Source organism: Paenibacillus sp. p3-SID867 (genome assembly GCF_025142895.1).
Taxonomy (GTDB): domain Bacteria; phylum Bacillota; class Bacilli; order Paenibacillales; family Paenibacillaceae; genus Paenibacillus_AQ.
Map to the genome: position 1 here is coordinate 461,374 of NZ_JAMBDM010000004.1, position 57,671 is coordinate 519,044.

The 57,671-nt window shown below is 51.4% G+C and carries 43 protein-coding genes and 1 riboswitch (1 of these 44 running past the window's edge); of the genes, 14 read left to right on the plus strand and 29 right to left on the minus strand.

Annotation, left to right across the window (positions count from 1 at the left end; translation table 11 throughout):
• The 6 genes from M4D81_RS11250 to M4D81_RS11275 form a co-directional block, all read right to left on the minus strand.
• Window positions 1-1,303 carry the 5' portion of an ABC transporter substrate-binding protein gene (locus M4D81_RS11250; RefSeq protein WP_260066279.1) on the minus strand. 326 nt of this gene lie to the left of the window's left edge, so only the first 1,303 of its 1,629 coding nucleotides appear in the window; its start codon is at window positions 1,301-1,303; the stop codon falls past the left edge of the window.
• A 137-nt stretch (window positions 1,304-1,440) separates the two neighbouring features.
• Complete coding sequence (locus M4D81_RS11255; protein ID WP_071223167.1) at window positions 1,441-2,337, minus strand: carbohydrate ABC transporter permease; 897 nt, start codon at window positions 2,335-2,337, stop codon at window positions 1,441-1,443.
• Between the two features lie 10 nt (window positions 2,338-2,347).
• Window positions 2,348-3,319, minus strand: a complete 972-nt coding sequence (locus M4D81_RS11260; protein ID WP_397376679.1) for an ABC transporter permease — start codon at window positions 3,317-3,319, stop codon at window positions 2,348-2,350.
• 301 nt (window positions 3,320-3,620) lie between these two features.
• Window positions 3,621-5,867, minus strand: a complete 2,247-nt coding sequence (locus M4D81_RS11265) for a helix-turn-helix domain-containing protein (RefSeq protein WP_260066282.1) — start codon at window positions 5,865-5,867, stop codon at window positions 3,621-3,623.
• A 315-nt stretch (window positions 5,868-6,182) separates the two neighbouring features.
• Window positions 6,183-6,794: a DJ-1/PfpI family protein gene (locus M4D81_RS11270; RefSeq protein ID WP_260066284.1), complete on the minus strand. Its 612-nt coding sequence runs from the start codon at window positions 6,792-6,794 to the stop codon at window positions 6,183-6,185.
• 60 nt (window positions 6,795-6,854) lie between these two features.
• A riboswitch (ZMP/ZTP riboswitch) is annotated at window positions 6,855-6,936 on the minus strand.
• Between the two features lie 167 nt (window positions 6,937-7,103).
• Window positions 7,104-7,871: a hypothetical protein gene (locus M4D81_RS11275; protein ID WP_260066285.1), complete on the minus strand. Its 768-nt coding sequence runs from the start codon at window positions 7,869-7,871 to the stop codon at window positions 7,104-7,106.
• 232 nt (window positions 7,872-8,103) lie between these two features.
• Between M4D81_RS11275 and M4D81_RS11280 the strand changes: the two genes are divergently transcribed.
• The 5 genes from M4D81_RS11280 (at window position 8,104) to M4D81_RS11300 (ending at window position 14,907) form a co-directional block, all read left to right on the plus strand.
• Window positions 8,104-9,069, plus strand: a complete 966-nt coding sequence (locus M4D81_RS11280) for a carbohydrate ABC transporter permease (RefSeq protein WP_260066287.1) — start codon at window positions 8,104-8,106, stop codon at window positions 9,067-9,069.
• The gene (locus M4D81_RS11285; protein ID WP_260066289.1) at window positions 9,066-9,902 is read left to right on the plus strand and encodes a carbohydrate ABC transporter permease; all 837 of its coding nucleotides are present in this window, start codon (window positions 9,066-9,068) and stop codon (window positions 9,900-9,902) included. The genes M4D81_RS11280 and M4D81_RS11285 overlap by 4 nt, the downstream gene beginning before the upstream one ends.
• A 165-nt stretch (window positions 9,903-10,067) precedes the next feature.
• A complete protein-coding gene (locus M4D81_RS11290; protein WP_260066291.1) occupies window positions 10,068-11,861 on the plus strand; it encodes a cache domain-containing sensor histidine kinase in 1,794 nt (597 codons plus the stop codon).
• Window positions 11,836-13,455: a response regulator transcription factor gene (locus M4D81_RS11295; RefSeq protein ID WP_260066293.1), complete on the plus strand. Its 1,620-nt coding sequence runs from the start codon at window positions 11,836-11,838 to the stop codon at window positions 13,453-13,455. The genes M4D81_RS11290 and M4D81_RS11295 overlap by 26 nt, the downstream gene beginning before the upstream one ends.
• Window positions 13,456-13,617: 162 nt before the next feature.
• Complete coding sequence (locus M4D81_RS11300) at window positions 13,618-14,907, plus strand: ABC transporter substrate-binding protein (RefSeq protein WP_260066294.1); 1,290 nt, start codon at window positions 13,618-13,620, stop codon at window positions 14,905-14,907.
• A gap of 194 nt (window positions 14,908-15,101) precedes the next feature.
• On the opposite strand, the gene M4D81_RS11305 is transcribed toward M4D81_RS11300, so the two are convergent.
• The 11 genes from M4D81_RS11305 to M4D81_RS11355 all read right to left on the minus strand — a co-directional run bounded on the left by M4D81_RS11305 (window position 15,102) and on the right by M4D81_RS11355 (window position 33,225).
• The gene (locus M4D81_RS11305) at window positions 15,102-16,274 is read right to left on the minus strand and encodes a glycoside hydrolase family 88 protein (RefSeq protein ID WP_260066295.1); all 1,173 of its coding nucleotides are present in this window, start codon (window positions 16,272-16,274) and stop codon (window positions 15,102-15,104) included.
• Window positions 16,275-16,307: 33 nt separating this feature from the next.
• Window positions 16,308-18,677 carry a helix-turn-helix domain-containing protein gene (locus tag M4D81_RS11310; protein ID WP_071223178.1) on the minus strand — a complete coding sequence of 790 codons (2,370 nt, stop codon included), beginning with the start codon at window positions 18,675-18,677 and terminating at the stop codon, window positions 16,308-16,310.
• Window positions 18,678-18,821: 144 nt separating this feature from the next.
• Window positions 18,822-20,522: an alpha-L-fucosidase gene (locus tag M4D81_RS11315; protein WP_260066297.1), complete on the minus strand. Its 1,701-nt coding sequence runs from the start codon at window positions 20,520-20,522 to the stop codon at window positions 18,822-18,824.
• Window positions 20,523-20,532: 10 nt separating this feature from the next.
• Window positions 20,533-21,411, minus strand: coding sequence for a carbohydrate ABC transporter permease (locus M4D81_RS11320; protein WP_071223180.1), 879 nt, complete (start codon window positions 21,409-21,411; stop codon window positions 20,533-20,535).
• A gap of 14 nt (window positions 21,412-21,425) precedes the next feature.
• Window positions 21,426-22,373 (minus strand): ABC transporter permease, encoded by a 948-nt coding sequence (locus M4D81_RS11325; RefSeq protein WP_194543949.1) that lies wholly within the window; start codon window positions 22,371-22,373, stop codon window positions 21,426-21,428.
• A gap of 91 nt (window positions 22,374-22,464) precedes the next feature.
• Window positions 22,465-24,072 carry a type 2 periplasmic-binding domain-containing protein gene (locus tag M4D81_RS11330; protein ID WP_260066299.1) on the minus strand — a complete coding sequence of 536 codons (1,608 nt, stop codon included), beginning with the start codon at window positions 24,070-24,072 and terminating at the stop codon, window positions 22,465-22,467.
• Window positions 24,073-24,301: 229 nt separating this feature from the next.
• Window positions 24,302-27,796, minus strand: coding sequence for a M60 family metallopeptidase (locus M4D81_RS11335; protein WP_260066300.1), 3,495 nt, complete (start codon window positions 27,794-27,796; stop codon window positions 24,302-24,304).
• Window positions 27,771-28,340, minus strand: coding sequence for a helix-turn-helix domain-containing protein (locus M4D81_RS11340; protein ID WP_036660138.1), 570 nt, complete (start codon window positions 28,338-28,340; stop codon window positions 27,771-27,773). Before M4D81_RS11340 ends, M4D81_RS11335 begins: the two co-directional genes overlap by 26 nt.
• A 33-nt stretch (window positions 28,341-28,373) precedes the next feature.
• Entirely contained in the window at window positions 28,374-29,342 is a 969-nt protein-coding gene (locus M4D81_RS11345; protein ID WP_260066302.1) for an NAD-dependent epimerase/dehydratase family protein, read from the minus strand.
• A gap of 16 nt (window positions 29,343-29,358) precedes the next feature.
• Window positions 29,359-30,549 carry a glycine C-acetyltransferase gene (locus M4D81_RS11350; protein WP_071223185.1) on the minus strand — a complete coding sequence of 397 codons (1,191 nt, stop codon included), beginning with the start codon at window positions 30,547-30,549 and terminating at the stop codon, window positions 29,359-29,361.
• Window positions 30,550-30,720: 171 nt separating this feature from the next.
• Complete coding sequence (locus tag M4D81_RS11355; protein ID WP_260066303.1) at window positions 30,721-33,225, minus strand: M60 family metallopeptidase; 2,505 nt, start codon at window positions 33,223-33,225, stop codon at window positions 30,721-30,723.
• Between the two features lie 198 nt (window positions 33,226-33,423).
• Here M4D81_RS11355 and M4D81_RS11360 point away from each other — a divergent pair, with 198 nt between their 5' ends.
• On the plus strand, window positions 33,424-34,257 hold the full coding sequence (locus M4D81_RS11360; RefSeq protein ID WP_260066305.1) for a helix-turn-helix transcriptional regulator: 834 nt from the start codon (window positions 33,424-33,426) through the stop codon (window positions 34,255-34,257).
• 199 nt (window positions 34,258-34,456) lie between these two features.
• Here the strand turns inward: M4D81_RS11360 and M4D81_RS11365 are convergent, their stop codons facing one another.
• A complete protein-coding gene (locus M4D81_RS11365; protein WP_071223188.1) occupies window positions 34,457-35,359 on the minus strand; it encodes a LysR family transcriptional regulator in 903 nt (300 codons plus the stop codon).
• 184 nt (window positions 35,360-35,543) lie between these two features.
• On the opposite strand from M4D81_RS11365, the gene M4D81_RS11370 reads away from it, so the two are divergent.
• Window positions 35,544-37,079, plus strand: a complete 1,536-nt coding sequence (locus tag M4D81_RS11370) for a methyl-accepting chemotaxis protein (protein WP_260066308.1) — start codon at window positions 35,544-35,546, stop codon at window positions 37,077-37,079.
• Window positions 37,080-37,161: 82 nt separating this feature from the next.
• Here M4D81_RS11370 and M4D81_RS11375 read toward each other — a convergent pair whose 3' ends face one another.
• The 3 genes from M4D81_RS11375 to uvrA form a co-directional block, all read right to left on the minus strand.
• Entirely contained in the window at window positions 37,162-37,551 is a 390-nt protein-coding gene (locus tag M4D81_RS11375; RefSeq protein ID WP_260066310.1) for a tautomerase family protein, read from the minus strand.
• A gap of 180 nt (window positions 37,552-37,731) precedes the next feature.
• On the minus strand, window positions 37,732-39,498 hold the full coding sequence (locus M4D81_RS11380) for an ABC transporter ATP-binding protein (RefSeq protein ID WP_260066313.1): 1,767 nt from the start codon (window positions 39,496-39,498) through the stop codon (window positions 37,732-37,734).
• A 29-nt stretch (window positions 39,499-39,527) separates the two neighbouring features.
• Window positions 39,528-42,029, minus strand: coding sequence for an excinuclease ABC subunit UvrA (uvrA, locus tag M4D81_RS11385; protein ID WP_260066314.1), 2,502 nt, complete (start codon window positions 42,027-42,029; stop codon window positions 39,528-39,530).
• A 323-nt stretch (window positions 42,030-42,352) separates the two neighbouring features.
• Here uvrA and M4D81_RS11390 point away from each other — a divergent pair, with 323 nt between their 5' ends.
• From M4D81_RS11390 to M4D81_RS11400, 3 genes are all read left to right on the plus strand, one after another.
• Window positions 42,353-42,979, plus strand: a complete 627-nt coding sequence (locus M4D81_RS11390) for a CGNR zinc finger domain-containing protein (RefSeq protein WP_260066316.1) — start codon at window positions 42,353-42,355, stop codon at window positions 42,977-42,979.
• A gap of 205 nt (window positions 42,980-43,184) precedes the next feature.
• A complete protein-coding gene (locus M4D81_RS11395) occupies window positions 43,185-44,057 on the plus strand; it encodes an alpha/beta fold hydrolase (protein ID WP_260066318.1) in 873 nt (290 codons plus the stop codon).
• 125 nt (window positions 44,058-44,182) lie between these two features.
• Entirely contained in the window at window positions 44,183-44,884 is a 702-nt protein-coding gene (locus tag M4D81_RS11400; protein ID WP_260066319.1) for a MerR family transcriptional regulator, read from the plus strand.
• 116 nt (window positions 44,885-45,000) lie between these two features.
• Here M4D81_RS11400 and M4D81_RS11405 read toward each other — a convergent pair whose 3' ends face one another.
• Together M4D81_RS11405 and M4D81_RS11410 are read right to left on the minus strand one after the other, a co-directional pair.
• Window positions 45,001-45,894 (minus strand): DUF4097 domain-containing protein, encoded by an 894-nt coding sequence (locus tag M4D81_RS11405; RefSeq protein WP_260066320.1) that lies wholly within the window; start codon window positions 45,892-45,894, stop codon window positions 45,001-45,003.
• 231 nt (window positions 45,895-46,125) lie between these two features.
• Window positions 46,126-47,046: an NADP-dependent oxidoreductase gene (locus M4D81_RS11410; RefSeq protein WP_260066404.1), complete on the minus strand. Its 921-nt coding sequence runs from the start codon at window positions 47,044-47,046 to the stop codon at window positions 46,126-46,128.
• Between the two features lie 132 nt (window positions 47,047-47,178).
• Between M4D81_RS11410 and M4D81_RS11415 the strand changes: the two genes are divergently transcribed.
• Both M4D81_RS11415 and M4D81_RS11420 read left to right on the plus strand, forming a co-directional pair.
• On the plus strand, window positions 47,179-48,054 hold the full coding sequence (locus M4D81_RS11415) for a LysR family transcriptional regulator (protein WP_260066322.1): 876 nt from the start codon (window positions 47,179-47,181) through the stop codon (window positions 48,052-48,054).
• A gap of 144 nt (window positions 48,055-48,198) precedes the next feature.
• On the plus strand, window positions 48,199-48,459 hold the full coding sequence (locus M4D81_RS11420) for a hypothetical protein (RefSeq protein ID WP_260066324.1): 261 nt from the start codon (window positions 48,199-48,201) through the stop codon (window positions 48,457-48,459).
• Window positions 48,460-48,561: 102 nt separating this feature from the next.
• Here the strand turns inward: M4D81_RS11420 and M4D81_RS11425 are convergent, their stop codons facing one another.
• From M4D81_RS11425 to M4D81_RS11450, 6 genes are all read right to left on the minus strand, one after another.
• A complete protein-coding gene (locus M4D81_RS11425) occupies window positions 48,562-49,704 on the minus strand; it encodes a glycerate kinase (RefSeq protein WP_260066325.1) in 1,143 nt (380 codons plus the stop codon).
• A gap of 60 nt (window positions 49,705-49,764) precedes the next feature.
• Window positions 49,765-51,033, minus strand: coding sequence for a GntP family permease (locus M4D81_RS11430; protein WP_071223200.1), 1,269 nt, complete (start codon window positions 51,031-51,033; stop codon window positions 49,765-49,767).
• 131 nt (window positions 51,034-51,164) lie between these two features.
• Window positions 51,165-52,349 (minus strand): sugar diacid recognition domain-containing protein, encoded by a 1,185-nt coding sequence (locus M4D81_RS11435; RefSeq protein ID WP_260066326.1) that lies wholly within the window; start codon window positions 52,347-52,349, stop codon window positions 51,165-51,167.
• 421 nt (window positions 52,350-52,770) lie between these two features.
• The gene (locus M4D81_RS11440; protein WP_260066328.1) at window positions 52,771-54,132 is read right to left on the minus strand and encodes an ABC transporter substrate-binding protein; all 1,362 of its coding nucleotides are present in this window, start codon (window positions 54,130-54,132) and stop codon (window positions 52,771-52,773) included.
• A gap of 73 nt (window positions 54,133-54,205) precedes the next feature.
• Window positions 54,206-55,030: a carbohydrate ABC transporter permease gene (locus M4D81_RS11445; RefSeq protein WP_071223203.1), complete on the minus strand. Its 825-nt coding sequence runs from the start codon at window positions 55,028-55,030 to the stop codon at window positions 54,206-54,208.
• Complete coding sequence (locus M4D81_RS11450) at window positions 55,027-55,959, minus strand: carbohydrate ABC transporter permease (RefSeq protein WP_071223204.1); 933 nt, start codon at window positions 55,957-55,959, stop codon at window positions 55,027-55,029. The genes M4D81_RS11445 and M4D81_RS11450 overlap by 4 nt, the downstream gene beginning before the upstream one ends.
• Window positions 55,960-56,277: 318 nt before the next feature.
• On the opposite strand from M4D81_RS11450, the gene M4D81_RS11455 reads away from it, so the two are divergent.
• Together M4D81_RS11455 and M4D81_RS11460 are read left to right on the plus strand one after the other, a co-directional pair.
• Window positions 56,278-56,877, plus strand: coding sequence for a TetR/AcrR family transcriptional regulator (locus M4D81_RS11455; RefSeq protein WP_260066330.1), 600 nt, complete (start codon window positions 56,278-56,280; stop codon window positions 56,875-56,877).
• 158 nt (window positions 56,878-57,035) lie between these two features.
• Window positions 57,036-57,590: an HXXEE domain-containing protein gene (locus tag M4D81_RS11460; protein ID WP_260066331.1), complete on the plus strand. Its 555-nt coding sequence runs from the start codon at window positions 57,036-57,038 to the stop codon at window positions 57,588-57,590.
• Window positions 57,591-57,671 lie beyond the last annotated feature (81 nt).

The following is a 57,671-nucleotide window of genomic DNA, read 5'->3' on the forward strand; positions in this document are numbered from 1 at the left end:
GGGAATTCACCATCAGCATCGTGCCGAGCTGCCACCAGGTTACGTCAAGCGATCCCTCTGGCACATCCCGTTTCAGCGCTTCATATGCAGCCGGCTCGCCGTTGTAATCAAGCGCGCCGGACTCCGCCTTCCGCCATCCATCTCCTTCAAAACCCCAGGAAGTCATCACGGTGCCTTCTTCGGAGAACAGGTAATCCGCCAGCTTAATGGCCGCGATCCGCTGCTCCTCCGTCGCTTTGTTCGTAATGACAAACGATCCGTCTCCTGCTCCGACGCTATAACCTGCAAGCTGCACGCCGTTCGGTCCTTTCAGCGGCGGAACAACATCGTATTCCTTATGACGGGGCTTCGCGTCGGTCGGCTCCAGCACGCTGCTGATCAGCGCATAACCAACGGCGCCGACCACATTGTCCGCTTTGTTCCCGAGCTGCTTGACGGCATCGCCGTTTTGCGTAAACGCTCCTTTGTCAATCAGTCCTTCACTGTACAGCTTGCTGAGATATTTCAAGCCTTCCTTCCATTCGGACTCAGCCGCGGACAGAATCACCTTGCCATCCTTCACGCTTAGATAGGTCGTGCCATTGTTATATATAAAAGCATTCATCAAAAAGGCATCAACTCCTCCTCCCCACACATCAAGAGAAGTAGTCATCGGAATTTCGTCGGCCTTGCCGTTCCCGTTCGGGTCCTGCTCTTTAAAGGCTTTCAGCACTTGATAAAATTCATCGGTCGTGGTTGGCATCTCTAGACCTAACTTCTCAAGCCAGGTCGTATTGATCCACATCCGCTGTCCATACGTGCAGTGCAGGCACTCGTTCACCTTCGGAAGCGCGTATATATTTCCGTCCGGCGCGGTCATCGCCGATTTTAAATAGGAGACTTCCTCCATCGCTTTTTTTATGTTAGGTGCATGCTGGTCGATTAAATCATTCAAGGGAATAAAGGCCCCCTGCATACCGTACTTGATCTGATCCGCCTTGGATATGCCGGCATTCATAATGAGCGCCGGATAGTCACCGCTTGCCAGCATCAGCAGTTTCTTATCGTTAAATACCGCGTCGGGCGTCGTATTCCATTTGAACGTAATCCCCAGCTTCTCTTCGATATGCTTGGAGAATGGATTGACATCGAGACTCTCGATGCCGGCGGACTGGGGAGCAAATACCGACAGTTCAACGGGTCCCTCTGACCCCGGAGGGCTTGCCGGTCCTTCAGTTCCTGTTTCACTCGTCTTGCCGCAAGCGGATAGAACCAGCACTGCCACGAGAACCAGACTTAAACCTATTCCAGTGAACCTTTTCAAATGAATTCCTCCCTAATATGAAATGCTTGCCCGTACTTCGCATGACGAGCTGTAATTTTGCATATACCCCCTATGTGTCCGATCATCAGAATTACCTATTCTATAGTGCCGGCATCACCTCCTTCACGGAATAAGAATCACCCTTTTAAAGAACCGATCATTACGCCTTTGACAAAATACTTCTGCACAAACGGGTAAATGATCAATACCGGGGCGCTTGCCACCACGATCAGCGAATACTTCAGCAAATCCTTCAGCCCTTCACGGACCAGCAGTTCGTTGACGTTCGTCACCATCTCGGCGCTGACGGAATTCAGGATCAGAATATCCCTCAGGAAGATCTGAAGCGGAAACAGGCTGCTGTCCTTCAAATAAATTAAGGCGTTAAAATAGGAGTTCCAATGGCCAACGGCATACATGAGTGCGAGCACGGCCAGAATCGGCTTCGATAGCGGAAGGACGATTTTAAGGAAAAAGGTAATGTCGCTGCTCCCGTCCATCTCGGCCGCTTCGGCCAATTCATCCGGAATCGTTGTCTGAAAAAAGGTTCTGGCGATGATGACCTGAAACACGGCTAGCGCCCCCGGTATAATCATGGCCCAGCGCGTATCGAGCATGCCGAGCGACTTCACAAGAAGATAGTTCGGAATGAGCCCGCCGTCAAAAAACATCGTGAACACCAGCAGCATCATGATGATGTTGCGAACGTAAAACGTTTTGCGGGCGAGTGGATAGGCAAGCATCACGGTGAATGCGACATTCACGATCGTGCCGACAACGGCATAGAACAGCGAGTTGCCAAACCCGATCAGAATGTTGGAATTTTGGAATACCGCTTTGTAGCCGATCAGGGTCACATCCACCGGCCACAGCCACACTTTGCCCGAGGACACTGCGCCCGGAGAGCTAAAGGATGCGCTTACAATATGCAGCAGCGGAAACAGGATGACGATCAGTACGACAGACAGAAACAAATACACGATACCAAGGAAAATCCGGTCTGCAGCGGACTCCCGTACGGTTGATCTGCTCATGCGCTACCTCCTACCATAGACTTGTGGATGAAACTTTTCGGGATACGTAATTGACGATGACCAACAGTATGAAATTGATAACGGAATTGAACAGGCCGATGGCGGCGGAGAAGCTGAAGTTGGCTCCGAGCAGGCCGACCTTGTACACATAGGTAGAGATGACTTCGGACGTGTTCTGATTGAGCGGGTTTTGCATGAGATAAATTTTCTCAAAGCCTAGACTCATCAGATTGCCCAGGTTCAATATGAGCAAAATGACGATGACCGGAAACAAGCTGGGAATATCGATATTAATGATCTTTTGAAGCCGGGTTGCCCCGTCCACTCTTGCCGCCTCGTACAGATCCGGGTTGACTCCCGCCAAGGCCGCAATATAGATGATGGCACCGTAACCGGTGAACTGCCACACATCGGACCAGACATAGATTGACTTAAACAGTTCCGGCACGCCAAGGAAATCAACGGTCTCAAGCCCCAGTGCCCGGAATAGATTGCTCATCAGCCCCGTGTTGGGCGAGAGGTTCACGATCAGAATCGAGACGATGACCACCGTTGATATAAAGTACGGCGCGTATGTCACCATCTGGACGGTTTTCTTGAAGCGGCCGTTTCGGATTTCATTCAGTGCCAACGCTAACAGAATGGGGGCCGGGAAACCGACCAGCAGGCCGTACAGGGAAATCTCGAGCGTGTTGCGGACATACTGCCAGAAGAACGGAGCATCGAACAATTGCTTGAAATAATCGAACCCTACCCAGGGACTGCCGAATATCCCCTGTACGACGTTGTATTCCTTGAATGCAATCAAGACGCCGAACATCGGAACGTATTTGAAGAGGATGATGTAGACTAACGGGAAGAACACGAGCAGATAGAATTGCCAGTGCTTCATCAGCTTCTTCCTCGTTCGGTTCATGGGCTTGTTTGGCGGTAAATTCGTTGGCGCCTGTGCATCTGCAGGTACTGGGATTGCGCTGCTCATACGAGCCACTTGGGTCACCCTCCTTCGCTTTGTGTTGATCCCAAGTCTAGGGCCGACAACGCCATCCGATCAATAAACAAGATTCTCCGAATCAACGTATTTCCGCGAACAGTGGAACGTAAGGTCCGACAGGCCGTAAGGGCGAATAAACCTTTTTCCGTGGCTAAACCTATCTCCGTTTACAGCAAAAAGCCCGCGGGACGGTTCATCCGCAGGACTCTTTTGCTTGGTTATATATGCATGACCTGGTCAGAAGGATTCTCTACTTGATTCAGTACGCATGAAGCAGTTAGAAGGATCGTTAGTTCCCGTAATTCTGCTGCTTATAAGCAGCCTGCTCACGGTAATCCCCCGGTGACATCCCCATCAGCTTTTTAAACATCCGGCCAAACGAGATGGCATTGGAATACCCAACTTCGGTCGCGATATCTTGTACAGGCAGCATGGTCTCCTCGAGCAGCTTCCGGGCATGGTTCATCCGCAGCTCAATTAAATAATCCACGAATTTCTGGCCGGTCTCCTCCCGGAACAGCTTGCTCAGCGTCTTCCAGTTCATATTGAAGCGTTCGCTTAAATAATTGAGAGACAGATCCGGATTGCTCGAGTTCTGCTCCATAAACAAGCGCACCTTCTGAATCGTGTCCGCATGATTCCGGCCCTCCATGAGAGCGAGCATACTGTCGTACAGAGCGGATAAAGCCTCCCCGAACTCCTGTTCCAGCTGCTCCAATGTATCGGATGATTGAAGCGCGTTCCGTAACGCAGGCTGCCCCTCTGTCAGCCACAAATCCTGAAATTCTTTTGCCATGCACGACATCTCACGTCCGAGCGAGTACATCATGTAATCCACCAGGTTCACCACGCCGTCCCGGTCCAGCATGTTTTGTCCAATGTTAAGGATGAGGGCATTGTATTTCTCCTGCCAATCCCTGTTGCCGAGCCGGAAGGATTGAGCCATCGAACGGATCAGGTTCAAGAAATCAAAGGCATGGCCCCGCTCCTCCCCGGATACTTGGGTGTAATGAATGATTCGGTTCTCACCGAGGATCATTTTGTATTTCAATGCGGTGCGTGCCTGATCATAGGAGTCCGGGATATCCGTATATCGCTCTGTTTTCTCCCCCATACCAACGGTTATGGTCAGCTTCAGATGCTGCTCCACCCACTGGCGGGTCTGCTCAAGCAGCGTGACCACATGCTGTGCTGCGTCCTGGTCGTCCGCCATCGTCATCACGCCCAGCTTCGAAGCGGATATCCATTCTGTCCAAACACTCGTTTCCTGCCCGGCTGCAATTTCTTGAACGACACTTTTGAGGGCAAATTTGATCAAATACTGGTCCTGCTGCGGGTACTGCTCGCAGAACAATGGATATTTATCGATTTCGATGACATTGACGATCTGTGATTCGGACAAGTCCGGCAGTCCCATGACGTCCCGCTGCTCATTCCACTGCTCCATATGGGACGGGTACTGCCCCTCCATCAGCTGCTGGAACAGATACGCTCTGCGCAGCAGCAAATCCTCCCGATGCTGCTGTTGAAAGCTGCTCGCCTGTTCCAGCATACTTTCGAGTGCCGATTCGATAAATGCGAACTCATCCTGTTTGCTGTTATGGATCAGCGCGCTCGTTTTAGACTGTGAATAGTTATGAATCCGGGACACGATGGCTTCAATCGGCTTATAGTTTCGGCGCGTAACCACTACGATCCAGACGACCCCGGCAACGCACATGAGCAAGCCAACGATAAACCAGATATTGTACAGCTGGCTGACGATACCGACCACTCTGCCTTGGGTAAGACCTCCCTCATATACCCACCCGGTATAAGGCGAAATCGCCTTGGAGACAAGCTCCCCACTCTCTGCCATGGAGGTACCGGGGAGCATGGACTGCCCCTGCGTATCCTTCATATGAATGAAACTAACATCGGGATTTACCATGCCCTGAATCATGTTTTGTATGGCGTCCACCTTGATATTAACGGCAATAACGCCTTTCCCATGGGTAACGAAGGGTGCATCTCGCACCAGGGTCACCACATGCTGCATACTGTTGAAGCTGAACTCCCGGAAATTCCGCATCGCACTCCACTTTGCTTCACTATTGACCTGGCCCAAATAAGGCTTGAGAAAGTCATAATCCGCATAATCCTGCAAGTTGAACGAGGACGAAGTACTCAACACGAACTCATCCTGGGTCCGCACGAGCACCATGGAATCCACAAGCGGATTGGACACCTTGAACTGCTTCATGGCCTTCACCGCCTGCATGTTCAAATAGACGTTGTCCTGATCCTCATGATTGAAAAATCCCGACATATCGGGGTTGAACAACAATTCCTGCACGAGCATCTGATCGATGGCCTTCAGCGAGTTGTCCACCGAACGCATCGCCTGATGAATCATCGTCTCATTGGCCTGAATCGCACCTTGCCGAGACTGTTCCCCGAGCATCTGGAAAAAGACAAAAAACACAAATGAAATCACGATAAAGAAGACCGGCATATACGATAAAAGCTGACGGTAAAACCACGCTTTTCTTCCCATAGGCATCCCCCTAAAGCGAATAATTCCTTATCTCATCGTCGATTTGAAGTAATTTCATCATAGAAGAATGAGCGGAGTTTACCAACACTTTTTTAAAGAGCGGAAGAAAAACAAGTCTAAAGCATCACGACTTCCATAGCATGGACGTGGTCATTAAACATATGTGATTTGAAAGCAATGAAGGGAGTTAACAAATTCAAAAAACTATTTGATTTTATGTTACATAATCTTGAAAAGACTATTTGTACTCCTCTTATAGATTTTTAACAAGTGCACAGCCGGCTGACATGCGCTTGAAGAACACGAACAATCATCTTATCCTCCTTTTGAAGAATAGTGCATATACACGTCTCTTAAGTTACCTGCTTTATAATATGGATACTCCATCTTCTGCTGAACTTGAAGAACTGTCTCCTTGGTCGTCAACATTTCGACCAAGTATAGCCCCAAGTCGATGGAAGCCGTAACCCCCGCACCAGTTACCGTATTACCATCACGCACAACACGAGCAGAAATCACTTCCGCACAATAAGGAGCCAGTAAATCATATGCTGATGAGTTGGTAGTAGCCCTTTTCCCATTCAGGAAACCAGCTGCGCCCATTAGCAAAGCCCCAGTACAAATAGAAATCGCATACGGTACAAGCTCCGCTGTCCGAACCCAGCTCATGAAATCCTCATCAAATCGAAGCGTTCTGGTTGATAAGCCCCCAGGGAAAAACACTAAATCAAATTCACCTAAATTAGGCAACACCGCATCGGACTTCATTTTAAGCCCCCGGTCATCCGTGATCTCCGGCCTGTCTGCACAAAACGTCCATGATACGTTTTCCTTCGCTTTCAGGATCGCTAGCCAGGTCACTGCTTCATAAAATCCAGCTAAGTCCATGCTTGTCATTCCATCGAATAACACAAACGCTATTTTCATCGCCGCTACCAGTCCTTTCATTCCTTGAAAAATAAATAAAGCGCTTGATCAAAAGATCAAACACTTTGCCCAGGCGTACGGCATATAAAATATGTGCTTCCTCGTGGTTCAATCCACTTTTACGCCAGTCACACATACCAGATATTTAATACTTAATATACATGATCTTTGTTCACATTGTAAATATATGGATTAAAGTAAAGAAGGAGCACCTGCCGCAGCAAACTGCTCCTTGTAAATTGACCTACTTCTCCCGTTAGTTGGGAAAACCATGCCTGCCAGTAATCAAAACATAACCGTTGACGATCCTTAGTCCTCTTGGAGAGAATTATGTCCTGTAAAATCCTCTTGGATCTTTTTCATTCTTTCAAGGTGTGGTTTCAACTGCCGTAGTATCTCCGCTTTATGTGACTCTATTTGATCTTGGAAAAACATGTGATGTGCGTCATCCTTAATCGACGTAATCGTTTCGTTTAACGCGCGGAGCTCAGTCGCCAATGAGCGCAAGGTTTCTCTAGTCTTGGCGTCTATTGTTTTAGGATTAGACTTCCAATACAAATAGCTTATATGGTATAACGGTGGCCATGTCCTTGCCTGAGTTGCAAGATAAAACATATCCTGCTGCATATTCGTTGTCATTGCCGTATTATTAACTGAAAGCTGAGGAACAGCATTGTTTCTGAAGGTATCGCTAAATTCAATGATTGTTAACAGTTGCTCATCGATTTCTTCCGCTTGGATCTTCGCCTTATCGATCAATTGCCGAATCTTAGCAGGATCTTCATTTTCCTTCGACTCACTAATTGCCATTAAAGTGTCAGCAAACGGATTCATTTCAGAAGCGTGCTTTACTAAATAGACAAATGCCGAGTCGTTCTTCTGCTGATACAGTGAATAGAGATCATTGTATTTTACAGATGATTGGTTTTCCAAATGTTTGTACATCGCAGCGTTTATTAATATGAAAATAATAAGTATTAGTACGTAGATCTTTATGTGCTTGGGCAAAGGGGACTTCCTTTCTGAAACATTTAATTGTCCTGGTAGCGTAAAACATTCAAAAGAATAGTTTAGCATGGAATTCATCACCCATAAATGGATAATATATTCCACTAAACTGCCCGTTTGCTTTAATGGGATGCCAAGATGGATTGACCTTAGGCAACCTTGTTATCGGGCATGTATTCACTTTCTCCTGAACTCACTCCTTAATCATTCAATAATGAAAGAATTTGTGCATCTTTCGCCTACAGGCCTGATTTTCATCAGGATACAATGGAAGCTATCAATAGGCGAGAGGTGATTAATCATGAATGCACAAACGGCACAGCCGGTGGGCAAGGCCAAGCTGGACAAGAATATGAAAGCGGTTGCCAAAACACTCAAAGGGCGCTGGAATGCTCCGTTAGCCGGCTACCTGTTCATCGCTCCCTGGCTGCTGGGCTTTCTTATTTTACAGCTGTGGCCCATTATCCAGTCCTTCTATTTATCCTTCACCGAGTATTCGCTGCTGGAGCCGGCCCGCTGGATCGGACTTGAGAACTACCAGGATATCGCTCACGACCGGCTCTTCTTCAATTCGCTGAAGGTGACATTTCTGTACGTGATCGCTTCCGTGCCGCTGAAACTGCTGGTGGCGCTGGCTGTAGCCCTGCTGCTGAACCGGAACATCCGGGGCATATCCTTTTACCGGACCATCATTTACCTGCCCTCTCTGATCGGCGGGAGCTTGGCGGTGGCCGTGCTATGGCGCAATATTTTCGGTTTGAACGGCTTCATTAATCAGCTCGTGATTTGGGTCGGGATCGCCCCCAAAAACTGGATCGGCACCCCCTCCACCGCCCTCGGCACCCTGGTGCTGCTGACGGCCTGGCAGTTCGGTTCATCGATGATTATTTTCCTTGCCGGTCTCAAGCAAATCCCAAGTGAGCTGTATGAGGCCGCCTCCGTGGACGGGGCCTCGCCGCTCCGCAAGTTCATCCGGATTACCCTGCCCATGTTGTCCCCGGTCATCCTGTTTAATCTGATCATGGGCATCATCAACGCATTCCAGATGTTCACTTCGGCTTTTGTTGTCACGAATGGAGGACCGGTCAATTCAACCGAGATGTTTGCCCTGTTCCTGTACAATAAAGCCTTTGGTTCCCTGCAGATGGGCTACGCCTCGGCCCTGGCCTGGATATTGCTCGTTATTATCGGCATCGCCACGGCGCTTAATTTTGTCGCGTCCAAATACTGGGTCTTCTACGAAACCGAAACGGAGGGCCGCAAATGACAGGTTCACATAATAAACAAAACTGGCTGGTCCATATGGTGATGATTGCATTCTGTTTCGTGATGTTTTATCCCGTGCTTTGGTGGATCGGAGCCTCCTTCAAATCAACACCGGAAATCAGTCTACCCACCCTGTTCCCTAAAGTATGGTTGTGGCAAAATTATACGGAAGGCTGGATGGCACTGCCCAAGTATACATTTACACGCTTCTTTATGAACAGCCTCAAGCTCAACGTGGCGACCACAATCATTCATGTCATTTCAGCCAGCCTGGTGGCTTTCGGCTTCGCCAGGCTGACCTTCCCGCTGAAGGGGTTATGGTTTTCCATCCTGCTCATGACCCTGATGCTTCCGGGACAGGTCACGCTCATCCCGCAGTATACGATGTTCCATTCCTTCGACTGGATCAATACCTATCTGCCGCTGATCGTCCCGTCAGCCATGGGCGGAGCCTTCTTTATTTTCCTGATTGTCCAATTCATCCGCGGCATTCCGCGGGAGCTCGATGAGTCAGCGAAAATCGACGGCTGCTCCTGGTTCGGCATTTATCTGCGCATCATCATGCCGCTGACCCTGCCGGCACTCATCACCGTTACGATCTTCTCGTTTATTTGGGGCTGGGACGAATACTTTGGGCCGCTGATTTATCTGAATACCGTGGACAAGTATACTGTCCCGCTCGCGCTCAGGATGTTCATCGACTCCCAGTCGGCCGTTCCGTGGGGGCAGCTGCTTGCCGTATCCCTGCTCTCCGTGCTCCCGCCGGTGATCATTTTCTTTCTGGCGCAAAAGCATTTCGTGGAAGGGATCGCCACAACCGGGCTGAAAGGTTAAGTTTCAGAGCGGTAAACGGATACTGTGCCGTGTTCTTCCAGCTCTTCTTCAGGCAGCGGTCAAGACGGAGAGGTTCAAGCATCCGGCTTCCGCCAACCAACATGGACATTGAGGCAGCAGCGTGAATGCAGAGTCCTCATGGCTTCCAAGGGGAGGGAAAAACGCATGAATCCGTTTCGCACGTTCCGCATCGATTACGTTTTTTTCTTCAGCTTTGCCGGTTTTATCGCGGTTCTCATCACGATTATGATGATTGTCAGCTATCGATTTTCGGCAGATGAGCAGGCGGACAGCGCCTCCATGTACCAGCAGGCGGTGCTGCAGCAGCTTAACAAGCAGCTTACCGACCAGATGAGCGCTGTGGAGCAAACCTCGCTGGCCGTGTCCATCAACTCCCCTCTGGTCAACTATATAACGATGAAAGGAGATTATTATGCACGCAAGAAAGCCAGCGACGAGCTGAACCGGGATTATTTGGCGCCGATGCTGAACAGCTCGCGCTCCATGTTTTCCTTTCAGATTTATATGAAAGATCCGCTTCAGGTTGATCCCAACGCCAACATTCAATACCTCCCGCTCGCCTCGGCCAGCGGGGAGAGCTGGTATCCGGCCGTCGACAAATCCGATTTTCTCTGGATCGGCCAGCGCGAGGTCGGTTCGCCGCAGGGAAAGCAGCAGGTGATCAGCTTCGTCCGGAAAATCACCACGCTGGACGGCGTAAACCGGGGAATTTTGATCATCAATGTTCGGGTTAAATTTTTGCAGGAAATTCTGACGGAAGACAACTCCTCGGCCAGTCGACTGCTGCTCGACTCCGGCGGCCGGATGATCATGCACACCCGGATTGCTCCGCCCCCCGGGGAAATCAACGCCATCCTGGAGCGGGTCAGCGGGGACGCCGGCCATGCGCATCAGCTGCTGGCCGCCGCCGGCTCGCTCCCGGAGAAGGACATGCTCACCGTGTGGTCACGGACGTCCCCCGGCAGCTGGATGCTGGTGGAGCTTACGCCCTGGAAGGAAATCACCAGCGGGAGTGTCCGCCTCGCGTGGACGATGGCCGTGGTTGGAGCCGCCGCCATACTGCTGTCCCTGTTCTTCACGTTGTTCCTTTCCCGAAATTTCACACGGCCGATTCGGAAGCTGGTTCAGCTGATGCAGGCGTTCAATCCCGGGAAACGCGGGCAGCCGCTGCCGACGGAATACCGCAACGAATTCGGCAGCCTGTTCAGCGGCTACCGCAAGCTCACCGAGCGGATCGAAACGCTGTATGCGTCGCTGGAGCAGCACTATAAAGCGCAGCGCGAAGCGGAGATCAAGGCGCTTCAAGCGATGATTAACCCCCATTTTCTCTACAATACCCTGGACCAGCTGAACTGGATGGCGCTTGAAGCCGGCCAGGAGAAGATCAGCCACGTACTCGAGCTGATGGGGCAGATGTTCCGCATCGGACTGTCGGGCGGTGAATCCATGATTTCGATTCAGGAAGAGCTTCTGCACGTTGATTGCTATCTGAAAATCCAGCAGTTCAAGTGGGGTGAAGGATTGGAATGGCACTTCGATTGCCCGGAGGATTTGCGGCAGCTGATGATTCCGAGACTGACCCTGCAGCCCTTTGTGGAAAATGCCGTTATGCACGGTTTTCATGGCAAACGCCAGGGCCGGATCCATCTGACTTGCGCGGAAGAGGACCGAGGCATCCGGATTCGGATTCGGGACGACGGCATCGGGCTGAGTGCCGACTGGAAAACGCGCAAACGCCATCCGACGGGCGGATATGGCATCCGCAACGTGACGGAGCGCATTCAGGTTTATTTCGGTCCGCCCTTTGGCGTTTCGCTTCGAAACCGTACCGATCCGCCGGGCACCGAAGCGGAGATCTATTTGCCAAGGCTAAATCAGCAGTGGGATCAGGATCAGGAAGGGGGAGGAAACCATGTGGACCATCGCTATCGTGGATGACGACCGGCAAGTGCTCGGCGGCATGTCCCGGCTGATTCCCTGGGAGCAGCTCGGAGTTCGGCTCGTCTTGGAGGCCATGGATGGTGAAGAAGGACTTCGGCTGATTGAAACAAGCCAACCCGACATCGTCATCACGGATATTTACATGCCGGTGATGAACGGTCTCGACATGATCGAACAGCTCCGTAAGCAGCAGTATGCCGGCAAAATCATCATTTTAAGCGGGTACTCGGATTTTGATTACGCTCGTAAGGCGCTTCGGCTTCAGGTCGACGATTACTTGCCCAAGCCGGCCTCACCGACCACGATCCGCGAGGTGCTGCAGCGTGTTACCCGCGAGCTTGCGGAACGCCGTGCGCTGGAAAACAGAGAGCGGGAGCTTCAAAACCAGCTCATGGAGTATGAGCCGTATCTGGAAAGGGAATGGGTCAAATCCATCCTCATCGGAGGGACCTCCTCCCCGCTGACGGATCCCTCCCGTATGCTGGAGCGGCTGGGCTGGAAGAATGCCCAATTCATGATGCTGGCCTTAGAAATCAAGCGCCAGGGACGCATGGAAGGCATCTCCGTCCGGGACTGGCACCTGTTCCGTTTCGCCGTAGGCAATACGGTGGAAGAGCTGGCCGGGCAGGATGGGCTGCGCAGCTATTTCCTGGAGCTGCACAGTCACCACATGGCACTACTGCTGTATAAGCCCCTCACCTGGCCGACAGAGGCGTTCCGCTCGGAAGTTCTGGCGCTGGCAGGGCGAATCATTTCGTCCGTGCATCGATTCCTCAAGGTCAAGCTGCACATCGGTGCCGGTCTTCGCAAGGACGACTGGCTTGCCATCTCCGACTCCACCGAAGAAGCGTTTCAAGCACTCGCCGAGCGGCACGAACCGAATGTCGCCCATCCCTGTGTCTACGTATATAGCGAAGGCGGCTTCCGGCGTACAGCGCCGCGGAACGTACGGCCGGTGCGATTTTTCCAGGAGATGACCGACGCCGTGCGCACCTTCGATGAGCCCAGGGCGCTGCTGGCGCTGGACGACTTCTTCCGCAAAGACGGCGGCGCGGCTCAGCTCCAGCCCGATGAGCTTGCCGCCATCGGAACCCAGCTGTTCGCCATCCTCTCCTTTACCCTGTACGAGTCCGGCATTCGGCTTGACGATGAGCTATCTCTCGCGGACTTAACCAAAGAACAGGAGCAATTGGAAGATGCCCAGCAGTGGAAAGCATGGGTAGCGGAAAAAGTGAAACGAATCTGTTCGCGTTACACGCCCAATGAAAACCTCAAGCATAAGGAAACGGTCGATTATATCATCCAATACATTCATGAGCATTACGCCGAGAACATCCATCTTCAGGATGTGGCCGACCAGGTGTATATCTCCAAAAACTATCTCAGCACCTTATTCCGCCAGTTTACAGGTGAAACCTTTGGCGATTATCTGACTAGGGTGCGCATGGAAAGAGCCAAGAGCATGGTTCTCGAGAAAAAACTGCTGATCGCTGAAATCGCCGAGCGGGTCGGTTACCGGAATGTTCCGTACTTCACCACACTGTTCAAAAAGCATACCGGGCGGAGTCCCACCGAGTTCCACAAAGCCTAATCCGCCGGTCCGCTTTATTCTTGGCGCCTGAGCATCTCGCCCCCCTTTATTCGATAATCGTAAAATACTGAAACGATTTGTTATTTTGTCCCCTACGAGTAGTGCCCTGGACTTGGTACGTTAAAGGAAGAAGAAGATCAGTTACTTAAGGAGGTTCATCCAATGAGAAAATCATGGCACCGTCTCGCCGCCGGCGCTGCTGCCGTGCTGTCACTGTCCCTGGTTCTCTCCGCTTGCAGCGGGATCAAGAAGGAAGAAGCCGGATCCGCGGAGTCGGGAGACGGCAAATCCATCACGCTCCGAATCATGTGGTGGGGCTCGCAGGCACGGCATGACGCAACTTTGAAAGCGCTTGATTTGTACTCAAAAAAGAACCCGGGCATCACATTCGAGCCGGAGTATCAGTCGTTCGACGGGTATCAAGACAAGCTGTCGACTCAGTCTGCCGGGAAAAACACGCCGGATATTTTTCAAATGGATGCCGCCTGGTTCAACGATTGGGCGTCCAGCGGACGGCTGGAGGATCTCTCCTCCATCCCGGTGGACCATATCGATAAGGCGCTGCTCGAAACAGGCACCTACCAGGATAAACTGTACGCGATGCCGCTCGGCAACAACGCCTGGGGCATGGTGTACAACAAGACGATGATGGACAGCCTCGGCGTTCAGCCGCCGAAGACATGGGACGAATTTTTTGCCATGGCGCGTGACCTGAAGCCGAAGTTGGCTAAGGACCAATACCTCACGCGGGACCTCACCGCGGACGGCGCGTTCTACATGTCGTATCAGCTGAGCATGGGCAAAGGATTCTCCATGAGCAAGGACGGAAAGTTCCATTATGACGAGGCTATCTGGAAGGATTGGATGAACAAGTGGGCGGAGCTGCGCAAGGACAACCTCGTGACACCGCCTGACGTAACCGTATCGGATAAAGCGCAGGACGCGCAAATGGACCTGCTTATCCAGGAAAAGATTCTGCTTCGGGGCGCGCATGCCGCGGAATTCGGCGGAACGGATGCGTTAAAGCCCGGCGTGATGGCGTTAACAACCCAGCCGAGGGGAACGCAGGCGGGCGGCTGGCTGAAAGCCTCCATGTACTGGAGCGTCAGCCCCAACAGCCAATATAAAGAGGAAACAAAGAAATTCATCGACTGGTTTGTCAACAGCGAGGAAGCCGGAGAAATTTTGGGCACTTCGCGGGGGATTCCTGTCAACAAAACCGTAGCCGATGCGCTCCAGCCCAAATTTACGGACGTCGATAAAAGCTCCCTGAGACTAATCAACGAGGTGTCCAAGGACGGCGCCGCGTTTGACCCCGGCCCCGGGAATAAGGGCGGCTGGGCCAACTTCACGAAGGAGTACGACAACATCACGCAGTCGATCATGTTCGGTAAACTCAGCATCGACGAGGGCTGGGACCAGATTGTCAAATTGAGCAAAAGCCTGGAGTAATCCATGCTGAAAAGCTGCTGCTATAATTTTGGATAGAAACCGTCATCGAAGCGGTGGCACGCCAAAAAGCACCTGAAGGAATCGGGTGCTTTTTTCTCGTTTTTATTTTTACAAATCTGAGCAGCATCTCGCAAAAAATCGTCTGCAATTCGTTCTGCCTATATAACTGTCTTTTGAATATGGACTCACGTCATTCACCAGTACATATCCCAATCTTTAAAGACCCTCACCAACGCCTCGAAATAGAAATAGTCCCCCCAAATGCAGCATTCGTCGATGCCGTTGCCAAGCGGCTTTCCGTAGACCGCATGCTGCAGAATGCCGTTGGATTCAGGGAGCGTTGCCGTCGTATATCCATCGCTTAAAGACGCCAGGATGCGCAGTGCCGCGTTCTCGTATGTACGGCGCTGCGGATGCGAGAGCGGTACATGCTTGGCCAGCTCCAGCATTCCGCATACCGATATGGCGGCTGCCGAGCTGTCCCTCTCTTCCTGCCCTTCGGTGAATATCAAATCCCAATAGCACACATCATCCTCAGGCAGCCGATTCAAATAGTAATTCGTGACTCGCTCGGCATCATGCAGCCGTGTTTCTTCCTTCGTATAGGCATAACTGAGCGGCATACCGTAAATGGCCCAGGCCTGACCGCGGGACCAGCACGAATGATCCGAATATCCTTGGGACGTTTGCCCAAACCTTGGTTCTCCGCTCTCGACATCCATATAATACGTGTGATACGTTGAGGAATCCTCGCGGATCAAATATCGAGCGGATTGCTGTGCATGGCTTATGGCGGCGCGCCGATACTCCGGTTTGCGGGTTTCCTCCGTCGCCCAATAGAGCAAAGGCAAATTCATGCAGCAGTCGATGATCATTCGGCCGCGCTGTGACGGCCTGTCTAGCTTGCCCCAAGCCTGAATGATCCCGGCTTTCTCGAAATACCGCTCCATCAGCAGGTCTGCTGCGGCCAAGGCAATCCGTCTCGCTTCTTCATTCCCGGTCAGCTTATAAGCGGCAACGCAGGACAGGGAATACAAAAATCCCAGATCATGCGTCTCCGTGGCGATGCGCTGCTCCACGCGCTCCTTATAGCTGTGGAGCTGAAGCTCCGCTATCGACCGGTACTTCGTTTCCCCCGTGACCTCATAAGCAAGCCACAGCATTCCGGTCCAGAAGGACGATGTCCATTCCGTATTGCCGATTGGCTCATAAATATGATTGCGGCTTGCAGGAGATGGAAAATGGTCCGAAAATGTGTCTAAATTCTCATCGATCTTATCCAGCACGAATTCGATGGCGGCTTCGGTCCTTTGCCGCGTCCATATCGTTGCCTCGCCGTATTTTAAAGGTTCCCGGATCGCTTCCATGGCTAATTGGCCACTCCTCTCCTCGTTTAAGCGTTACTGCCCGCTTGCGCTCACCCGATATTTGCCAGGGGTCACCCCCTCCAATTTCTTGAATGCCCGGATGAACACAACATCATTGGTATAGCCGACCAGTTGGGCCAGCTGCGCATTGGTCAGTTCCGATTGCTCCATCAATGTCTTCGCCTTCTCAATCCTCGCACGGGTAATATAATCGGTGATATTGCATCGATTCATCTTTTTGAAGAAACTCGAGATATACTGCGGCGTCATGCCGAAATGGTCGGCAATCATGCCAAGTCCTAAATTATAATCGGTTAAATTCCTGTCGATGAATGCCATCATATCCTGCTGCAGCTGGATGCTGTGATCGCTATGCTCCGTATGAAAGAGACAGGTCAGTTTGTCATATAACCGCTTGGTCTCGGCCTGCATTTCATCACTTGTGGAACAACCGAATATGTGTTTTACGGGATCAAAGCTCGGGCCCAGCAGGCTTTCATGATCCGTGTTCGTCAAGTTCAGTATTTTCAGAAAGGTGCTGATGATATTGAAGAACAAGCATCTTCCCAGTTCCGGGGTCATCCCCGCCGATTTAAAGTTCATCGTATAAATATTGTCCAGCAGCTTAGCGACATTTTCCGTATCGCCGCCTCTCACATGGTTGACAAGCTGCGTCTCGAATTCGATCGGATAGTAATAATGATGCTTGATGTCGCGAACATGCCCGAAGTGAATGATCGAATTTCTTCCGCTGAACATACGGTAATCCAGGGCGGCCATGGCTTCGAGATAAGCGCTGCCGATCGTTCCGTTTCCTGTGTGTACGCTGCTGACGGCAATCGTCACGGAAATATGGAAACGGTCCTCCAGTACCCGGAGCAATCGCTCTGCAATCTCATGAAGAAAGAGCTCGGCTTCCGCCTCCTCAACCGGATGGAAATTAACCAGGATCGCTACCCGGTCGCGTTCCATATCGACGGCGAATCCCTGGTGACCCGAATTTGCGATATCCGTGCCGATATTCGAGATAATAAACCGAATTTGCGTCCAACCTTGCTCGGATGGCTCCGGCGACAGCCTTGTAATATCCACGGCTTGAACAATGATTACGGCAAACTTGTCGGACTCGAAGCGGATGCCCATGGTCGCTAATGTCGGACCCCCTTGATCCCCTGCATGATCCGGATCGATGTACCCCCGAATGAGCCTTGACAGAAAATCAGCGCGGATGACGGGCGTCTGCCTGAACAGTCGCTCCCTCAGATGCCGCTGCTCAACGAGCGAGCCTTCGATCGTTTGCAATATGAAATCATATTCGTTCGCGGCCGGCTTATCCTGAATCGGCTTTCCTTGAAGAATGGCATCCACCACCCGTTTGACGGGACTGTATTGTCGGTATGCAAACCAACAAGCAACGGCCGCTCCTGCGACAAGCGATACGACAAACACCGTCAGCGCCATTCTCTTCAGTTGTGCTACTCGTTCCATGACACTGCCCATCGGCATGACGGACACATATTGCCAGCCGGCCTCCTTGGATTCCGTAAAGGTTACCATGCTGTCCGTGCCATTTAATGCTGTCTTGAACAATCCCGACGGACCGGCCAATCTTTCCGTCACCTGCGCGGACAGCCCCGAGCCCGACGAGCTTGCAATCACGCCCCGTTCCTTATCGAGGATATAAATCTCGCTGTCGTTGGCGGACTCGATTTGGCGGAACATCTCTTGAAGCTGCTGTCCATCGATCATAATAACCAGCGTTCCGCGGATATTGGACACGTCATGAAGCGGAAGGGATTGCGCATAGGTAATCACATCCGCCGGGTTGCCATTTCCTTGGTTCGGGTTCTGCAGCAGCACATCGGAGGGCAGGAATGCCTTGTTGTGGTAGCTGCCAAGCATCGTACGCTTCCATGATTCAAAGTCCATATGCTCAAACCGGTAATACTTCTCGTAAAAGGTTCTGGCATCCGTCCGCAATCCAGGCTTCAGGATGACGTCTCCGGCCTGCAGATGAACATAGTAGTCTCTTACGAATCCGCTTACAAAAGATTGATAGCGATTTAAGTAATCGCGGACGAATTCTACCTGGCGGTACGCCCCTCCTTGATCGTGCCGATCAAGATTCAGCAAATAAGTTAGTTTAGAGTTAAACATGATTTGCTTAGCCAAAATATCCACTTCTTTAAGCTTGCTGTCCACGGAAAGCCGCAGCTGCTCCAGCATCGCCGAATTTGATCGTTCCGCATTGTTTTCCATCACGTTTTCCACCCGTCCATATAGAAAAAGCCCCACGGTCATAGGCAACAAAAGGATGAGCATATACGAAACGATCATGGTTTTCAAGACGCGTCCCCGGCTGCTCTTTCGCTTGCCGGGAAGAAGGCCGGGTATCGAGATCATGTCGCATTCCTCCAAGAAAATGTATGGAAACCTATTTCTTGAATCCTTCGCCGAACGGACCAGCAAACCCTTTAATCCATTCGGTCACCCAAGAGAGAAGCCCCCGTGATAAGGAATGTTTCCATTTTGGGAACAGCGGGGTATTTAAAGCACCTGAACTAATCGCACGGAACGAAGCTTCACGGCAGCTGCCTGCCAAATTTCCGGTCCAAAAGGTTTCGGCTTCGCAAGCTTGCTCGATAAGGTCAACGCATACGTGCCCGGATTCTCTATTACGATCCGCCCGATCGTTGAATGTATCTCGGTGTACGGATGCTGACAAGAAATGGAGTCGCTGACGACTTTATCCTCTCGGGGAATATAAGCAATCGTCTGTCCTGCTGCCCGTACGGTGACTTCATGATCATATTCCTGTTCCCAAACGGCATCGGATTTCTTGAAATTGACGAGGTAGACTTCATATATGCCGGACGACGCTGCCTTGAAGGTCCACCGGGCCTCGTTCATCCCGTTGCCTGTCGTTATTTCCGACAGTACAAGATCCAACTTAACAGCGCCGTTCGCCTGTTGGATAAAACCCTGATCTACATCGATCCTTCCCTCGAGTTCCAATGCAATAACCGATACATGGTCTTCTGGCGGAAGTTCAGGCAAGCGGATCCGCATCTCGTGATGGTCAGTTTCCGGCCGATAGCTCTGGTGCACAGGAAGACATGTGCTGGGATCCGTGAGCAGATATGCTTTGCTAACCGTATTTCTTACACCGTTCAATACCAATTCTTCCGCAGGCCAATAGCGATTGTACACATGCAGGAAGAGCGTATTCCCTTTCACCGTAACCGCTCCCCATTCCAGCTCATAAGGGAACGTGCTTGCGCTTGTGCCGTAGACCGCCTCTCCATTTCGCGCAAGCCATTCACCGACTTCCTCCAAGCGTAGAGCGGATTTTTCCGGAATTAAGCCTGTATCCGTTGGGCCGACATTGAGCAGCAGGTTCCCTCCCTTGCTTACGATATGCACCAACTTTCGGATCAGAGCATCCGTGGATTTCCACACTTGATCCTTGGTGCTGTACCCCCACGATTGATTTAAGGTCATCGGCGTCTCCCATTCCCGCGTTTCCTCGCCTTGCATCGGGATTTCGTTGTCACCCTTGGATTGATAGTCACCGAAATCAGGCCAATGGCTTACCCTGCTGTTAATCAGGCAATCGGGTTGAAGCTCGCGGATCATGTTTACCATCGCTTCGCTCTCCTTCTTCGACAATCCCCCGGATGTATCGAACCAGAGCAGCCCGACCGGACCATATTCCGTCAGCAGCTCACGCACTTGTCCCTTCGCTTTATGGTTCCAGTAACGAAAGAACGCCTTCTTCTCCAGCTCATAGTCCCATAGATTGTTAAACGTATCGTGAAGAGCATGCGGATGATGCCAATCAATGACATGGGAATAGTAGAAACAGAGCCGGATTCCTTCCTCCCTGCAGGCCTCGGATAATTCCTTCAACGGATCCCGGCCGAATGGAGAAGCATCCATGATATTGAACGGGTCCGTCCGTGAATGGTACATGGCGAAGCCATCGTGATGTTTGGCTGTGATGACGATATATTTCATGCCTGCCCTTTTGGCGCAATTGACCCAAGCCTTGGCATCAAACTGCATCGGATTAAATTCCTTGGCGAGTTTTTCATATTCCTTTACCGGAATTTTGTTGGCATACATGACCCACTCCCCTTTGCCGAGCAGCGAATATACCCCCCAGTGGATGAACATGCCGAATTTGGCATCCTTCCACCACTGCATCCGGCTCTTGCTTTGCGTTACGATATCTAATGAGTCAGCCATCGTTCTCCTCCTATTCCTTAATGGCGCCGATCAAAACGCCTTTGACGAAATATTTTTGCAAAAACGGATACAGAAGCAGTATCGGCAATGTGGAAACGATAATCGTTGCATATTTAATGGTGTCCGCGATCGCCATCCGGTCTCCCGAGGCCTCCGTCATCATGCTGTCGGTCGTATTGGTTATGAGAATTTCCCGGAGCACGAGCTGGAGCGGGAATAGCTCCCGATCCCTCAGATAGATGAGCGCCCCGAAATATGAATTCCAGTGTCCCACGGCATACCACAGAATCATGACGGCGATAACAGGCATGGACAGCGGAATAATGATACGGAACAGAATGATCAGGTCGTTCGCCCCGTCGATTTTCGCCGATTCCTCAAGACTTATCGGAACGGACTGAAAGGCAGTCCGCATAATGATCATATTGAACGTCCCGATCATCCCGGGGATCAGCATCGCCCAGATCGTGTTCAGCATCCCCAGGTTATTGATCAGCAGATAAGTCGGAATCAGCCCGCCGCCGAAAAACATGGTGATGACGATCAGCATCATCAGGACATTTTTGAAGTACAAATTTCTGCGGGACAGCACATATGCGCCGATCGCCGTGGCCACCAGATTGATGGCCGTTCCTGCCACAACGTAGATCAGCGTGTTCCGATATCCCGTCGTAATCATCGGATTGTTAAACACTGCCTTATAGGCTTCGAAGTTAATATCAAGCGGCGCGAACAGCAGCCCCCGGTGCTGGGCCAATGAAGCGGGATCGCTGAACGAAGCGAAGGCAACATACACGAACGGATATAAGGTGACGAAGCAGAGGCCCGTCAGGATCAACGCATTCAGACAGACGAAGGTTATCTCTCCAGCGGATCGTTTGTTAGCCATGGACGACCTCCTCTCTACCACAGTTTATGTTCGCTGACCCGCTTGCTGATTGAGTTCGCGAGTACAAGCAGGATAAAGCTGACTACCGCATTGAATAATCCAACGGCGGTCGTGAAGCCGTAATCCGTCTCCAGAACCCCTCTCCTGTAGACAAAGGTCGAGATCACGTCTGCCGTTTCATAAGTAAGCGGGCTGTACATCAGCAATACTTTTTCGCTGCCAACGCTAAGCATGGAGCCCATATTGAGAATGAAAATGATGATGATTGTCGGCAGCATGCCCGGCAGCGTAATGTGCAGCATCTGTTTCCAGCGGCCTGCACCGTCCATCTTGGCCGCCTCGTACAGGGTCGGATCAATGGTGGCGATGGCAGCAAGATAAATGATCGAACCCCAGCCCACGCCTTGCCAAATGCCGGAGCCGACATATATCGTACGGAACCAGCTGGCCTCGCTCATGAACGGAATCGATTCGATGCCGAAAAAGCCCAGAATCTGATTCACCAAGCCATCTCTTGCGAGAAAATCGAACATGATCCCGGTTACCACGACGATGGATACGAAATGCGGCAAATACGATATCGTCTGAACCGTACGCTTAAACAGCCGGCTGCGGATTTCGTTCAGCAGCAGGGCAAGGATAATCGGTGCCGGAAACGCGAAGATGAGCTCATAAATATTGATCAGAACGGTATTGCGCAGAAGGCGTTCGAAATAATAGCTGTTAAAAAAATTGCGGAAATGCTCAAATCCGATCCACTCGCTTCCCCAAATACCATCGGCAATGCTGAAATCTTTGAAAGCCATCAACAGGCCGTACATCGGTCCATAGTGGAAGACGGCATAGTATAGAATGACGGGAAGCGCCAGTATGTAGACGTATTTGTTCCGTTTCAAATCGTTCGCAATCGTTGTCCATTTCCCTTTGCGATGCTCGAAGGGATACTCCTGGGTTGCTGACAATCAAATCCCTCCCTCCAAATCAATTTATATGGCGCCAAGAGCGGCGGAGTCTGCATGTTTCCGCCGCTTCAGGACGTTTACCGTTTACCGTTTACCGCTTACCATAGCGCTCCAAGGCTTTCTGCTGTATTTCCAGAGCTTCGGCAAGACCCATGGATTCAATGGTTTTCACATACTTGTCAAACTGATCCAACGGCTCGGCGCCCATAACGAACTTCAAGTACATCTCGTCCTTGTATGTGTTGATGTCCGTCATGATGGAAGCGTAGCGGCTGCTCTCGGATTGGGTCGGCGTCGTGCGCGGCATTTTCTTCTCCATGGTCGGCTCTGCCCAGATGATCTTGGACTCCAGCTGATCCGGCTCGGTCGTATATTGTTGATCGAACCGAATATCAAGCATGAACGGCCCGCTGAAGGTTGCGCGGTTGTGCTTGGACATGGACTGGATCACCGGCAGTCCGGAAGGGTCCTTCAATACTTCGGGCTTAAATATCGGCTTGCCGTCCTCCATCGCATAGCTGACGCCCTCTTTTCCGAAGTTAAACAACAGGGTGCCTTCCTCGGAATAGCCGTAATCCAGCCACTTCACCGTTTCAATCGGGTTTTTGTTGCTGGTGGTAACCGCTGCCCCGATTCCGTTAAAGGCATGGTCCTTATATCCCCAGATCTGCTTGTCGCCCTTGTTCATCACAGGGTAGGGGGCTGCCACCAGTCTGAAGTTCGGATCTTTATCCTTCATGAGCGTTCCATACTTGCCAATCCCGCTGCCGGTGTATAGAATCGCTGATCCGATCTGCCCGCCCGTAATTTTCGCCTCCAGCATTTTCTCATCGGTCGTCGCAAAGTCTTGATCCAGCAAGCCTTCCTTGTACCACTGGTTCATGAGCGTCAAGAACTCCTTAAACCTCGGGTCCGTCGGGCCGTATTTAACCTGACCCTCCTCTTGGTAAAACCCGGCATTAATACCCCATGCCCCGAGAAAAGCGGTCGTTGTATCGACATCTCCTTTCGTCAGATACAGGGGAATCTCATCCGCCTTGCCATTGCCGTTCGGATCTTGCTCCTTAAAAGCCTTCAACACGTTGTACCATTCATCAATCGTTGTTGGCATCGAAAGTCCCAGCTTATCCAGCCAATCCTGCCGGATCGTCGGTCCGAGAAATACCTTAAGCTTGTCGTCGGTGCGGAGAAACGGGAACACATAGATGCTGCCGTCATCGGTCGTAATTTCCTTCTTCCACTCCGGATGCTCCTCGAGCACCTTTTTAAAGTTCGGGGCATATTGGTCGATCAAATCATTGAGTTTGATGATTTTACCGTCCTTGATCGCCTTCTCCGGTCCCCCCGGATAACCGGCCCATGAATATTCGATCACATCCGGGAGTTTATCCGAGGTCATCATGAGGTTGAACTGCTCCGTCGCCTGCTGGCCCTGCGGAGGATGCTGAAAATCCACTTTCACCCCGGTGATCCCCTCCAGCTCCTTATAAGCCTCGATTTCGTTGTAACTCTTCATCGTAGCGGACACCTGGCTAACGATTTGCACCCAATACGTCAGTTCCGATAGAACCGGAGGAGATTCCGGGTCCTTCGATGCCTCCGGTTGTTCCTTGGCAGGGCCGCCGCAGCCTGCCGCTGATATGGCCATGGTGGCGGCAAGCAAAACAATCCAGAATACTTTAAGCCTGTTGACCTTCATTATCATTTGCCTCCCTTTTCATTTGCTTGTTGTGTGAACTTCTGGTTGTTAAGCACCACCTTACTGAACATTTTGGCGATTGAACACTGCCGTGTTTTCTAATTGTGCAATATATTTTTAAGGCAGTACATTGTCTATATTTAATCTCGGACTGACTTATTTCATGATGGATGGTCATTACAGAAAGGAAGGGCGGCCGCAACGGCCGCCCTTTCATCCATGTAAGCTGCTAGGAAGCCGAGCTGCGGCTTCGGATGTAGTCAATGTCTCCAAGAAGAAGCTCTGCGAAGCCGGAATCGATATGCTTGCCCTGCTGCGCCTTAATGGCGTGCTCCAGCGAAGTCAGCGCATCTTCGGCGGCTTCGCTTCCTGCCGGCTGCTGCTGGAGATCCGCGATTTTGGCTAATAAGCTTCGGGTGATGCCCTGGTTATCGATCCAGCCCTTCTCTTCCCCCGCGGTAACGATATCGTCCAGATGATCCCGATTCACAACGACTTCGAAGGGATACTCGCGAACGGTGACGTTCCCGGCTGCATCTTCTGCCGTTATGCGCAGGGTGTGCGGTCCGGCTGACAGCGTTAACGGCTCTCTAACCAGCGTTTCGGAAGCTTCCTTGCCATCCAATTCCAAGCTGAAGCCGGATACGCCGCTTAATGTGTCCGTGATTTGAGGTGAAATGGTGAAACGCTCGGTTTGGTATACCGATTGGGCAACGGTCGCCGTAATGGCCGGCCCCGTCCGGTCGATCTTCACCGTCTTGGAAGCTTCGTCGCTTCTCACACCCGACATAGCGGCCGCGCGGGCATATACGATGGTCTCGCCTTCCGATTCCACGAGGATAGGTGCCGTGTAATCCGTCCATTTGCCTTCGGATCCGATCTTATACTGGCTTCGCATGCCCGCCGCTTCAGCTTCCGCTGTCATGGTAACGGTGACCTTCACCGATTCACGGTTCCATTCGGTTCCCGTGTCGGCCTTGATCTCGGGTGGAGCACTCAGCGTATGCGTCTCCCGCAGCCGCCACAGCTCCTGCGTAGGCATCGGCAGATTCAGGGCGTCCACGCGGGAACGAACCTCTTCTTTGGAATACGGCAGTGCCCATTTGTCAAAAAACTCCGTCAGGTTCTCGCCTGCGATTGTGGATGCCATGACCACAAACGTATCGATCTCCTCTTGATTCGTCGCGGGCAGCTCCGTCGCCGGCAGCTCCCGGTAGGCCTGATGAAGCTCAGCATAAAAGTCCCATCCGTAAGCCAGGGAAAGCTGGCGGAACATTACGAGATAGCCGAAAAGATCCAGCTGGCCCGAGCTGCCGAACGACTTGTTCGGTATATCGCTTTCGATATAATCAAATGCTAAATCATAGAAATCTTTCCCATCGGCGTTGCGAATCAATAAGTTGCTGCTGTTGCCGAATTTCTCTTGGATGTATAGGGAGTAAATATTAACCGTGATTTCACCTGTCACGTTCCAGTTCCAGGCTCCTTGCTGATATTCGTGGCCGGTCTCGTGCCAGAAGCCCCAGCCTCCCTGGGTTACTCGGGATATGTCCACGGCGTGACCCGCTGAAGGATCGATGTGGAACATGATCGGATAGCCGGCATGCATATAACCCGCACTGATCTGACGATCCGCAACGTAACGGAATGGAAGGTCGATACTCTTATGCGGCAGTGGTTGATTCGGGGAAAGCCCCGCGACTTCCTCGGTGTAGTCCACGATCGCGTCCCACTTCTCCACTAATTGCTGTGGATCTCCAAGCTGCCTGATATACTCGGACGGAAGCGTCAGGATCACTCTGCGCCCTTGAAGCTCTGCCCATGGAGCGGGATGATGCCGAATCGTATCTTCCCATTCAGTCGAAGAGGTCTCACCAAGGATATAATACGGAGCGCGAACTCCGCCGCTGATTTCAATATCCTTCGCAACGCCCGGCTGCGGCTTGGTCGGAATCAGGTAAATCAGGCCGCCATAAGGGCTGCGGATCCGGTTCTCGCCCGGAAGGAGCGGCTTCCGCTGTGTGATGACAGGAGGTCGTTCCCATTCCGTTTTACTTGTCAAATTATCCGTGTGAGCCCCTACCTGCACATCTAAATTCTGGGTGCCTTCAGGAACATGAATCGTTACCCATTCTCCGGCCGGTGCGTATAACCCCGTGCTGATCCAATTCTTCGGAACCGTCCCTTGGCGTAAATAGTCAAAGGTTGAATAATCAAAATTCACGTGAACGGATTGTCCCGACACTCGCGGCGCGTCCCCCGGAACGGTTCCGGGAAATTGATCGGCATAAGGGGATTTGGGGGCCGTCAGGTCATTGCCGATCCGTCCCAATTGAAAAGCTAACAATGCGCTGGTATAGGGCGCTTTGGAACGGTCGAGCGGAAACGTAAGTTGGGACTCTAAGTCGCTGGCATCCTGCTCGATCACAGCATATAGCGGACTTTGCGGGGAGATGCTGCTGACGGTTCCGCCGGTCACCGAAGCGATGACTTGCAGCTTCTTGTCAGCGCCGGCGCCAGGCCGTCCGACGTTCACCTGATCCGGTGATAGCGTTCCAGCCTCAATCGCCTCGGCCTGCTCCAGCAGCTTTAGCGAATGGTAATTGGCGGATTGCTCCGGTGTCAATGTGGGCAAGGTTTCCGTTCGAGTCGACGCCGTATTGTTCATCAGACCAAGACCCATCCGGTTCAATAGGCGTTGCACCGGAAAATCTTCACTGAGCTTGCCCGAACGGCCCTGATATTCATTCCCGAGGAAGACGTGCGGATATTGCTCCATCACCCATCCTTTTAAGGGGACAACGACATGACCTCCTTGCGCGACGTAATGCTCGACGGCATCGACCTCACTATCCTTCAGCGTCCCGTCAATATAAGCTACGGGGTAACGGGACGGATCCAGATGCTCCTCCGTGAATTGGTCCAACCGAACCAGATCGATCGGCACATCGGTTTCGATGATATAATTCTTCCACGTTGCCGACAACATGGGCAATCGCCCCTTGCCTTCCAACGCCTCCTGATAGGTCAACGTCTCGGAATCCTCTGTTAACCACAGGAGGATGTTGCGTGCCACCGTCTTCCGCTCATCGGTAATATCGGAGGTGAATTTGAAATAGGAGTCATCGCCTGCCACAACGACTTTGCCTTTCCCGTAGCGAGCCGCTGCAAGTATCGGCGTCGTGTCCGGGTTGACCGCCAGAACAAAGGCTTGATCTCCGATGGCCGCGACACCGCCGTTATAGGTGGCCGATACCGTCGGATAACCGGACAAATCCTTATAAATTACATCAAGATCATGCTGGGTTGCCATGCTCGCTGCGGTATTCGTACCTAATACATGAACGTCAGCCTGCTCCGTCATTCCATCCGCCGCCATCAGTGTCTTCCCTGACGGCGGAACGACTGCAAGCGTGCAAGCAACCGCCAATAACAGCTTCAACCACTTTTTAGTGTGGAAACCCATCAACCGCTCAACTCCTTTGCCGATGATTTCGTAATAGCAACGAGAAACGAACTGCTTCCGTTTCACTTCCCCCTCCCTCCAATTTCCTTTTTCCCTGCGTCCTAAATATAAAACAGCCGCCCGGAACACCATACAGTCGATATTTAAGATCGGACTGTATTTTTTCCGGGCGGCACTAACTTTCTTTAATATTTGGTTGACGGTAATCAATACGTGAAGCTGTTTATCAAGATCATCCTCTGGCTGCGGCATCCGCATAGAATATAATCGTGTAAAATTTCGTGGTTTCATTCCCAGGGTTAACGTACCGATGAGGCCGATTAGCCGAGAAATGCACAGAGCTTCCGGCAGGGACGGTGTAGCTTTCGTCTTCGCGCCACAGCTCCAGCTCTCCCTGATGCACAAAAATATATTCCTCCACGCCATCATTATGCGCTTCTGAACCATGGTCACAGCCGGGATCCATGATGACCATATAGGACTCGAATTTGGTGCGCAGGTTGTAGGAGAACAAAGGGTATACCCGGTAAGCGCCTTCGGCCTCGTGAAAAGGCTCCACGTCCTCCGGGGATACCACGGTCACTTCGGTTTCCGCCTCTTCGATGAGCGTGGTGAATGAAATGCCGAGGCCGCTGACGATGCGCCACAATACCGAAATCGTCGGGTTGGAATCCCCCCGCTCGATCTGTCCCAGCATGGCTTTGCTTACACCGGTCAACTCGGCTACGTTATCGAGGCTGAGGCCCCGTGATTTGCGGATAGCCTGCAGATTTCTCCCTACTTTTTTATGAATGGGTTCCAAGTGTAACCATATCCTCCTTCTGAAACTAAGCCGTTAACTGATCTTGCTCTGATCCGCTTGCGGCTTCTCCATAAGCTTTGACACCATATCATCGGTCATATGGTTCAAATCATATTGTACATCAAATCCCCATTCTTCGCGTGCCGCAGTTGCATCGATAGAATCCGGCCATTCGTTCGCAATCGCTTGACGGACAGGATCCACGTTATAGTCGAGGCTGAAATCCGGTATATGGCGGCGGATGCTGGCCGCAATCCCCTCAGGGTCGACGCTCATCGCCGTAACATTAAAGGCATTACGGTGCTTCAGCTTAGCCGGATCTGCTTCCATCAATGCAATGATAGCGGAGATCGCATCCGGCATGTACATCATGTCAAGGTAGGTCCCTTTATCAATGTAGGAAGTATAGCTGCCGCTGCGAATAGCGTCTACATACATCTCAACCGCATAATCCGTCGTTCCCCCACCCGGAGGGGCAGAGTGGGAGATCAGGCCTGGAAAGCGCAATCCGCGGGTATCCACTCCGAATTTATGGTAATAGTAGTCACACAACAGCTCGCCGGAGACCTTGCTGACACCATACATCGTTAACGGGCGCTGCAGCGTATCTTGCGGCGTTGCTCTTTTCGGGGTGTCCGCCCCGAATGCTGCGATAGAGCTCGGTGTAAAGAACTGGCAGGATAATGCCCGTGCCGTCTCGAGCCCGCTTAACAAACCGCCCATGTTCAGGTTCCACGCCAGTGCGGGATTGGATTCCGCCTTGGCGGACAACAGGGCTGCAAGATGGATAATCGTATCCGCGCGGTGTTCTTTAGCTGCTTCATGGAAAGCTTGGTGGTCGGTTACATCCAGTATTCGGAACGGTCCTGATTGCACCGTCTCATGATGGATTTGGCGAATGTCCGTTGCAAGAACAGCTTCTTCGCCATAAACTTGCCGCAATTTCGCCACCAGGTCTGAGCCAATCTGCCCGAGCGCACCGGTTACCATAATTCGTTTCATCACTTGTGCCCCCTTATTAGATCAGACCCAGTTCGCGTCCGATGGTTTCATATGCGGAAAGTGCGCGATCCAGCATCTCCTTCGTATGCATGGCGGTAGGCATGTTCCGAACTCTTCCCGTGCCTTTTGGCACCGTAGGGAATACGATCGATTTGGCATACACGCCTTCTTCATATAATCTGGTGCTGAATTTCTGGGTGGTTGCTTCATCTCCAATAATGCAAGGCGTAATCGGCGTTTCCGTTCGGCCGACGGAATAGCCAAGACGCTTAAGGCCTTCCTGCAGATAACGGGTGTTCTCCCACAGCTTCATTTGCAGATCTTTGCTGTTCTGCAGGATGTCGATAGCGGTAATGCAAGCGGCTACGGTACCTGGAGGGAGCGCCGTGGAGAACAGGAACGGACGGCTGCGGACCTTAAGCCAATCGACCAGATCCCGTGATCCGGCAACATACCCGCCGACAACGCCAACTGCTTTGGACAGCGTGCCGATCTGGATATCCACTCGCTCCGACAATCCAAAATGCTTCACGGTGCCTGCTCCGCCGCCAAGAACGCCTGAGCCATGCGCATCGTCCACATAAGTGATCAGATCATAGGTCTCGGCGATCTCCACGATTTCGGGAAGCTTCGCAATATCGCCGTCCATCGAGAACACGCCGTCGGTAATGACCATAATTTTGTTATATAAACCGGATTCTCTCGCTTCTTGCGCTTTCAAACGCAAATCGTCCATGTCTGAATGGTTAAAACGGATAACCTTCGCCTTAGTCAACCGACAGCCGTCAATAATGGACGCATGGTTCAGCTCATCCGACAAAATCGCATCCCCGGCACCCATCACCGCCGAGATCGCCGCCATATTGCAATTGAAACCGGACTGATACGTCAGCACCGCTTCGGTTCCCTTGAACTGCGCAAGCTTTTCCTCAAGCTCAACATGAAGCATGAGCGTTCCGTTAATGGAGCGAACGGCGCCGCTTCCGGTTCCGAAATCGGTCGTAGCCCGGATGGCCGCTTCTTTTAATCGCTCATCATTCGCCAGTCCGAGATAGTTGTTGGAAGATAAATTCACGAATTCACGACCCTGAATGGTAATAAGCGGACCATTCGGACTTTCAAGAGGCTGGATCGTATTATAGAGTCCTTGCTGCTTGAGTTCTGTTAGATTATCCTGTAAGAAAGCGCTTAACGATTGACTGGACATATGAAATTCCTCCCGTGGATCCGAAGTATCTTAACGTACATATCATTTACCATTTCATTGTATGCAAAAAGTCACTTGTATGCAATATCATGTACAAAAATATGTTATATTGCATAACAAACATAAAGAAGCCAGCCTTCCTCAACCGGAGGAAACCTGGCTTTTTCATGTTTACTCTCTTAACGTCCATATTTCGGTTTGCGGTTCAGGCAAATTCAATGAGGCAATCCTTCCTTTTCCGTCTTCCGTCAGACCTATTGCCCATTTGTCGAAAAATTCAGTCAGGTCCTCCCCCGCCGTTAGAGAAGCTATGACGGCAAAAGTATCCACCGTGCCTTGAATTTCGTCGCGAGATAATTCGCGGTAACTCTCGAATATCCGGGTATAGAATTCCCAGCCGTAAGCAAGCTGAAGCTGCTTGAACATCACCAGTCTTTCATAATTGCCGATTTGGCCGTATTTTTTAGCCGGGTCATTGTTCTCTACGAATGCGATCCCCCGATCGTAGTAATCTTTGCCGTCATTCCCGACTTTCAGCAGTTCGGAGGTATTGCCGTACTTCTCTTGGGTATATAGAGAGAACAGGTTTACGGTAACTTCCCCGACATCGCCCCACGTCCATGTCCGCTGCTGGTATTCGTGCCCAAGTTCATGCCAGAAGCCCCAAGCACTTGTTGTTATATAATCGACATCCAGCAGGTTGGCCGCATAACTGAACGGCATCATGATGGGATATCCCGCATGCATCGCCCCGGAAGAGATCTGTCCGTCAGCGACGTAACGGCGGTTCAATTGATGGGCAGTATGAGGCATCTCCCTGTCCGGATCAAGTCCAACCAGTTCATCATAACTGTCGTAGATTTCATCCCAGGTCCGCATCAATTCCTCCGGGTCGGTCACTTGGCGGATCAAATCCGAGGGAACCGTCAGGATAATGCGTTCTCCCTGAAACTCGGCAAAAGGAACGGCGACCACTCCCGTGCGAATCCTCTCCCACTCCTCGAGCGTAGTCTTGCCGAGTACATAATACGGGGCTTCCGCCGCACCGCTGATTTTGACGGTTGCCCGGAAATTCTCCTTCGCCTTTAGCGGAATGAGATAGATGAAACCGCCATACGGGCTGTTCACTTGATGGATGCCCGGTGTCAGCTTCAGGTGGTTTACGATAAGCGGAACACGTGCCCACTTGCCGGATCCCCTCAAATCGTCGTCATGCGAACCAATTTGAACCGTTAAATGCTCAACGCCTTCCGGCACTTCAAGCGTAATGACTTTACCGGGGGGCGCATACAATCCGGTGCTGATCCAGTTTTTTGATGGAAGCGCATGCGTGTACATCGTATTGGGAAAATCAAAGTCGACCTCGATTTCCCGGTCGTTGACGATGGTCGCTTCCTCTCCGACCATTCCCGGAAATGCGTCGGCATAAGGAGATTTCTCGTTGGCGGGATCCAAGGTAAAATGACTAAAGCGGAAGTTATGCAGCGCATTCGTATAGGGCTGCTGGAATTTTTGAATCGGGAACACGGCAGGCTGAAGACTTTCGGCCTCCGATTCTGCCCAAGCATACAGCGGGGATTCGCTGGTTAACGTTTCGATTGTCTCGTTTAGTATATGGTAGAGCCGCTCCTGCTTTTTGTTCGCGGGTGTACCCGGCGGACCGATCTCGATTTGATCATAAGTGAGCGTCCCCTCTTCCACTTCCTTGCCTTGCGCGAGCCGTGTCTTGATATGATGAGCGTTGGCTTGGTCATAGGTCAATGCCGATTCGCCCACAGTGGACTCCGAGCCTCTGTTCATCAGCGTCAGCCCAGCACGGTTAAGCAGCTTTTGAATCGCAAAATCGCGGCTGAGCCTAGCTCCCCTCAAATTGCCGACCTGAAGCACGGTTTCCTCGGGAGTATCGCGCGTTATTCCCTCAACACCGCTCAGGTTATCCGCCACGATGATGCCGCCCCCTAACCGTAAATATTGACCCAGCGCTTCGAGATCCTTATCCTTCATCGTCTGGTCTACATGGGCTACCGCATATTTTTGCGGATTCAGGTTTACGGAATCCCAGCTGTCGATTTTCACAAGCTCAATAGGCAAATCCGGATTAACCATGAGCTCGTCGGAGGTCGTTATCAGTCTAATCTTCTTTCCCGGCTGCTCTAATGCATCTTCATAGCGATTGGTACGGTCATTGCCTTGGCCTTGATTTGTAGAGGCATCGTCCGTCAACCACCATAAAATATTCCGGGCCAGCTTACCCGCAGCATCACCCGCCGACTCGGACAGATTGAAATACGCCTTGCTCCCGGCGACAACGATACGCCCTTTGCCATAACGGGCTGCCGAGATGGATGGAATATAATCATCGGGCACGTTGATATTGAATGCAGCATCCCCTACTGCAGCAACGCCGCCGCCAGCGAAATATGGAATCGCTTGCAAATCCTTATAAAATATGCTGAAATCGTTCTTAAGCACGTCGAGCGGCGTTCCGGCCGACCAGGGAGCATCAGCCACTGCGGATGATTGAAGTTCGGTCGGTCCGGTAGCATTTGCCATTGCAGGATCTTTTACCGTCCGTTTACTGATCTTCGCAGGTTCGGCAGCTGCAATGGATGCGGTCATTAATAATACCGCGGACCCGATTACTGCGAAATTCTTAATCCGTTTCATCATCTTCATTCCTTAACGATTCCTCCTCGATTTCCTTTGATATCCTGATGGAATGGCAGATCAGTCCTAAGCTTTGATGTCATTACCTCCCCCTTGATATGTCATTGAATGGGATTTCTCATTTAGCTTAATGAATACCACTCCGATTTGAAATGCATAAAAAACACATCAATGTATCCAAAATACACAACCGGTAGGGGGCAGCCAATGGATATAAACCACCTGAAGTTGATTCAAAATTACCTGGCTAACGCGAATCTTCGCTTATCCATTGCCAAGGTTGATAAAGTGTCTCAGAACTGGCGCTTTTTTAATATGAGACCGTCCTATAACGCCCTATATTTTATACGGGAAGGGGAGGGCTGGATTAAGATCGATGAACAAGAATATCATCCCTCCCCCGGGCAAATCGTTCTCATGCCAGCTGGATCGCTTCATTCCATCTCTGTCGTGGGCGACAACACCTACAGGAAGTTCTGGTGCCATTTTACCGCCAAGGTGGACACGCTGAACTTGTTTCAGCTAATTCATCTTCCCCACGTGCTGGATGTGCCGGACGAGGCATATATGGAGCAGTTATTCAAGGAATTGATCGATGCCTATGGGAGCAGCGCTTGGACCGCCCCGCTGCAAAGGAACGAAATATTGATGAAGCTTGTCAGGCATTATCTTGACATCGTTCCCGATCGTCAACTCTCGCTGTCCATGCTGCCCGATATGCAGAAGCTGAACACGGTATTCCAGTATATTGAGGAGCATATCAACGATAACGTCAGCGTGGAACAGCTGGCGGGACTTATCCATTATAATCCCAACTATTTCATCCGCTTCTTCAAATCCAAAATGAAGATGACACCTGTGCAGTATATTATTAAAGTCAGGATCGAGAAAACAAAGGGTCTATTGATGACCACCGATTTGACCCTGGAGGAAATCGGGAGAAAGGTCGGAATGGAAGTCCATTATTTATGCCGGGTATTCAGGCAATTCACCAACATGTCTCCGGGAGAATTTCGCAACCAGATCATGTCCAACCGCTAATAAAATCCCCTGAGAGGGTTATCGGAATTCTTTTCCGATACCTCCCAAGGGGATATATGAAGAGCCATTATTTGATTACAAATTCCAAATCGTCCGCATCCGCCGGATGATGCCCATGTTGAATGATAGTTGCAAGTGGCGTAGTTGAGTCGTAATAATGAGATCCTCCGGGAATCCCTTCACCGTTTTCCCATCAAAATCAAGTGGATATCGCCTCATGCAGCGCCTCGACATAAGCTGCGGCAAGCTTGGACAGAGTCGCATTCTTATGACTGATCCAACCGACGTTAATCGTCTCATCGCATGCGAGCGGAACCGGAATAATCTCATTCCCGTTCAGGTCAGCGCTCAGCACCCCGGTCGAAATGGTATAGCCATTCAAGCCGATGAGCAGATTGAACAGGGTCGCGCGATCATTGACCCGGATGCTTTTTTTATGGGATAACGTGCTGAGGATTTCCTCCGAGAAGTGGAATGAATTGTATTCCCCCTGCTCGAAGGATAAATACGGATAATTCTGAAGCTCGTCAATGGTCACAATGGACTGCTTGGCCAGCGGATTTTTGATGCTGATAAAAATATGCGGCCTCGCCGTAAACAAGCTGGTAAACTGCAGTCCTGCATCCTTCAGCAGCTTGTTGATCACCTTGGCATTGAATTCATTGAGGTACAGGATGCCGATTTCGCTGCGCAGGGTTTTGACGTCCTGGATGATTTCGTAGGTCTTCGTCTCACGCAGCGCCAATTCGTATTCATCCTGTCCGTATTCTTGAACGAGGTTCACAAATGCATTCACCGCAAAAGCATAATGCTGTGTGGATACCGAAAAATGCTGCGGAGAAGGCTTCGCATTCAGATAACGTCCCTCCAGCAGCTCGGCCTGCTCTACCACCTGCCGTGCATATCCCAGAAACTCCGCCCCCTCCTTCGAAAGTGATATCCCTTTGTTCGTCCGCTCGAATATCGTAATATGTAGCTCCTCTTCCAGATCCTTAATCGCGTTGGACAGACTGGGCTGGGAAATAAATAACCGTTTGGCCGCCTCATTCATGGAACCACGGTTGGCTACTTCAATTGCATATTTTAACTGCTGTAAGGTCAAAGCAGACGCCTCCTCTATAATTTTGAATCGAGATGCCGATAAATAACGGGTATAGAACAATTTTTTATATTTTAAAAATACACATCTCCATTTGAAGGAAAAATTTAACTCATGTCAAATAGGTAGGCTGTATCGGAATTTTCAAACCACGATGTCGAAAGATAAGGAGCTCGATAAATTCTCTATGCTGAAACAAAAAATCAAACTTATGAATTCAGTCTCACTGGCCGTCATCGTTATTGCCGGCATCGTACACCTGCTCGCTCGGAAATTTCATGTATTTGATCACACCATGACAACACATGGAATACTCACTTCTACCGAGATGGAAAGTCAGTTCGGCCCCGCACTGTACGCGCTGCTGGCTGTTCCTGTTGTTTTGTTAGCCATATCCCTAGCCGTCTATGCACGACGCTCAGACCATCCGATCATTCCGTATCTACATACGCTCATCCTAACGCTGGGAAGCATTTCGATGATTGCCGGCGCAGGCGGGCACGTCGAATTTCATTTTTCCATCTTTATGGTTGTTGCTGCATTATCCTATTATAAAAATATAAGACTCATCGTTTTAATGACAGTTATTTTTGCCGTACACCATCTGCTTGGCTATCTGGTCATTCCTGAACTGGTGTTCGGAACAACCAGTTACTCACTCACCATGCTCCTCATACATGCCTTATTCTTGATCTTCACATCGGCAGCAACCAGCTGGCAAATTATCAGCACATTGAAGATCGAAACATTACTCAAAGAGGAGCAGCATCAACAGCGTGCCGCGATCATTGAAGAGATCACGTCGAAATTGTCGCAGACCTCCCTCCAATTGAATGACACGGCACTGCAGCTAAGCAGTCAATCGGGGCAGAGCACAGAGATCAGTAAGTATCTTGGCGGAGTTGTTCAGCAAGTAGCCGCCGGAGCACATCATCAGTTACATGTTATGAACATGAATACCGCCGCCATTGGCGATATTGCCGTAGGAATCCGGCATGTGGCAGCTTCGGCAACAGAAGCGGCAGCTGCATCCGAAGAATCCGCCAGACAGGCAGAGTTCGGCAGTCATATGATCGGTAATATCGTATCCGAGATCCGGAATACCGGTCAATCCGTCACTAGATCGCAAGAGGCGGTAAATGCGTTAAACCACCATATTGCTCGGATCGGACATATATTGCAGGTGGTTCAAAGTATTGCAAGCCAGACCAATTTGCTGGCATTGAACGCTTCCATCGAGTCGGCAAGAGCCGGCGAGGCGGGTAGAGGGTTCGCGGTTGTAGCGAGTGAAATCCGTAAGCTCGCCGAGCAATCCTCCTCCTCCGTTGAGGAAATCACGGAGCTTATCCGGACTATACATAGAGAAACCGCTGATCTGTTAGGCAGCATCGGCCAAGTGGATCACAATATGAACACCGGGCTGCGGGTTGTAGATCAGGCGAAGGCTTCATTCGAAGTAATCTATCATGCAGTCAAGCAGGTAGCACTCCAAATGCAAGAAATCTCCGTATCCACACAGCAGTTGAATACAGGCTCCGACCAAATGAATCAGTCCGTACAAGAAATGACCCGTTTTACAAGTGAAACGGCGGATCATACTCATGAAATCGTCGAAGCGTTCCGGGGACATTTTCAATCCATTAAGCAAGTATCGGATGCAGCCGACATCATGACCAGGCTGGTTGCCGATTTAAATCTTATTATAGAACGTTTGAAGGAGTGAAAGTCGGGTGCCTGCATGCCCCAAATTAAAAAACAGGGACAGTCGCATGGACTGTCCCTGCACTTCGAGCTTCCTTGATGCTCTAAATATTCACCTTATACCCTAAAGCCAGTTCATCCCCGGGAAGCCCCCGGATTCCCCAGTTGTGCTGCGGGGTTTCGAATATCGTTATCTCCACATCCTGGGAAGAGATATGCAGCGAGTGCTCGATCCGTTCGAATAACAATCGAATCAGCTGTTTCTTGGCCTCCACGGTCCGGCCTTCAAATATGCTGATCTCGATCACCGTGTAGCGATCCGTTCTCCCGTCAGGGAAGAAGAAATCCTCGCGACTCATGGGGAAAAAACGATGGAATTTCTTATCCGCCGGAAGTTGAAAAACGTCTACCACGCATGAATGTATCACTTCCGACAGCTGTTCCTTCACCGGGTTCAGCCGCTCCCGGACGCCATAAATTTTGATCTGCGCCATGCTCTGCTCATCTCCTCTACTCTCCACCCTACTCATCTATGCCAAGGTTTACGCTACCTATTATTTCTATTCGACCTTGGTCGAAACAAAACCTCTTGCCCTAATAACACATGTTGAACAAGGTATGCGAAACATTGTGCCGATCACTTTTGTTCCCCGGTTCAATCCCCCATGTGCCCCCTATTCCCCGATCTGGAACTGCTTCTTCGCCCACTCTACGTAGGATGGATGGCTTCGAATCAATTCTTCATGCGTCCCGCTTCCCGTAATGTGCCCCTTCTCCAGGACAATAATCTGATCCGCCTCGACCACGGTAGATAACCGGTGGGCAATGACCACGGTCGTTCGTTCCACCATCAGATTGTTCAGCGCCTTCTGCACTTCGTGCTCGGAGTCGCTGTCCAGGCTTGCCGTCGCTTCATCCAGAAGCAGGATGTCCGGTTTCCGCAGCAAAGCCCTTGCAATCGCTACACGTTGTCGCTGACCCCCGGACAACTGGATGCCTCGCTCCCCAACTTCCGTGTCATATCCTCGCGGCAGTGCCTCGATAAATCCCTCCGCATAGGCCAGTCTCGCCGCTTCTGCAATTTCCTCGTCAGACACCGGCTCCTCCCGTCCATAGACGATATTATCCCGGATCGTTCCGGTCATCAGCGGGCTGTCCTGGGACACATACCCTAGCTTTCGCCGCCAGGACTCCAGAGTATAATCACGGATCGCTTCGGAGCCAAAGTAAATCTCCCCGCCGGATGGCGCGTAGAACCGCTCAATCAAGGAGAACACCGTGGTTTTGCCGCTGCCGCTGGGACCTACCAGAGCGGTGACCTTCTTGGCAGGAATCGAAAAGGATACCTCGGACAGAATGGTCTCGCCTTCATGATAAGCAAACGTCACCTCTTTAAATTCAACGTCCCGATGCCCATTCGGTGCAGTACGCACCGCACGATCGTCGCTCTCCGGCTCATATTCGAGGATCAGCCGCAATCTCTCGGTGGCCGCCATCACCTTCTGAAGCTGGGAATAGAATGTGGCAAACTGGCTGAAAGGAAACATGATCTGGAACAGCAGCAGGATAAACGATACCAGCTCGCCTGCGCTAAGAGCGCCGGAAGAGACGCGAACGCCGCCGTATCCGATGATGACCACCAGCAGGACGACCATGACCATCGACATCAACGGAATCAGGACCGAGTTGATTTTGGCTTCCTTCATGCCGAATCGGTACAGGCTGTCCATATCGTCATACCCGCTTTTCTCCTCCCTCCGCTCTGCATTGGAGGCTTTCACCAGCCTGATCTCGCCGATCACCTGGGTCAGCATGGCGGACAGCTGGGCCAGCTGTCCATACATGCTGATGGAGATTTTGTACATCTTTCCGCCGATGGGCATTAATATGCCGAACCCTACCGGAACGGCAATCAGGATGATGAGGGTCATCCGCCAATCCAAGTAAAACAAGATTGCAACGGCCCCCAAAACGGTCAATAGATTCGAGCAAAAGGCAATCAAATGATCCGTGATCAGGGTTTTTACTTCATTCGTATCGTTGGTCACCCGGCTCATCGTTTCTGCCGAGCGGTGCTTGTCAAAGAACGGAACCGGCAGTGCCAGCACCTTGGTCCAGAGCCGTTTACGAATTTTGTTCACCGTCTGGTTTCCGACATAGGCAAGCATATAATAGGAAAGTCCGCTCGCCACGGCTTCCAGCAGGAACAGAACGGCCAGAAAGCCGACCGTGCGAATATTAAATGAATCTGCAGCAAAATTGTCGATTAATTGGCCGGTGATGAGCGGGACGACCAGTCCCGTCACCGCACCAACCAAACTCAGCATGATGGCCAGCAATAGCACCAACTTCGGAATACCCGAAGAACGCAGCAGCTTGATAAAATATCGGATCGTTGTCTTCGTTACCTTGCCTTTCTCTTCTACAACGGTTTGCTCCACTTTGAATCCCTCCCTTCAACGTCAATCCGTCACATATAGATTTCTTTGATAAAACGGCCGGTGAACGAGGCTTCCACAGCCGCTACTTCCTCAGGCGTTCCTGTCGCCACAACAGACCCGCCGGCAGCTCCTCCGCCAGGCCCGATATCGATGAGCCAATCCGAATGCCAGATCAGGTCCAAATTGTGTTCAACCAAAATCACGGTGTTTCCCGCGTCCACCAAGCGGTTCAACAGAACGAGCAGCTGCCGGACATCTCCGGGGTGAAGCCCGGTTGAAGGCTCATCCAGCAAATACAGCGTGTGGTTTTTGGTCTTTTTGCTCAGCTCCTTAGCCAATTTAATCCGCTGTCCCTCACCGCCGGATAAGGTGCTCACCGATTGCCCCCACTTCAAATACCCAAGCCCGACATCGCAGAGCAGCCGGGTCAATTCCATGATTTTCGGCCGATCCTCCAGAATCGACAGACTTTCCTCAATCGTCATATCCAAAATATCGGAGATGGTGTAACCGTTAAAAGTCACGCGGAGTACCTCTTCCTTGAACCGCTTGCCCTTGCAGTCCGGACAACGTACCTCCAGCTCCGGAAGGAAGTGCATATGCACTGACACAACGCCAAGTCCTTGGCATGTCTCGCAGCGCCCGCCTTGTGTATTAAAGGAAAAGTGCTTGGCCGTCAATTGACTCTCCTTGGCTTCCGGCAAGCTGGCGTACCAGTTTCTGATATGGGTGTAAACATCGGTATACGTAGCAATGTTGGAGCGCTGCATTCGGGATACCGGTGATTGGTCAACCGTAATCAGCTGCCCTACCGATTCCCAACCCGTGATGGCCTTGCAGCCGTTTGGAGTTGATTGATCGCTTCCGGATTCCGCCAGAAGATCAAACAAAAGCGTGGATTTACCAGATCCCGATACGCCTGTCACCGATATGAGACAGCCGAGCGGGAAAGAGGTCGTGATATGTTTCAGATTTCTTAAATGTGCATCCTCGATCGTCAGCAGGCTTCCGTTTCCAGCCCTGCGCCGGTTCGGAGCCGTAAGCATCGTGTTCTCCCGGAAGTAGGATCCGGTCACGGACGTGGGATTAAGGATAAGCTCCTCCAGCGTTCCTTGACCGACGACCGTACCGCCCATCGTTCCCGCACCTGGTCCGATATCAATGATATGGTCAGCGGCCCGCATCACTTCTTCGTCATGCTCGATGACGAGCACCGTGTTGCCTAGATCCCTCAGTTGTTTCAGAACCTGGATCAGTCCCCTGGTATCTTTGGGATGCAGTCCCGTTGTCGGTTCGTCCAAAATGTACAGCACCCCTGTCAGGCCTGATCCCAGAATCGATGCGAGTCGAAGCCTCTGGGCTTCTCCGCCTGACATCGTGACGACCTGCCTCTCCATGGACATGTAACCCAGCCCGACATCCATAATGCGTTTTAGTCTGACAACGGAATCATGAATGAGCGGTTCCACAATCGTTAATTGGTCCTCCGTCAGCTTCCTCAGCAGCGCCTCCATCCAATTTAAGGCTTCCCCGATCGACCAGGCGTTGACTTCGTTAATGGAGACTCCATCCACCCGGACGCGGCGGCTGTCTTCCTTCAGCTTCGTTCCGTGACAATCCGGACAGAGGTGCTCATGAAACAGGGACGCTTCACCAGACTCGCTTCCCTTCTCCCGGTACCTTCTCCATATCCCGGTGACTACCCCCTCGTACTTGCCTTGTCCTACGGACTTCGGCGGTTTGACGTCAGGAAAATGCCGGTTGAACTGCTCGCTCTCTACGCCGAAATACAGGAGATCACGCTGAACCTCGTCATAGTCCCGAAGCGGCATGAACTCATCGAATGCGAACCCGTAATACTTGGCTGCCGCTTTCAGAATGCTGGTGTTATAATCGGTAAGAGCGCTGTACCACGTTGCCACCCCGCCGTCCCTTAAGCTTAATTCCGGACGAAACACGGCTTCCATGTTCAGACTCACCGTTTGACCGAGTCCGCTGCACGTTTCGCATGCGCCTTCCGGCTTGTTAAAGGAAAAATGCGACATTGTCAATTTTTCGAGACCATGGCCGCATCGCCTACAACGAACCGTCTCGTGAGAATCGCTGATCTCTTCCTCCTCAGCCAGACCGTGATAGGCTTCTCCCTCCACATGAGGTATCACCGTATCGCCACAGGACGGACAAGTACGTTCACCCAGCTTAGTAAAGAGAATTCGAAGCAGCGTGTAGATATCCGTCACCGTTCCGATGGTGGATCTTGGGTTCCGGTTCGTAATGTGCTGTCCCACGCTGATTGACGGGGATAGTCCTTCAATGGAATCCACCTTCGGCTTGCTGACCGAGTCCGACACCATGCCCATGGATTCCATGTACTGCCGCTGGCACTCCCGCTGCAGCGTATCCATCGCGAGCGTGGACTTGCCCGAGCCGGACGGACCTGTCATGACAACCAGTTTGTACTTCGGGATTTCAAGCGAGACATTCTTCAGATTGTTCTCCCGGGCACCGCGAATCTTAATCGTTCCTTCCATATATCCCAACCTCCTAAATGTTTTGTGGAGCTTAGCTTCATTGAGAAACCTCGCAATAAAACTCGCTTCGCAAGCTTACTCTTTCGTTTTGGAAGCCTGGCTCCAATCCTTCAATTTACAAACCCATCTTACAACATTGATGCAAGTACAAAATCCCAAACGGAAAAAGGTTGATCTATCGCCGTTTTCGAGATCAAAAGCCGTCACGGAGCTTTAAGGTTTATGTATAACGTTTGATGCTGTTTCATTTGTATAAACACAGCATTGACTATATAATGGGCTACAAATAATACTTATCGTATGTTTTGAGGAGAGCGGTAACCATGCCGAAAAAAATCGCACCCGAATTTTATTTTATTGGCAACCATCCCATGCTGGATTTCGTAAATACCAAGATTGCGGTTGATGGACAACCCCTGGATTTGCTTGATACATTCGATTCTTTATTGGATTGGATGGTGAAAGCGAACCTGCTGTCCGAGGTTGAGCGCAACCTGCGCAAGGCCGTATATAACGGCGCCGAGGAGGAAGCCGGAATCGTGGAAGCCGCCCGATTGCTCCGCGACCATCTCTTTAATCTGATTCAGCCGGGCAGCGTGAACGAGACCTCAAAGGAAGCTAGCCTGCAGTATGTCAATGGGCTGCTGAAGGAGCAAATCCTTCGCACAACACTTGTGGCAGAAGGGAACGCGTACAGCCGCAAAAGCCGGATGCTTTTTCGCAAGCCGCTGGATCTGTTGACCCCGGTCGCCGCATCTGCCGTTGATTTTTTAACTACCCATGACCTGAAATTGGTGAAAAAATGCGAAAATCCGGCGTGCGTGCTTCGCTTTTACGACAATAGCAAAAATAGCACAAGGCGCTGGTGCAGCCCAAAAACATGCGGGAACCGCATGAAGGTCGCTGCCTATCTGGAGCGTCAGAAACAGCAGCAAACGAAGGAATCTTAGATAAATCATCTAAGATTCTTTTTTAATACCCAAAATAACGATTTACAGGTTAATAATTAGGATGTATAATTCCCTTAATCGTATTTAGATGGTTAATAAACAAAATAAGGTGGTGTTTTCTTCTTATCATTACGACCAGTCAAAAGGCTCTACATAACAATTGCATCATAAAAATTCGTAGATAATTCAAGGAGGCATTTATCAGATGAATCATAAAATCCAGTATCGCACGGCTCGAATCGAAGGTTTGGATATTTTTTACCGTGAAGCGGGGGCTCCCGGCTCGCCTGTTGTCCTGCTGCTGCATGGTTTCCCGACTTCCAGTCAAATGTATCGTCAATTGATCCCGGCTCTTGCCGATCAGTACCACGTGATTGCACCGGATTATCCTGGTTTTGGTTACAGCAGTGCGCCTGACCATAATCAATTCCAGTACAGCTTTAACCATTTCAGTCAGCTCATCGAGGAATTGCTCGCTCAATTAAATATCAAGAGCTTCTACGTCTACCTTATGGATTACGGCGCACCCGTTGGATTCCGGATTGCAGCACGCCATCCCGAGCGGGTTCGGGGGCTGATCATACAGAATGGGAATGCCTATGAGGAGGGGCTCGAGGAATTCTGGAATCCCATTAAAGCGTACTGGGAAGATCCCGCGAATCCGGATAAACGCGAAGCCCTGCGCTGGTTAACCAGCATCGAGGCAACCAAATGGCAATATACCCATGGCGTCCGTGATACGTCCCTCATCAGCCCCGACACGTACACGCTGGATCAAGCGCTGCTGGATCGGCCCGGGAACCAGGAAATACAACTGGATTTGTTCCTGGATTACGGATCAAATCCTCCCTTATATCCGGCTTGGCAGCAGTATTTCCGCGATGCGCAGCCGCCGACCCTTATCGTGTGGGGGCAAGGCGACCATATCTTCCCTGAGAACGGGGCCCATCCGTATCTGCGCGATCTGCCCGATGCCGAGCTTCACATCCTGAAGGATGCCGGGCATTTTGCGTTGGAGTCACATGGACCGGAAATCATGGATTACATCCGGGCATTCCTGGAACGTCAATCTTCATAATATGAGCATGACAATGATATAAGCTAATTTTCCGGCAGGCTTTTCATTGGGCTGTTCTTCATGATACAATCCCCCAGAAAAAAAAGTATTCAAACAGATCCTTGCATGAGGTAAGGGGGACCGTCATGGGTATCAGACCGATTGATATAGCCAAGAAACTGGGGATTACCACAAGTGCGCTCAAGCATTATGAAAAATGGGGCATTGTCCCTCCTGCAAAGCGTGCCCCGAACGGATACCGGGTGTATACGGAGGAGCATGCCGCATACTTCGAATGCATAAGAGCCATGTTTCCCGGCTTCGGCGTAGACGTTACGAAGCAGGTAATGATCAAGCTGCAGGAGAAAGAGCTGGATGAAGCGCTCTGGATTGTAAACGAGGTGCAGGCCAATCTGCAGCAGGATAAAGTCCTCGCGGAGCGGACCATCCGCATTCTGGAAACCGAGCAGCTTGACGTTGTCGATGCCCATGGGCGGAAAAGAGAGCTGACTATCGGGGAGGTTGCGGCCGAAACCGGCGTTCCGACCTCGGCTATCCGCCACTGGGAGAAGGAAGGCGTCCTGATTCTGCCTCGGGATCGGGAAAACGGCTATCGGAAGTTCGAGGGCGCGCAGATCCGCCAGATCATGATCATTCGGATTCTTCGCTCGGCCAATTACCCGCTGGAAGTCATCAAAGACGTACTGCATGAACTCGAGCATCATCAAGTTGATAATGCCAGACGCGTGCTCAAGGACACGCTTGTATACCTCAACTATCGCAACCATAACCAAATACGCGGCGTGCACTATCTATATCAGCTGTGCCAAGTCCTGAAATTAATGTAAAGCCCACTCCCTATGTACACTGTTGTTTAACATACAAAAAAACAATCAAGGATGAACTAGATCCATGATTGTTTTTTTATGTTTAATGATCCTTGATCCCCCTCATCATATGCCGATTATGGATTAACTTTAATGGAACCTACAGAGGTCGTCAGGAATATTTTCGCTCCCCCGCCGTTTACGTCGCTCTGCCCCCGGCTTGCTCCAGTAATCTGTCCAAGCTCGGTTTCAGTATCCAGCGTGTATTTCATGAACGGCGCAAACGTGGCCGTGATGCTGCCTGCCGATGTGTTGGCCGTCAGCATGCTGTCCTTATCGATCTGCTCAAGATCCAGTTTCACGCTGCCCGCCTCGGATACGATCTTGGAATTGCCCGTGATTTCCGTTTTGGCCAGCTGAATTTCCCCGGCTCCCAACTGGAGTTCAAAAGCCCCCTTCAATTCGTTCACCCGAATCTTCCCTACATCATTCTTGATGCGGATATTCTGCATGTCTTCCGGCACTTCGATTACATAATCTATCATGAATCCGGAGTCGCCAAATTGCTTCTGCGACCAATCCCATAAACTCTTGCTGGAGTCCTCCCTAGGGTGCGTTCTTAATTCCAGGATGTCGTCCTTGAGCGTAAAAGAAGTAGCGGCCTGCTCCGTAACCTGGGTACGAATGTTGTCATTCTTGAAGAAGCTTTCGTTAAACCACACGGTGGTTTTTACTTTGATCTCATTACCGGGTACAGCGATGAGCTCAATATTGCCTACCGCATGATCGATGGCCAATCCCTCGGCTGTCCCTGCTTCCTGAGCCGTCGTCAACTCAAACTCTTTCCCTTCCCGCTTTACTTGATCACTGATAGCTAGCGCTGAATCGCCGGCCAAATTCCCGACTTGTGCCAATTGATCAAGCTCCCGCTTTACTGCTTCCTCCGCATTATTAGCGGCATCGCATCCTACCAGGACAGCAAATATCAACAGCGATGAGATTTTCACTGCCATCATACTCTGTTTCTTCATAAATTCCTCCACGTCCATTCCCTCTTTATGTATATGTTCATTATATCGTGAAGGAAAAAGTTAACACGCTGCCACGGACCAGTTTCTACCTGGACCTTAGTCTGGGACGTCTCCTCCGTCTTTTGTATGACGCTGCGGCATTCGAATCACCCTCCCATCGCCGCTGCCCCCAAATGTCGACTGTTGTTTTGTAACGGCTGAAATTCGGGGACAAAGGCGATGACTTTCATCTCATGGCTGGTCTATCCGCAGCACGACCTTCCCCCGAACGTGGCCGGACTCCACAGTGCGATGAGCTTCTGCTGCTTCGCTCAGCGAAAACGCCCGGAACACATGGATCTGCAGTTTGCCTTGTTCATATAACTGAACCAGTTCGGCCAATCGATCCTTGGATCGCTGACTGCGGATCGCGAGAACCCCCAGCTCTTCTACCCGATCGAAGGCTACAATCGTGCCGATGCGGCTCCGGTCGCCGACAAGCTCCAACGAGGCCAGCAGCGCTTCTTCGCCAGCGGCATCCAGCGCGGCACTGACTCCCTCTGGGGCGGCGGCTTTGACCCGGTCTACAAGGCCTGGACCATAAACAACAGGAACAGCACCCAGTGAACGAAGATAATCATGATTTCGCTCGCTTGCCGTTCCGATGACCCGGGCTCCCCAGGCACGAGCGAGCTGGACGGCGAAAGAACCGACGCCACCTGCTGCCGCATGAATCAGGACGGTATCGCCTTCACCGATTCCTAACGCCTGAAGGGCCGTATGGGCAGTTTGCCCCGATGCAGTCAGCACGCCCGCTTCTTCCCACGGCATCGAATCCGGTTTACGAACCACTTGATCTGCGTCAACCACGACATATTCCGCGTAGCAGGCGAGTAAAGACCAGCCAATGACGTCCTCACCAACCTCAAAGCCTCTGACCCCCTCACCTACCTGATCTATCGTTCCGGCGAACTCATTGCCCAGAATTTGCGGCATCCGCAATGTCACATTAGGGGGCGCCCAGCCGCTTCCCCTTATCCCGCAGTCGGCTGGCTGTACGCCAGCTGCCTTGATTTTAACTCTGATCTGACCGTTACCGGCCTGAGGATCTTCAAATTCCATGACATGCAGGACATCCGGCGGTCCAATCGTACTAAACGCCACGGCTTTCATATCGATCATCCTTTCATGAATCTCTTGATCTTGTTTCTGAGATCATTCTATAATCATCGATAGATAATAAAAAATACAAAAATGTCTATGTATACATATACTGGAGTATATAAGCGAGGACGGTGAACCGGAATGGAAATGTTACAGCTGAAGTATTTTGTAACCGTAGCAAGACTTGAACATATGACCAAAGCCGCAGAGGAGCTCCATATTGCTCAGCCGGCGCTCAGCAAGACCATTGCCAGACTTGAGGAGGATCTTGGCGCTCCGTTATTCGAACGCCAAGGCCGGCAGATCCGCCTCAATCCGTATGGCAAAGCATTTTTGACCAAAGCCAGAGCAGCCCTGCAGCTGCTGGAGGAGGGACGGCGTGAAGTCGAGGATTTGGCGGGACTGGAGCATGGGCGTATTCATTTGGCCTTATCCAACATGGAGCAGCTCCGCGAGCCCTTAAGATTGTTTCTAAGCAAACATCCGAAGGTCAACTTTCATATCATCCAGTCTTCGATGGAGGATATGGTTCAGACGATTGAACATAACGAGGTTGATTTCTTTCTCACCTCCATGCCCATCCGGCACCCGGATATACGCAGCTTGCCTTTACTCGTCGAAGAGGTGTTCTTGGCCGTCCCCCTCACCCACCGCTTAGCCGAAAAAAATCAAATTCACTTAAGCGAGGCTGCAGGTGAATCGTTTGTCGGTTATAAAGAAGGTCATCCGTATCAAAAGATGAACAATGAGTTTTGCAAACAAGCCGGTTTTCTGCCGAAGGTCGTCTGCGAGGTGGAGGACCCCGGAACCATAGCCGAACTGGTACGTTCCGGATTTGGCGTGGCTTTAATCGGGGAATGCAGAAGCGGCGAGGAATTAAAGCTGACGAAGCTGAGCATTGACGAGCCTCAGGCCCGCCGCATATTCCAAATAGCATGGCTGGAATCCAGGTACTTGTCCAAGGCCGCGATTTCTTTCCGTGATTTTCTCGTGGAATATTACGCAGAATCACGGTAAGACGACCGCAAAGGGCTGTCCCAAAAGATCTTAAATCTTGCCGGAGGCCCTCTTCTTGCTGTTAGAAGACGCTCCGTCTACCAATCGTTTCTCCCATTGCTGTTGCCCCCACACTTCTTGGAATGGTTTGAACAAGGATGAAATGTGAGGCAAAGGCGAGCGCTGACGCTTGTCCGGTATCGATTTGTCCTCTCCGCTACGCCGTTCAGATACTCACTGGAGAAGATCTTCTTGAGCGTGCTTCAGTTTCTTGCCCAGGAGGATTACGTCAAAGACAGAAATGGCGGTACAGGACTGACCTCCCTGGAACCGCCATTTTTTGATATTTTTTCATCCATTGAGCCGTCTCATCGAGTAAGCAGACTTACTTATGGAACGGCCCCTAAAGTACCGGATCTAACGTAAACTCTTGGATGCTTACGTTAGATCCGAATGCCAAAGCAACAGGATTGGCATTCAAATCCTATACTCGAATCCCATCATGCCCGTCTCTAATCGTCATCTTATTCAAGCCAACTTGCTGCCGCATTTTAACGTCATCGCCATATTGCGCACGGTACGCTCCATATTGGCGGCGGCTTGTCTTATCGCATCGTCCAGGTTGCATACGCCGGGCACGATCGTGAACACCATATCGATGCCATGCTCAAGCACCGCTTCATGCCCGTCCGCAAGCGAGCCCGCGATGCCGATGACCGGCACTCGATACCGCTTGGCCGTCTTGGCCACGCCCATCGGCGTTTTGCCGTAAATCGTCTGGCCGTCGATGCGGCCTTCTCCCGTAATGACGAGATCCGCATCCTTCACATGCGAATCCAGCCCCGTCGCTTCGATAACAATATCCACGCCCCGCTTCAACTCAGCGGCCAAAAATGCGAGCATACCGGCGCCAAGCCCTCCGGCTGCGCCAGCGCCGGGAATCATGGCCACGTCGCGGCCCAAGCATGCCTTAATCATCGCCGCATAATGGGCGAGATTGCCGTCAAGCTGCTGTACCATGGCCGGATCGGCGCCTTTTTGGGGGCCAAACACGGCCGAGGCGCCGCGCTCTCCGGTCAGCGGATTGTCCACATCGCACGCGGCCACGAAGGCAACCTGCTTCAGCCGTGGATCGGCTCCGCCCGTATCGATGCGGGCAATGCGATGCAACTCTCCGCCGCCATGGCCAATTTCCGAGCCATCCGCGTCAAGCAGCCGCACCCCGATCGCCTGCGCCATGCCAGCGCCGCCGTCGTTCGTGGCGCTGCCGCCCAAGCCGAGAATAATCGTGCTGACGCCTTCGTTCAGCGCCGACGTAATAAGCTCGCCGGTCCCGCGCGTCGTCGTCGCGAGCGGATTGCGCTGCCCCGGCGGCACAAGCGCTAGTCCCGAGGCGGCCGCCATTTCGATAATCGCGGTCTTCCCGTCACCAAGTATGCCGTAGAACGCGGTCACGGGGGTGCCAAGCGGTCCCGTCACTTCGGTGTGAACCAATCGTCCACCTGTCGCATCCACCAAAGACTGCACCGTGCCCTCCCCGCCGTCGGCCATCGGCACATTGACGATATCCGCTTCGGGATACACGGCGCGCAATCCCTTCTCTATGGCATGACATGCCTCTAATGCGGATAAACTCTCTTTAAATGAGTCTGGAGCAATTACAACCTTCATTCTCTCCACTCCCTCTCCATCAGTCTTAACCAACTGTCTGAACAATCATTTTGCCGCAGATTACAAGAACCAGCCGAACACGCCGAACACCAATGTCGATACGACGGCCAGGACGAGACCGATTGCAGTCTCATACGGAATAAGACGCAGCCGCTCCTTCATCACCATATTGACGCTCCCGCCCGTTGCGTGGAAGAAGCTGCCGTGCGGCATATGGTCGAAGACGGTCGCCCCGGCGTGAATCATCGCCGCAGCGCCCAGGGATGCAACACCAAGCTCCATAATCGTCGAGCCGAACACCGAGCTGGCGACCGCGGTACCCGCTGTTGTCGAAGCGGTGGCCAAGGACATGAACGCGCCGCTTATCGGTGCAAGCAAGTAAGCCGGCAAGCCGGAGGAGGCCAGACTATCGATGATGACATCCTTCAATTGCGAATTCGATATAATGCCGGCCAACGTCCCCGTGCCGAGCAGCATGATAGCCACGCCCGACATTTTGCCCAAGCCCGATACCGCAAATTGATTGATCTGCTTGATGCGGCCCATGCACAAAGCCCCGACGAGGCCGCCGACCGGAAGCGCGATCACCGGATCGATGACGATGCCGGCCAGCGGGCGTAGTGCCAACAGCACAATCGCCGTGATTGGAGCCATCATCGCCGCCAAGAAGCTCGGAAGCTGCTGAGCGCCGTCGTCTACGCTTTCCTGGCCCGTAATCTTCGTTCCCTTTTTGGACAGGCGCTTCGCGATCAGATAAGTGGCAAACAGCCCAAGGACAGCCGGTATGATTCCTGCCATCATCATCGATGTCAGTGGAATATGGAATGCGTCTGCTGCCGCGATGGCGTTCGGATTCGGCGACATAATGTTGCCGGCCTTCCCGCCGCCGATCATGGCGAGCAATATCGCCATGCGGGACAAGTCGGCGCGCTGCGCAATCGCGATCGCAATCGGCGCCACCGTAATGACCGCGACGTCGATAAATACGCCGACCGCCGTCAGTACCATCGTCGCGAACGCCAGCGCAAACAGCGCACGCGTCTCGCCGAACTTGCGGACCAACGTTTCGGCAATCGTCTTCGCGCCGCCCGATTCAATCAGGACGCCGGCAAGCACGCCGGCTGCCAGGATGCGCAGCACGGCCGGAATCATGCCCTTCGCGCCATCCATCATCAAATTCACCGAATCAACCAGCCCGATTCCGCCGACGATTCCCCCGGCAAGTGCCCCAATCATCATGCCATAGGCAGGAGGGACTTTACGCAATATAAGCACAATCGCCACAACCAATGCCGTCAAAGCACCAAGTACAGTTACAGATACGTCCATAGTCAAGACCCCCTAATGTGTTGTCTCAATTCGTTATACTGTTACTGTACCTGTAATCTGAAAGCGCTTCATCATGCATAAAAATGAAATAAAGCGCTTTATAGAACATGTTTTTTGTTCAAATGCACAAATCATGCATGTTCCTTCCAGACGCGCTCACTCTCCGGCTTCCTCTCTTCCAGCGCGCTTAGCCAGCGGGCCGTCATCAGCGTATATAAATCGCGAAAATGCTTCGGGTCTTTGCCGGTCGCCTCATGAATGCGCTGCAGCCGGTAGCGAAGCGTATTCCGGTGAATCGACAGCCGCTCGGCGATGCGCTGCTGCTCGCCGTTCTCATCGTAATAGGCCTCCAGTGTCTGCTGCAATTCCCCGCTCTTATCCTCCTGCGCGAATCGCCACCATAACCGCTTCAGCTCTTCCGCCACCCACGAGGGCGTAACGTTCGCTGCCACGGTCTCATTCGGCATATCTTCGCTGTAGTATACCGTCTGCTCCGGGAATATCGCCTGGCCTGCCCGCATCGTATCTTGCGCGGAACGGTAAGATGCGATTAAGCCGTCGATGCCGGCATACGCCTTGCCAACCGCAATGCGGAGCGGCGCAATCCGCTTCTCCTCCAGCAGCCTGCGAATGTGACGGATGCCCTCGCATATATCGGCGTTCGGCTCCCGCGGATGGAGATGGGGCTTATACAACACGATTTGGCGCGTATTGTGAATGGCGATCAGGTCGATGGCGGGCCGACCCTCCAATAATTCGACCACCTGCTTGAGCGTAGACAATGAACTCGCATCCTGCGCACCGGTCAGCTCCATAATGCACGCAACCCGCGCCTTATCCGGATGGAAGCCAATCCGTTCCGCCTGGAGGCGCAGCATGGCATTATCCTTGCCGTCCGCATGAATGACGGACAGAAGGAAATCCTCCTTCATCCGCTTATCCCATTGGGCTTTTTCCAACAGATCTGCTTGCTCCAAGTACATTTCCGCCGTCATTTTCACCAGCTCCCCGTACTTGGTCACCTCGTTCGGATCGCCGGTAATGCCGATGACCCCAACAACTTCGCCCTGGAAGTGAATGGCCAGATTCGTTCCGGGGAGCACCCCTTGCAGCTTGCGGGCGCTTTCCTCGTCAATCTCGAAGCGACCCTTCCTCTCAATCGCAATGAGCGCCCCTTCATGCTTCTGATATAAGCGCGAGCGGTCGCCAGAACCGATAATCCGCCCCCGTTCATCCATGACGTTCACATTATAATGAATCACTTGCATCGTCCGCGTTACAATTTCTTGCGCCAATTCCTTCGTCAATCTGCTCATCTTGTCTATCCCCTGTCTATGTTCGCCACAATATGAAAAAACGCCCTCCATCCGATAAGCGCGATTAATCGCATTCTTGCCGGGATAGGGGCATTCAGCTTGGAATAACGTTATATACGCCCTAAATGTGAGTGTTAACACGAGGAAGGGTATTTCCTCACGGGTGGCTGTTATTCGGTGAGGTACTATAATTAACGGTTATTTTGTCTGAGTATACGCTCTCGCGTTTCTTTTGTAAACTCAAACACCACCAGTATGGCCTCAAGAGAACGCATGTAATCATGATTCCGTCGCTTGCGGTTGAGGACTGCCGATGAATCGTTTGTTGGCTGAGCATTTCATGCTGCGAACCAACAAACCGATCCTCATGGATCGGTTTGTTACTCCCTGTCTCACCTGAGTTTGAAGCTCCCCATCTATGCTATTTCACGGTACGGTTATAATCCTGGATTTTGGTCGTAATTTCTTTTGCTGCGTCATCCAGTGCCTGCTGCGGTGACTTTTTGTTGTTCAGCACTTCTTCAATCGCCCCTTCCACAATCTGTCTTGCCTCGGGAAATACGCCCATCACAGCACCTTGGGTCGCTTTAACCAGCTTCGTCTGGTGCAGCTGATCAATGGCCGTCTGGAATTGCGGGAACTTCTTCAGATTCTCCTTTACGTTTTCTTCTTCATACGCCTTCGTGGTAATCGGGAAGTACCCGGTATTGATATGCCAGTATGCCTGTTCCGATGGAGAGGTTAGGAATTTAATGAACTCCCATGCGGCTTTTTGCTCTGCTTCAGGACGACTGTTCATCATCCACAGGCTTGCACCGCCCACGATAACACCACCTTCTCCAGCTCCTTCCGGCTTCGGAAGGAAGCCTGTGCCTACTTCAAACTTGCCCTCGGCACTATCCACAAGTCCCTTCAAGGCTGCGGTTGAGTCCAGAATCATGGCGACCTGACCGGCCGAAAATGCCTTCTTGGAATCATCGGTTTTACGTCCCAGGTTATTGGCTGCCTTGGAGTCGATCAGATCCTTCCACCAAGTCAGCACCTTTACGCCAGGCTCGGTATTGACGAGCGACTCGGTCGCCAGATCATCCCGGCCGTTGCCGTTGTTCACATATTCCGCACCCTGATTAGCAAACAACTGCTCCATAAACCAGCCGTATATAGCAAAATTCGCCCCTACCGCTTTCCCTTTTTTCGATATCGTGTCTGCCGCGACTTTCAGTTCTTCAAACGTCTTGGGCGGACTTTCCGGGTCGAGTCCTGCATCCTTAAACAGGTCTTTATTGTAATACAGTATCGGATTGGAGGAGTTGAAAGGCATGGAATACAGCTTATCATCAAACGTATAATACCCGCTGATGTTAGGTTCCAGCTGCGACACATCCCACTGATCCGCATCGATGAACTCCTGCATGGGTGTAATTAGTTTGGAATCGATCATAAACCGGCTGCCGATCTCGTACATCTGGACCACGGAGGGTCCCTCGTTTGTCCCCATCGACGCCTTCAGTTTACTTAACAGGTCATCATAGGTTCCCTGATACACCGCCTCTACCTGCACCTTGTCCTGCGAAGCGTTAAAGTTAGCGACTAATTGATCAACCACCTTGGTTGTCGCTCCTCCCATCGCATGCCAGAACACCACTTTTTGAGTGCCAGCCTCCGTCTTTGGTACGGGTTCCGTCCCCTTTTCAGGCTCCTCGCCCATGTTAATGTTACATGCACTAACCAGCAGCATGATCGCAGTTAACAAGATACTTACCAACCTCGTTCTTCTTCTCATCCGTAATCCCTTCCCCTTTCGTTCGTAAAATGCACCCTATGATAAACCTGCATATGACAGGTCAACCACCGCACTAACCTTTCAACGCGCCAGCAGTAATTCCGCGCACCAATTGTTTGACGCCAAAAGCCAGCAGCACAAAGGAAGGAATCAGCACGATGGTCACGCCGGCCAGAATCAGGTTCCATGACATTACCTCAGCATGCTGCAGCATAGCCACCCCGATCTGTACGGTTCGCATCGAGGCCTGATTCGTGATCAAAAGCGGCCACAAAAAGTGATTCCAGTGCGTGAGGAATGTATACACCGCCAAGGTGGCAATGGAAGACCTGGACAACGGCAGCACCATGGACAAATAACTGCGGATATGACCGCATCCGTCGATTTTGGCCGCATCAAACAGCTCACGCGGAAGCTGCAGAAAAAACTGGCGCAGTAAAAACACGCCAAAAGCCCCTGCCATAAACGGCACGATCAATCCCTGGTAGCTGTCCATCCAGCCCCAATCCTTAATGGTCAGATAATTCGGAATAATTGTGACTTCCCAAGGAATCATCATCGTTGACAAGAAGAGCCCGAACAGCAATGCCTTTCCCTTAAAATTCAGAAATGCAAACGCGTATGCGGCCAGACTCGATGTAATAACCTGACTGATCATGATGGCCGTCGAGACGATGAAGCTGTTCAAAATGAAGCGAATGATCGGGAAGCCGGAGATGGCCTCCGTAAAGTTGCCCAGATAGAAGCTTGACGGGAACAGCGGTGGTGGAAAATTAGCTACCTCCTTCTCGGTCATAAAGGATGAGAACACCGTAAAGATGAGCGGATATAACACAATCAACGACAGGAGGATAAGCAGCAGATAGGTGAACAGGGATGTGATTCCGCGGAGGGTCATTGATAATGCACCTTCTTCTCCAGAACTTTAAACTGCAGCAGTGTAAGGAGCAGAATAATCGCAAACAGGATCAGAGCCTGTGCGCTGCCGATGCCAAACCGGAAATTGACGAAGGCATCCTGATAAATGGAGTAAACGATGACATTCGTGGAGTTGATCGGGCCTCCCTTGGTCAGAATGTGAATTTGCCCGAAGGCTTGAAATGCACCGATAACCGATACAATCAAGGCAAAGAAAATCGTGGGCGACAGCAGCGGCAGTACGATTTGGATAAATGTCCGGATCGGCCCGGAGCCGTCCATTTTTGCGCTTTCGTATATTTCCTCCGGAACTCCCTGTAAACCGCTGGACAGCACAATAAACAGAAACCCCATGTTCATCCAGATTGTCATGATCGAGATTGAGATCAGAGCCCAGGAAGGATCGGTTAACCAAGGGATCGGCCCCAGATGAACGAAGCTTAGAAAATAGTTCAGCATGCCCGCCGTAGGATGAAACAACAGAAACCATATAATCGAGCCGGTCCCGACGGAAATGACAATCGGCAGTGAGAAAACAAACTGAAACACCTTCATCCCTCGCAGCTTGTTGTGGGTAATCGCGGCAAGAAACAGCGACCAGATCAATGAGGTGGGCACGGTAAACAAAATAAACATCAGCGTTACGCCAAGATTCTTATAGAATGAATCAGTTGATAGAAGCCGGACAAAATTCTCCAACCATACAAATTCAACAACCTGACCCCGCGGATCCGTTATCGTCATGCTGAGATAAACCGATTTCAGCATCGGGTAGAACAAGAACATCATAAACAAGATGATGGAGGGTGCCAGAAATCCATAAGCTAAAGCATGCTCACCCCAGAGCCTTTTTCTTACCGCTGTGCTTTTAGGTTTCTTGCCATGTAAAACGCTTTCATTACTAGACAACCGACATTCCCCTTTCTTCGAAAATTTCTGCTTTGCCATTCGAAAAGACGCAAGGATTCGCAAAAAAGAGAACAAAAAAACACATAAACTGCATGCCGAAAAACAGACAAGCAATTGATGTGATTCTCCTCTTCTCCATCACATATGCAGATGCTCTTAACCATCCTCCCTTCATTATTATCAATAACAATGAACATTTAGAACATTCCATGCCTTGATATTTCGAAAGTTGACAATACTTGGGAAGTGACTATAATATTGAGTAAATACTCAGTTTTCTAAGATTCGTCATTACATAATAAAGGAAGCCATCTGCCTATGCCTGCAACCAATCGAAATGCCAAGAAGGAACGGATATTGAACGCTGCTCTGAAGCTGTTCTCCCATCAGGGATATCATGCAACGACAACCAAAGAAATTGCCGCCGAAAGCGGCGTAGCCGAAGGGCTGATCTTCTACCACTTCGGAGATAAACGGAAGCTGCTGCTCTACCTTGTGAACAATTTTTCCTTTGTTACACAGCTTCAGGAGGAGGCGGGGGAACTGTCGAAGCTGCCTGCGGAGGAGGCCCTGTTTCAATTCGGCTTGGCATATCTCGGGTTCCTCAGGACAAACATGGATTATCTAATGCTCATTTGGTCACCGGAACTCATAAGGGATGCCGGGGTATCGAATGAAGTGTCACAGCTGATCGGAGGTATTGGGACAGCAGGCAGCAGCATACTCAAACAGGCGGCGGGATCGAAGCATCAACCAGAACATACGGTTCAGACCGCGATGATGATGATGACCTCCTCCATCCTGGTCTATTGCATGCTCCATACCCGCTTCGGACAGGAAACGCTCCCGCTTGGGGACGAATCGTATATTCGTGAGCTCGTCCGGCTGCTGATGCATGGGTTGACTGAAGAATCCTAAGCCGCCGGTGTTCATCACAGGAAGGATTGAGTAGAAAAGCTGATCGCAGAACAGAAACAACATCTCTGCATCAGCTTCTTTTATCCTTTGAATTTGAGTGTATACTCAGTTTATTTAGATATCGAAAACATTGTAGATTGAAGGGAGAAATGAAGATCATGCTGTCATTCATGTCAGATTGGAGTATCGTCATGATATTGTGGCTGCTGCCGGTTGTATTTTTCACTCACGATGGAGAAGAGATTGCCACGATGGAACGGTGGCTCAGGAAGAACAAGAATAACCCTGTGCTATCCAAAATCTCGCCGGTCTCCACTCCGTGGGATAAAAATATCACCCTGCAATTCACCTTTGCCGTTCTGCTGATTGGCTTTATTCTCACCAGCGTAACGCTCCTTACGTCTCTTAACTTCGAAATCAGCAGTCCATTCAACGCGCTGTTCGCGGGATTTGTCACGGTGTTCCTGCTGGATGGCGTGAAACATGTGGGCGCGTCGATCGCCCTGTGGGCATACACCCCGGGTGTCATTACAGCCGCCCTCCTTGAAATTCCCTACGGGATTTATGCGCTCTATCGCCTCCTCCATGCAGACATCATAGATATGACTTCTCTCGCCCTCGGAACCATCATCGCCCTGCCGATCACCCTGCTGCTGGTATGGACGGGTCTGACGCTTGGAAAACGCATTGCGCCACCCCGCATAAATATGTAGGCTCCGACAAGCGATATGTAGAAGAAAAGCGACTACTCAACGTTCAATGCGCATCTTATTGAATCTCAAAAAAGAATGCTT

Bases quoted from the DNA above. Each gene is read 5' to 3' on its own strand.
- M4D81_RS11255 (WP_071223167.1), bottom strand. From the start codon at position 2,337: ATGAGCAGATCAACCGTACGGGAGTCCGCTGCAGACCGGATTTTCCTT.
- M4D81_RS11260 (WP_397376679.1), bottom strand. From the start codon at position 3,319: ATGAGCAGCGCAATCCCAGTACCTGCAGATGCACAGGCGCCAACGAAT.
- M4D81_RS11265 (WP_260066282.1), bottom strand. From the start codon at position 5,867: ATGGGAAGAAAAGCGTGGTTTTACCGTCAGCTTTTATCGTATATGCCG.
- M4D81_RS11270 (WP_260066284.1), bottom strand. From the start codon at position 6,794: ATGAAAATAGCGTTTGTGTTATTCGATGGAATGACAAGCATGGACTTA.
- M4D81_RS11275 (WP_260066285.1), bottom strand. From the start codon at position 7,871: ATGCTAAACTATTCTTTTGAATGTTTTACGCTACCAGGACAATTAAAT.
- M4D81_RS11280 (WP_260066287.1), top strand. From the start codon at position 8,104: ATGAATGCACAAACGGCACAGCCGGTGGGCAAGGCCAAGCTGGACAAG.
- M4D81_RS11285 (WP_260066289.1), top strand. From the start codon at position 9,066: ATGACAGGTTCACATAATAAACAAAACTGGCTGGTCCATATGGTGATG.
- M4D81_RS11290 (WP_260066291.1), top strand. From the start codon at position 10,068: ATGAATCCGTTTCGCACGTTCCGCATCGATTACGTTTTTTTCTTCAGC.
- M4D81_RS11295 (WP_260066293.1), top strand. From the start codon at position 11,836: ATGTGGACCATCGCTATCGTGGATGACGACCGGCAAGTGCTCGGCGGC.
- M4D81_RS11300 (WP_260066294.1), top strand. From the start codon at position 13,618: ATGAGAAAATCATGGCACCGTCTCGCCGCCGGCGCTGCTGCCGTGCTG.
- M4D81_RS11305 (WP_260066295.1), bottom strand. From the start codon at position 16,274: ATGGAAGCGATCCGGGAACCTTTAAAATACGGCGAGGCAACGATATGG.
- M4D81_RS11310 (WP_071223178.1), bottom strand. From the start codon at position 18,677: ATGATCTCGATACCCGGCCTTCTTCCCGGCAAGCGAAAGAGCAGCCGG.
- M4D81_RS11315 (WP_260066297.1), bottom strand. From the start codon at position 20,522: ATGGCTGACTCATTAGATATCGTAACGCAAAGCAAGAGCCGGATGCAG.
- M4D81_RS11320 (WP_071223180.1), bottom strand. From the start codon at position 21,411: ATGGCTAACAAACGATCCGCTGGAGAGATAACCTTCGTCTGTCTGAAT.
- M4D81_RS11330 (WP_260066299.1), bottom strand. From the start codon at position 24,072: ATGAAGGTCAACAGGCTTAAAGTATTCTGGATTGTTTTGCTTGCCGCC.
- M4D81_RS11335 (WP_260066300.1), bottom strand. From the start codon at position 27,796: ATGCGGATGCCGCAGCCAGAGGATGATCTTGATAAACAGCTTCACGTA.
- M4D81_RS11345 (WP_260066302.1), bottom strand. From the start codon at position 29,342: ATGAAACGAATTATGGTAACCGGTGCGCTCGGGCAGATTGGCTCAGAC.
- M4D81_RS11350 (WP_071223185.1), bottom strand. From the start codon at position 30,549: ATGTCCAGTCAATCGTTAAGCGCTTTCTTACAGGATAATCTAACAGAA.
- M4D81_RS11355 (WP_260066303.1), bottom strand. From the start codon at position 33,225: ATGAAGATGATGAAACGGATTAAGAATTTCGCAGTAATCGGGTCCGCG.
- M4D81_RS11360 (WP_260066305.1), top strand. From the start codon at position 33,424: ATGGATATAAACCACCTGAAGTTGATTCAAAATTACCTGGCTAACGCG.
- M4D81_RS11370 (WP_260066308.1), top strand. From the start codon at position 35,544: ATGCTGAAACAAAAAATCAAACTTATGAATTCAGTCTCACTGGCCGTC.
- M4D81_RS11375 (WP_260066310.1), bottom strand. From the start codon at position 37,551: ATGGCGCAGATCAAAATTTATGGCGTCCGGGAGCGGCTGAACCCGGTG.
- uvrA (WP_260066314.1), bottom strand. From the start codon at position 42,029: ATGGAAGGAACGATTAAGATTCGCGGTGCCCGGGAGAACAATCTGAAG.
- M4D81_RS11390 (WP_260066316.1), top strand. From the start codon at position 42,353: ATGCCGAAAAAAATCGCACCCGAATTTTATTTTATTGGCAACCATCCC.
- M4D81_RS11395 (WP_260066318.1), top strand. From the start codon at position 43,185: ATGAATCATAAAATCCAGTATCGCACGGCTCGAATCGAAGGTTTGGAT.
- M4D81_RS11400 (WP_260066319.1), top strand. From the start codon at position 44,183: ATGGGTATCAGACCGATTGATATAGCCAAGAAACTGGGGATTACCACA.
- M4D81_RS11405 (WP_260066320.1), bottom strand. From the start codon at position 45,894: ATGAAGAAACAGAGTATGATGGCAGTGAAAATCTCATCGCTGTTGATA.
- M4D81_RS11410 (WP_260066404.1), bottom strand. From the start codon at position 47,046: ATGAAAGCCGTGGCGTTTAGTACGATTGGACCGCCGGATGTCCTGCAT.
- M4D81_RS11415 (WP_260066322.1), top strand. From the start codon at position 47,179: ATGGAAATGTTACAGCTGAAGTATTTTGTAACCGTAGCAAGACTTGAA.
- M4D81_RS11425 (WP_260066325.1), bottom strand. From the start codon at position 49,704: ATGAAGGTTGTAATTGCTCCAGACTCATTTAAAGAGAGTTTATCCGCA.
- M4D81_RS11430 (WP_071223200.1), bottom strand. From the start codon at position 51,033: ATGGACGTATCTGTAACTGTACTTGGTGCTTTGACGGCATTGGTTGTG.
- M4D81_RS11435 (WP_260066326.1), bottom strand. From the start codon at position 52,349: ATGAGCAGATTGACGAAGGAATTGGCGCAAGAAATTGTAACGCGGACG.
- M4D81_RS11440 (WP_260066328.1), bottom strand. From the start codon at position 54,132: ATGAGAAGAAGAACGAGGTTGGTAAGTATCTTGTTAACTGCGATCATG.
- M4D81_RS11445 (WP_071223203.1), bottom strand. From the start codon at position 55,030: ATGACCCTCCGCGGAATCACATCCCTGTTCACCTATCTGCTGCTTATC.
- M4D81_RS11455 (WP_260066330.1), top strand. From the start codon at position 56,278: ATGCCTGCAACCAATCGAAATGCCAAGAAGGAACGGATATTGAACGCT.
- M4D81_RS11460 (WP_260066331.1), top strand. From the start codon at position 57,036: ATGCTGTCATTCATGTCAGATTGGAGTATCGTCATGATATTGTGGCTG.